Raw genomic sequence first — 57,671 nt, forward strand, 5'->3', positions numbered from 1 at the left:
GATTCCGGAGGTGCGCCAGGTCGTCTCGCGCGTGGGCAGCCCCGCGGTGGCCACCGACATCATGGGCCTGGAGATGGCGGACGTCTTCGTGTCGTTGGCGCCGAGGGACGCATGGCGGCCCGGGCTCACCCGTGAGTCGCTCATCGAGGAGATGGGGCAGGTGCTGGACGCCCGCGTCCCAGGCGGAGACCCTTCCTTCACGCAGCCCATCCAGATGCGCTTCAACGAGCTGCTCGGCGGCGCGGTGACGGACGTGGCGCTCAGCATCTACGGCGAGGACCTGACCGAACTCGGGCGCCTGGCACGCCGGGCCGCGGCGCTGTTGAGCCAGGAGCCGGGGGCGGTGGACGTGCGGGTACTCGCTCCGCCGGAGGTGCCGCTCTTCGAGGTGACGCCTCGTCCGCTGGATTCGGCCCGCGCGGGGCTGGGCGCGGTGGACGTGCTGGAGGCGGTGAGCGCGGTGCGCAGCGGCGTGGAGGTGGGCGCCACCTGGGATGGGTCGGTGCGCGTGCCCATCGTCCTGCGGTTGACGGGCGCGTCCGAGGCCTTCGCCCTGGCCGAGTTGCCCCTCCCCACGCAGGCGGGGGGCCTGGTGCCGCTCTCCCGCGTGGCGGATGTGCGGTTGACGTCCTCGCCTGGGCTGGTGAGCCGGGAAGGGGGGCAGCGCCGGCTGGTGGTGGGCTTCAACGTGCGGGGCGCGGACCTGGGGACGGTGGTGGAGCGGGCGCGGAGCCGCGTGGAGCAGGCGCTCGCTCCGCCGGATGGTTACCGGCTCGAGTGGGGCGGACAATACGAGACCTTGACGGAGGCACGGCAAAGGCTTTCGCTGGTGCTCCCCGCCGTGGCCCTCCTCATCTTCGCCGTGCTGCTGTTCGCCTTCCGCCGCATGCGTCCCGCGCTGGCCATCTTCGCCAACGTTCCGTTCGCGTGCGTGGGCGGGATGATGGCGCTGGCGGCCCGGGACCTGCCCGTGTCCATCTCCGCGGCGGTGGGGTTCATCGCGCTGTCCGGCATCGCGGTGCTCAACGGCGTCGTGCTGATGTCGCGCGAGCAGCGGCTCGAAGCGGACGGCCATGCTCCCGCGGAGGCGGTGGTGATGGCGGCGCGCGAGCGGGCCCGGCCGGTGCTGATGACGGCGCTGGTGGCGGCGCTGGGCTTCATCCCGATGATGCTCGCTCGCGGGGTGGGCGCCGAGGTGCAGCGGCCCCTGGCCACGGTGGTGGTGGGCGGGCTCATCACCTCCACGCTGCTGACCCTGGTCATCCTCCCCACGCTCTACCCGTGGTTCGCGGGTGGGACGCGCACGCAGGCGCGTGCATGATGGGGAAAGGGAGGCCGGTGCCGTGAGGCTGCTGCTGGTGGAAGACGAGGAGCGGATGGCGAACCTCCTCCGGCGAGGGCTCGGGGAAGAGGGCCACCTCGTGGACACCTGCCGCACGGCGGAGGACGCGCTCGACCAGGCGGGCGAGGTGGCCTACGACGCCATCATCCTCGACTGGGCCCTGCCCGGCATGGACGGCGTGGCGCTGCTGCGGCGCTGGCGCGAGCGCGGCTTGATGACGCCGGTGCTGATGCTCACCGCCCGCGGCACGGTGGGCGAGCGGGTGACGGGCCTGCGCGCGGGCGCGGATGACTACCTGGTGAAGCCCTTCGCCTTCGAGGAGCTGCTCGCGCGCCTGGAGGCGCTGCACCGCCGCTCCGAGGGCCAGACCCCGTCCTGGGGTGGAGGGCCCATCCACATCGATGCCCGGCGGCGGACGCTGACGTGTGGCGACCGGGAGGTGGCCTTGACGGGCCGCGAGTTCGCCCTGCTGGGGGAGCTGGCCTCGCGCGCGGGCGAGGTCCACACCCGCTCCAGCCTGCTGGCGAAGGTGTGGGGCCCCAGCTTCGACGGGCCCCCCAACATCGTGGACGTCTACGTGGGCTACGTGCGCGCGAAGCTGGCCGAGGTGGGCGCGCAAGGGGTGACCATCCAGGCGGTGCGTGGCGTGGGCTTCCGGTTGGTGATTGAGGGCGCTCGGTGAGGTTGGTCCGGCGGATGTGGCTGTGGGGCGCGGTGGTGCCCGTGGTGGCGGTGGTCGCCGCGCTGGGCGTGGCCGTCCAGGTGTTCCGCGTGGTGCTCGAGCGCACCCTGGATGAAGCCCTGCTGTCGCAGGCCGCGGCGGAGAGCGTGAGCCTCTTCGACGCTCCGGATGGGCGCCCGCACCTGCACGTGGAGCCCTCTCCGTTGGCGGGAGAGGTGCGTGCCTTCGTCCCCGCGACCCGGCTCTACGGGCCGGATGGAACGCTGCTGGCCGTCTTCCCGCCCGAATCACCGACCGTCTACGACCGGGTGCTGCCCGAGGACGGGCCCACGTCGCGGCTGGAGACGCGGCGCCTCGGCACGGGGCTGCGGCTCCGTGTGTTGACGGTGCAGGTGCGCTCGCCGGAGGGCGTGCCCCATGTCCTGCAGTTGGTGGCGTCCCTGGGGACGGTGGACCAGGCGGTGGGCACCTTCACCTCCGTGGCCACGGTGCTGGCGCTGCTCCTGGGCGGGGTGCTGATTGGCATCCAGGGCTGGCAGGCGAGGGGGCTCGCGCGAAGGTTGCACGGCATCGCGGACCAGGTGGCCCACTCGCGCGATGGCGGGATGGTGGCCCCCGTGCCCGCGGATGAGCCTCGGGACGAAATCATGGAGGTGCGCCTGGCGCTGACGGAGGCCGCGGTGCGGGTGCGGGCGGCGCGTGAAGCGCAGGAGCGCCTCATCGCGCGCGCCGCGCACGAGCTGCGCACGCCGCTGGCCCTCATGCGCACCGGGCTGGACCTGGCGCTGCGGCGCGAGCGGGGCGCGGAGGTGCTGCGCGCCGTGCTGGAGGAGAACCGCCGCGAGGTGGACCGGCTGTCCAGCGTCGCCGGCGCGCTGCTGGAGCTGTCGGCGGCGGGCGGTGCCCTCGATTTGCAGCAGGGGGAGTTGCGCGGGCTGCTCGACGAAGCCGCCGCGGGGGCGTGGGCGGAGGCGGACCGTCGCGGTGTGTCGCTGCGCGTGGTGGGCCCCGATGAAGCCGGCTGCCGGATGGATGCGATGGCCGTTCGTCGAGCGGTGGACAACCTGCTGGCCAACGCCCTCCGTTACGCGCCTCCTGGGTCCGAGGTGCGGCTGGAGCTGGCGCACCGGGACGCGCACTGGGAAGTCGCTGTGCAGGATGAGGGGCGCGGCATCCCGGAGACTCACCGTGAGGACGTCTTCACGCCTTTCCACCGCCTGGAGCGGGACGCGGGAGGCGTGGGGTTGGGGCTCAGTCTCGTGCGCGAGGTGGCGCGGGGCCATGGCGGCGACGCGCGCGTGGTGGAGTGCCCGGGCCCGGGCGCGCGGGTGCTCCTGACGCTGCCTGGCCTGTGAGCCCGGGAGCGTTCGTTGGGCCCTGAGCCATCGCCCGTGTTCCCGCGTGTCTCCCACATTCGCCTCGGGTACAACGCCGCCGCAGTTCATCCCTTTCTGACAACTCAGCGTGGGGCGCATGGCCAGGGCTCGTCGTTCGAAGCAGCAACCAGATTCTTCAGGGACCGCCGAGCAGGGCTTCGTGGAGGTGCGCGGCGCGCGTCAGCACAACCTGAAGAACCTCGACGTCCGAATCCCTCGGGACGCGTTCGTCGTGTTCACCGGCGTGTCGGGCTCGGGCAAGTCGTCGCTGGCGTTCGGCACGCTCTACGCGGAGGCGCAGCGGCGGTACTTCGAATCCGTGGCCCCCTATGCGCGCCGGCTCATCGACCAGGCGGGTGTGCCGGAGGTCGACGCCATCGACGGGCTGCCCCCGGCCGTGGCGCTCCAGCAGCACCGCGGCGCGCCCACCACGCGCTCGTCCGTGGGCAGCGTGACGACGTTGGCGAACTCGTTGCGGCTGCTGTACTCGCGCGCGGGCACGTATCCGCGGGGCCAGCCGCACCTGGACTCGGACGCCTTTTCGCCCAACACGCCCGCGGGCGCGTGCCCCAAGTGTCACGGCCTGGGGCGCATCTACGACGCCACCGAGCGGTCCATGGTGCCGGATGACACGCTGACCCTCCGCGAGCGGGCCATCGCCGCCTGGCCTCCCGCGTGGCACGGCCAGAACCTGCGCGACATCCTGGTGACGCTCGGCTACGACGTGGACCGGCCGTGGCGGGAGCTGCCGAAGAAGGACCGGGACTGGATTCTCTTCACGGACGAGCAGCCCACGGTGCCCGTCTACGCGGGCTTCACGCCGGCCGAGACGCAGCGGGCCCTCAAGCGCAAGGCGCCGCCCAGCTACATGGGCACCTTCACGGGGGCCCGACGCTACGTGCTCCAGACCTTCGCCACCACCCAGAGCGCGCTGATGAAGCGGCGCGTCTCGCAGTACCTGGTGAGCGGCGACTGCCCCGAATGCCACGGCAAGCGCCTGCGCCGCGAGTCCCTGTCCGTCACCTTCGCGGGGCTCGACATCGGCGAGCTGTCACGCCTGCCGCTCAACAAACTCACGGACCTGCTCGCGCCCGTGGCGGCTGGGACAGCCAAGGACGTGGCCACGCTCGCCCGCGCGCATCCGGAGAAGGCGCTGGTGGCCCAGCGCATCGCCCATGACGTGTTGGAGCGCGTCAACGTCCTGACGGAGCTGGGCCTGGGCTACCTGTCGCTCGAGCGCGGCACGCCCACACTGTCTCCTGGCGAGCTCCAGCGCCTGCGGCTGGCCACGCAGGTGCGCTCCAACCTGTTCGGCGTGGTGTACGTGCTCGATGAGCCGTCCGCCGGGCTGCACCCCGCGGACACCGCCGCGCTGCTGAAGGCGCTGGACCAGCTCAAGGGCTCGGGCAACTCGCTGTTCGTGGTGGAGCACGAGGTGGACGTCATCCGCCACGCGGACTGGATTGTCGACGTGGGGCCCGACGCGGGCGAGCAGGGCGGACAGATTCTCTACAGCGGTCCGCTCGAAGGACTGAAGGCGGTGGAGGTGTCCCGGACGCGGCGCTATCTCTTCGGCGACGCGGAGCAGCGCCGCGGCACGCGGCGTTCGCCCAAGGGCTGGCTGGGCCTGCGGGGCGTGTCGCGCAACAACCTGAAGGCGCTGGACGTCGACTTCCCGCTGGGTGTCCTCACCACGGTGACGGGCGTCTCCGGCTCCGGGAAGTCGAGCCTGGTGAGCCAGGTCCTGGTGGAACTGGTGGCCGGACACCTGGGCCACGCGGTGCCGGAGACCGAGGAGGAGGGAGAGGCGCTGGAGCGCACGGTCATCCACACCACCGGCGGCAGGATTGTCTCCGGCATGGAGGGCATCAAGCGCCTGGTGCAGGTGGACCAGAAGCCCATTGGCCGCACGCCGCGCTCCAACCTGGCGACCTACACGGGGCTGTTCGACAACGTCCGCAAGCGCTTCGCCGCGACGCCCGCCGCCCGCTCCCGGCGCTACGACGTGGGTCGCTTCTCCTTCAACGTGGCCAAGGGCCGCTGCGAGACGTGTGAGGGCGAGGGCTTCGTCAGCGTGGAGCTGCTCTTCCTGCCCAGCGTCTACGCGCCGTGCCCCACGTGTCAGGGGGCCCGCTACAACGCCAAGACGCTGGAGATTCAGTACCGGGGCAAGAACATCGCAGAGGTGCTGGGCATGACTGTGGACGCGGCCCACGACTTCTTCAGCGAGGATCCGCTGGTGCAGCGGCCGCTCGCCGTCCTGCGGGAGGTGGGGCTGGGGTACCTGCGGTTGGGGCAGCCGGCGACCGAGCTGTCCGGCGGCGAGGCCCAGCGCATCAAGCTGGCCACGGAGCTCCAGCGGGCCCAGCGCGGCAGCTCGCTGTACGTGCTGGACGAGCCCACCACGGGCCTGCACCCCTTCGACGTGGACAAGCTGATGACGCAGCTGGAGGGGCTGGTGGCCTCCGGCAACACCGTCATCCTCGTCGAGCACGACATGCGCGTGGTGGCCGCCAGCGACTGGGTCATCGACATGGGGCCGGGCGCTGGAGACAAAGGCGGGCGGGTGGTGGTGGCGGGGCCACCGGAGGAGGTGGTGGGCCTGCCCTTCAGCCAGACGGCGCCCTTCCTGGAGGAGGCGCTGGGCTGAGCTTCCAGCGCCCGCCGGAGCCTCCGAGCCGTGGCCCCGAGGGCCGCCGGGCTCGGAGGTGGAGGCCGCGGAATCAGCGCGCCTGCGCCTGTGCCGCGGGCACGGAGAGGCCCTCCGCCTTGAGCGTCTGGCTGGCCATGCCGGACATGCTCTCCGCGAGCGACTGCACGGAGCGGGTGGCCTCCTGCGTCTCCTGCACCGTCTTCAGCGTGCGCTGCATCTGCCCGGACAGCTCCTGGATGGCCTGGGCCATCTGGTGGGTGCCCGCGTCCTGCGCGCTGACGGCGGCGGTGATCTGCCTCACGCTGGAGCTGGTGTCGCCGATGATGTCGGCCAGCTGCTGGAACTGCGCGCTGGAGGTCCGCACGGCGTCGAGGCTCAGCCGCACGCGCTCATCGCCCTTCTCACTGGAGCGGGCCGCCTCACGCATGCTGTTGCTGACGCCGTCGAGCACCTCGCGGATGCGGTGCGTGGCCTGGATGGACTGGTCCGCCAGGCCGCGCATCTCCCGGGCCACCACGCCGAAGCCACGGCCGCTCTCGCCGCTGCGCGCCGCCTCGATGGCGGCGTTGATGGCCAGCATGTTGGACTGGTCCGCCAGGTCCTTCACGGAGTCCACGATGCCGGAGACCTCGCGGGTGCGCTCATCGAGCGCGAAGATGCGCCGGGCCATGTCGGAGACCTCGGTGCGGATGGCCGCCAGGTCCGACAGCGTGCGCTCCAGGGCGGCCGTTCCCTCGCGGCCCACCTGTTCGGCGCTCTCCGCGGAGGCCGCGAGCGCGCTGGCCTTCTCCGCCGTCATCTGCGAGCTGCGGCGGATCTCCTTCACCGTCTGCTCCGCCTCCTGGAGCGCCACGGCCTGACGGCTGACGCCCTCGGTCTGCTCGTCGCTGGACGAGCGGAGCTGCTGCACCACCGTGGCGAGCTCGCCGGCGCCGTTGCCCATGCGCTCGGCCAGGTTGCGCACCTCCTGCGCGCGCGCCTCCAACTGGTGGGTGTGCGCCTCGAGCGTGCGCACCACCATGATGGAGCGGCGGGTGACGATGCCCAGCAGCGACAGCGTCAACGCGACGTAGCCCCAGTGCGTGACGTTGCCCAGCGACCAGCCCACCAGGCCGATGACGGGGAGGATGGTGAGGACAATGGAGATGACGAGCCCCGCGAAGCCGCCGACGAAGAAGCGCGCGTCCGGGTTGCCCATCCACGCCTGGGTGATGGCCACCGAGAGCACCACCAACAGCACCACCATCGCCATGGGGAGGTAGGGCACGAGGATGCGCTGCCCGATGCCCAGGTCCAGGAGCGTCGCCAGGGCGCACAGGCCCGCCACGGGCGAGAACACCATGGCCGCCTTCTGGAACCAGCCGCGCCGGTTGTCGAGCAGCGCGTCCGAGACGAACTCCATCAGACCGGCGACGAGCAGGAAGATGCCCACCGTGGTGCCCAGCGTCGCGCCAGCGGACGAACCCCACAGCGCCGTGGGCATGCCGCTCAGGCCCAGGAGGATCATGCCGCCGCTGGCCGCGGAGACCGCCAGGCCCGCCAGCATCCGCCGCCGCCAGTGGAGCGCGAAGGCGCCACCCGCGCCGAGCGCCACCGCCATCAGCAGGCAGCAGATGACGAAGGGCGCCTGGCCCTGGCGCGTCACGTAGACCAGCAGGTCATACCGCGAGCCCACCTGCGCGGCCTGGGCCACGCCGATGTTGGGATTGCTGGACTGGATGCGCAGCAGCACGCGCGTGCCCGGTATGTCGCGCGGCAGGGGCACGATGTGCCAGGACAGGTTCTCTCCAATCTCGTAGCTGTCCGGCCGGATCTTGCCGCTCGTGTAGATGTGCCGGCCGTTCGCGTACACCTCGAACGCGTGGGTGACCTCGCCCAGGTACAGCGCGGGCTCCGTCCAGCCGCCATCGGGGATGGGGATGCTGAGCCACATGAACTTGTGGTCGCCGCGTCCCTCCGGCGCCACGAGCGCGGGGGTGGTCCGCCATTCCTTTGAATCCCCCGTTTCCTTCGCCCACAGGGGCGTGCCATCGGAGCCCACGGGGGAGTCACCCCACCGGAAGCGCCACCCGTCGAGCACGTTGACAGGGGGGCCCGCCTCGGCCGCGTGGGCCGAGGACGTGAGGGCAAACATCAGCAAGAGGGCGGAACAGAAGCGGAAGCCAGCCATGGAGGGCGTATGGTCTTCCGCCTAGGCACTGAATGTAAATGGGTCTTCCCGACCTCTCGCGAGAATCGATTGACGTTGCTTGGAATTGACGTCCGCAGAGAGCGTGTCATGCAATGAATGCCGTGAATTTTATACTTCCAGTGAATTCTTCGGTCCGGCAGGTCGTGGATGAAGCGACCGACTGGCAGGGTTGTTCCTGGAAAGCCGGGGTTTGAACAGCGACCCGGTGCGTCATGTTGAGTCCGAGGCGGGCAGGGGCGTTGGCCGGGGGGCCCGCCCTTCCCTTGAGGTGGGCCATGCGGCGACACTGGGGCCATGGCGCATCTGGAGTTGATCCCCAAACGGGACCTGTCGAGCTTTCGCAAGCTTGCGATTGGAAGTTGGAAGACGGCGTACGACCCCACCGTGTACGGGACGCTGACGGTCCGCATGGACAAGGCGATGGCGTACATCGAGGCCTTCCGCCAGCGGACGGGCGTGCGGCTCACGGTGACGCACCTGGTGGCCAAGGCCATGGGAGAGGCGCTGCGCCGCTGCCCGGACGCGAACGCCATCCTCCGCTTCAACCGCATCTACCTGCGCCAGCGCGTGACGCTGTCCACGCTCGTCGTCCAGACGGACGGCGGCAAGGTGGACCTCACGTCGGCCCGCATCGAGGACGCGGACAAGAAGAACCTGAAGGAGATCGCCAACGACCTGGAGGAGGCGGTGCGCCGCGTCCGCGAGCGCCGGGACGTGGCCCTGGAGAAGGGCAAGGGCACCATCCAGAAGATTCCCTACCTGTTCCTCAACACCTTCACCTGGCTCTTGTCCTTCTTCATGTACACGCTGAACCTGGACATGAGCCGGTTCGGCATGCCGAAGGACGCCTTCGGGTCCGCCATCATCACCAACGTGGGCTCGCTGGGGCTGGACACGGCCTACGTCCCGCTGGCGCCGTACACGCGCGTGCCCATCTTCGTCGCGCCCGGCGCGGTGAAGGAGGTGCCGGTGGTGGAGGACGGCAAGGTGGTGCCGGGCAAGGTGATGAACATCAACGCCACGTTCGACCACCGCTTCATCGACGGGTTCCACGCGGGCGTGCTCGCCAACACGCTCCGGGAGATGCTGGAGAACCCGTTCGAGAGCTTCGACGCGCTTGCGGAGCCCGCTGATGCGGCTCCGGTCGCCGCCGCCGTGGGGTAGGGCGGCTCACGGGCCGCTCGCGTCACCTCCGCGAAGGAACCCGGACCAGGCGGAAGCCGATGTTGGGCGCCGCCCCGGTGGCGCTCGCGGAGCGGAAGCTGACGCGCAGGGCGTCCGCGCAGTCCGCCCACGAGCCGCCGCGCAGGACGTGGATGCGCTCGGGGATGTCCTCCCCCAGCACGCACAGGGGGGACGTCTTCGGCGAGCGCCGGTAGGAGTCGGCGTCGTAGTGGTCCTGGCACCACTGGCTCACGCCGCCCGCCATGCCGAAGAGGCCGTAGTCGTTGGGCGGGAAGGCGCGCATGGGGCGCAGCGAGAAGTCGTTGAAGCGGTCGAAGTCCGCGCGGCTCGCGTCCGGAGGTTCGTTCCCCCAAGGGTACGCGGCGCCCCGGAAGCAGCCCCGCGCCGCGCGCTCCCATTCGGCTTCGGTGGGCAGGCGATAGGTGACGGAAGGCGTGCTCAAGCGTCGCGCGAAGCCTTCCGCGAGCGAAGGGGCGACCGCGACCATGGGCTTCTGGTCATAGCGCAAGGGGCCCTCGCCCGCGCGCTCTGGCGTGCCGAACAAGTCCTGTGACGTCTTGACGACGCCGTCACCCGCTCTCCACCGAGTGTGGATGTCGTGGGCGTGCCAGTCACTGGCCTGCAGGGTGTCGTTCTCGCAGTACTGCAAACGAATCTTCGAGTCGTTGAAGTACTCGAAGCCGTCGGCGAATCCGCCGAGCTGTTCGTCCGTGGGGAACTCGGGCGGTTCGGGCCAGTCCAGGACGCGGGCGAAGGCGCTCCAGGACAGCGGCGTGTCACTCATCCAGAACGCGGACAACGTCACCGCGTGGGCCGGGCGCTCGTCCGGATCGCCGTCGTCGCTGCCCATGATGAACGTGCCCGCGGGGACATAGCGGAACACGAAGCCGTTCTCGATGACGGTGAGCTGCTCCAACACGTCCTGGAGCAGGGGCAGGACGTCCTCTCGCGCCTGCCAGGCGACCGCATCCAGCGTCGCGGCGGCGCCTTCCAGGTCTCCACTGGCGCGCTGGGCCCGAGCTTTCCCCAGCGCGGCCTGGATTACCGACATGCGCCCCCCTGTCCCCGCGCCGCGCCGAGCACGGGCAGTGGGTCTGACTTCTGGCCAGGGCCCTGAACCTGGGCCTGCCAGGGGTCCTCCGCGAACGCGGAGCCATTGTAGAACTGCGCACGCGCGCGGCAGCCTCCGGTGAAGCGGTCTCCCGCCTGCTTCGCGCGGAGGCGCTGGAAGGCCTGACCGTCACGCCAGATGTCCTCGAACGGCCGCGTCCGGATGTTGCCGGACTCGAAGGCCCGGCCCAGGAAGCTGCATGGATTCACGTTGCCCTGGACGGAGACGGAGGCCACCGTGTTCGCCGCGCCGCAGCCCGGGCCCTCCGTCACCACGCCGCGCAGCTCCTCCCTCGCTGAAGGACTGAAGGGGTCGAGCGCGAAGAGGTCCGAGTCTGCTTCGACGCGCTCCAGCCGCGTGAGCGCGTCCACGTAGCCGTCGAACGTGGGCATCAGCTCCGGGTGCCGGGTAGCGGTGCCGACGGGGTACAGCGGGCGGAAGACGGCGGTATGCGCGCCCACCCGCCGGGCCAACGCGACGCAGGCCTCGACTTCCGCCACGTTGTCGCGCGTCAGCGTGAAGGCGAGGGTGAAGCGCGCATGCTGGCCGAGCAGCGCGAGCTTCTCCATCACCCGGTCGAAGACGCCAGCCCCACGCACGGCATCGTTCGTCCCCGCCTGGGCGCCTTCCAGCGACACGTTCAGCCACACCAGCTCGCGCCTGCCGAGCTCACGCGCCCACCGTTCGTCGATGAGGAGCGCGTTCGTGGTGATGCAGGGGTGGAGCCCGTGGCCCGTCGCCGCGTCGAGGATGTCCAGCAGGTCCTTGCGCATCAGCGGCTCGCCGCCGGTGAGTCCCAGCCGGAAGCTGCCCAGTCCAGCGAGCTGCGCGAAGAGCGCGTCCATCTCCTTCACGGAGAGCGGGGACTGGTTGCGCGGCAGCTCCCCCGCGAAGCAGTGCGTGCACGTGAGGTTGCACGCGCCAATGACCTCCAGGTGGACGGCGAGCGGGCCCAGCAGGTGGTCGGGAGGGGGCGTCCGGTCGATGCGGGCCGCCGCGAGCCGGCCATCCAACCGCAGGTAGCCCTTCGTCGACAGATGCTGGACGAGCCCGATGACGGCGTCCCGGTCGTCATCTTCCGCATCGCCGATGACGTCGTCCGCGGTGTGCTCGGTGAGGCGGGTGAGCACGGCCGCCGCGGGTGCGTCGAAGGGCATGTAGCGAGAAGAGCGCCGGTCGAAGAGGAGGGCGCCGAAGTGCTGCGGAATGAGCACCAGGGAAGGGCGGCTCATTTGAAGCCCTCATCGTCCACGTGGAAGGACCACCGCACCCAGGCCTTCGTGGCGCTCGAAACCAGGCCCAGGCCCGTGGCGTCACCTTGCAGCATCTGCCACCGCCAGCGCTCGTTCGAATTCGGTTCGGGAACGGGCCGTTCCACCAACGGCGCGAACCCCGCGTCGGCGAAGTCTGGAAGGCGCCAGCCCTCGGGCGGTGGCCGTGTCGTGGCCGTCCAGCGGCCATCCGGCGCGGAGGCCAGCTCCGTGCGAACCGCGCTGGCGATCTCCGGGTTCAGCCGGGCCCGCATCAGGACGAAGCCCGCGTCGCCGGGACGATTCACTTCGAAAGACAGGACGTGCGCACCCGCGGTGACGTTCATCCGTTGCTCCACCAGGGGATTCCCATCGAGGAACAGGCCGTCCGGGACGCCTTTCACGTAGGAGGACAGCGTCAGGCCGATGGACGCGCCGGGCCTTCGCCAGCGAAGCACCACGCCGCCACAGCCCGCGGGCACCTCGCAATGGCTGTGGACCTCCAGCGCGAGCTGGCTCGACGTCTTGCGGTAGCGCGCCAGTGCATTGAGACGGAAGTCGTCCGAGTCCGACATACCGGCGTTCTACCGCGCGCCCTGCACCTCCGCGAGCCACGCCAGATCCGGGGATTCAAAGCATCCCTGGAAACTATCGGGTCAAATGTCGGACATCAGCGGAAAATTGCGCCGGGTGGACGCAACCTCGCCTCAGGCCAGCCGATACTCGGGGAGCCCCCACTCCTCGCACGAACAACGGCCGAGCCATGACCTCCCGGATCCATCAACCGAGCCGTCCCGCCACCGCCAGGTCCTCCGACTCCCAGCGCGCCGCTGAGCCGCGCGCGAAGGAGCGTCCAGGGGCGGCCACCCCCGTCGCTCCCCCGCGCGCCCCGGTGAAGGACTTCTTCGACGACGCCCGTCAGACGCGCAACGCGGAAGCCCAGCGGCACACCGCCACGTTGGCGGGCAGCCGCGGGACGGGCGCGCAGTCGCTGCCACACACCCCTGGGGCGCTGTTGCCAGAGCCCCTGCGGATGAGCGCCACCGCGGTGCCCACGCAGCCCTCCAGCCGCCCTGGCATGGGCGCCATTCCCTACGACGGCGGCACCCTGTTCCGCGTGTGGGCGCCCAACGCCCAGCGCATGCAGGTGGCGGGTGAGTTCAGCAACTGGCAGGCGGTGGAGCTGCAGCGTGAGCCGAGCGGCAACTTCTCGCTCGACGTTCCCGGCGCCAAGGCGGGAGATCAGTACCAGTTCGTCATCCAGGGCAAGCACGGTGACTGGCGCTGGAAGGGTGACCCGCGCGCCAATGACGTCACCAACTCCACCGGCAACTCCATCGTCGTCGACCACAACGCGTACCAGTGGAAGCACGACCACGACTTCCGGATGCCGCCCTGGAACGAGGCGGTCATCTACGAGATGCACGTGGGCACCTTCAACGACGAGCCCGGTTGGGGCCCCGGCAACTGGCAGAGCGCCATCGACAAGCTGGACCACCTCACGGACCTGGGCATCAACGTCATCAAGATGATGCCGACGGCCGAGTTCGCGGCGGACTTCAGCTGGGGCTACAACCCGGCCTATCCCAACGCGCCGGAGAGCGCCTACGGCACGCCGGACGACCTCAAGCGCTTCATTGACGAGGCCCACAAGCGCGGCATCGGCGTGGTCATGGACGTCGTCTACAACCACCTGGGCCCCAGCGACCTGCCGCACTGGGACTTCGACGGTGAGACGTACGGCAAGGGCGGCAGCTACTTCTACACGGACTGGCGCGCCAAGACGCCGTGGGGGGACACCCGGCCCGACTACGGCCGCCATGAGGTCCGCGACTACCTGCGCGACAACGCGATGATGTGGTTGCGCGAGTACCACATGGACGGCCTGCGCGTGGACGCCACCAAGGAAATCCGGATGGCGAGCGGCGTGGACAACCCCGAGGGGTGGCAGCTGCTGCGCGACATCAACGAGGCCGTCAACCGCGAGTTCCCCCAGAAGATCGTCATCGCCGAGGACCTGGGCGCCGACGGAGCCCTCACGCACCCGGACGGGGCGAACTTCGACAGCCAGTGGGACGCCAACTTCGTCCACCCGATGCGTGAAGCGCTGACGGCGTTCTCCGACAGCGACCGGGACATGAACGCCGTCGCTGACGCCATCCGCTTCAAGTACAACGGCAGCGCCCTCCAGCGCGTCATCTACACGGAGAGCCACGACGAGGTGGCCAACGGCAAGCAGCGCCTGCCCAGCGAAGTGGGGGGCTGGGACGCGGGGGGCTACCACGCCAAGAAGCGCTCCATCATCGGCGCCGCGCTCACCATGACGAGCCCCGGCATCCCGATGATCTTCCAGGGCCAGGAGTTCCTGGAGGACGGCCACTTCCAGGACGCGGATCCGCTCGACTGGAAGAAGAAGGAGACCTTCGCCGGCATCAACCAGGCGTACACGGACCTCATCAAGCTGCGGCGCAACTGGAACGACAACACCTCCGGCCTGCGCGGTGAGAACGTCAACGTCCACCACGTGAACAACAACGACAAGGTCGTCGCCTTCCACCGCTGGGACAAGGGCGGCGCGGGCGACGACACCATCGTCGTGGTGAACATGGGCGGCAAGCACCTGTCCAACTACGACCTGGGCCTGCCCGCCGACGGCACCTGGAAGGTGCGCTTCAACAGCGACTGGCAGGGCTACTCTGGTGACTTCGGAAACGCCCAGAGCTTCGACGTGGGCGGCCGGTGGAACGGCAAGGACGGCATGCCGGCCAGCGGCACCCTGAATAACCTGGGGCCCTATAGCGTGCTCATCCTCTCCAAGGACAAGTGATGAAACTCGAAGGCTCCTGCCACTGTCGCGGCGTGCGGTTCAGCGTGGAGACGCATCACCCGTCTCCCTTCATGCGGTGCTACTGCTCCGTGTGCCGCAAGACGCAAGGGGGCGGGGGCTTCGCCATCAACCTGTCGGGGGACGCGAGCTCGCTCAAGGTGCGTGGTCGGCAGCACCTCAAGGTGTACCGGGCGCGCATCCAGAATCCGGAGGACGCGAAGGCGCACAAGAGCAAGGGGCAGCGCCACTTCTGTGGCCGCTGCGGCTCCGCGCTGTGGCTGTATGACCCGACGTGGCCGGAGCTGATTCACCCGTTCGCGTCGGCCATCGACACGCCGCTCCCGGAGGCGCCCGAGCAGGTCCACATCATGCTCGAGTTCAAGCCGGACTGGGTGCCCGTCCAGGCGGGCAAGAAGGACAAGAAGTTCCAGCGCTATCCGAAGGAGTCCATCGCGGAGTGGCATCAGCGCCACGACGCGGAAGTGGACTGAGGCGGTCCGACGGGCCACTTGCTGTCCGGACGGGCGGCGCGGCGTCGCCCGGAGCGTGGGTTGTGGCGGGTGCCCCGGGGGCCCAGCGTGTCTCTCACACGCGGAGGCGACCAATGGCCCAACACCCGGCATCGCGCCTTCACCGAGCGAGCCGCCCGCGCGGGGGTGCACGTCCTCCGCGAGAAGCCCATGGCGACCTCAGTGGAGGACTGCGAGGCGATGATTCGCATCGCGGACGAGCGTCACGTCAAGCTGATGATCGCCTACCGGCTCCACTTCGATGATGTCGGCGCTACTGACGAGGAGCAGGACCCTCGCTTCAAGGGCGTGGATGCCACGGCCTTCGCGCTGATGCGCTTCTCCCAGGGCCGCATCGCGCAGTTCGGAATCGGCCACGCCGCGTCGGCGGTCTCCAGCTACCGCGTGGTGGGGGAGAAGGGCGATCTGCTCGTCGAGTCCGCGTTCGGCTACGAGAAGGAGCGCAAGCACGTCCTCACGTTGGAGGGCAAGACAGAGGAGCGCGTCTTCGCGACGCACGACCAGTTCGCGCCGGAGCTGCTCTACTTCTCGAAGTGCGTGCTGGAGGACCAGGAGCCCGGGCCGTCCGGCCGCGAAGGGCTCGCGGACGTGCGCGTCATCACCGCGATGCTGGAGTCCGCGAGGACGGGGCGCCCGGTGAAGCTGGAGGCCTTCCCGATGAAGCGACGTCCGTCCCTGGACCAGCTCATCGTCCGCCCCGCGGCCAGTCCGCCAGCGCCGGTGAACGCGCCCGCGCCAGCGCAAGGATGAACTTGCGTCCCCTGGAAATATTTCCCGCGTGCGCGCTTCTTCGTGCGCTGGATGTGCGGGGACATCCGCCTCCGCAAGTCGTGTCAGACCCCTGATGCATTCATTGCCGCGAACCGGGAAACCAGGGGACGGCCATGACAACCTACGCAGCTCATCAGGGTACCCACGCGGTCGAGCACGTTCTGGAGCGGATTCGCCGTTGTGCCGCGGACGTCACGCGGTACCCCGTGGATATCTTGACGGCGGACGCACAGCTCGAGGATGAGCTCGGCGTTGATTCCGTCAAGCTGGCGGAGATCGCGGCCGTGGTCGGGCGCGAGTTCAACATTCCGCCGGAGCGGCTGCCACGGGGCGCGCAGGCGCGGACGTTGGGCGCGATGGCGGACGTGGTGGCGCGGTTGCTCGCGGACGCGCGGCCTGCCGCTGTCGCGACGCCCCCACCGGCGCCTGTCGTGGCTCCCGTGTCCCTGGTGGCGTCAGCGGGCCCGCCAGAGGCGGACCTGGAGGCGCGGGTCCGTGCCGTCTTCGCTCGGGTGACGCGCTATCCGGAAGCGCTCTTGGCGCCGGAGGCGGACCTGGAGGACGAGCTGGGCATCGACTCGGTCAAGCAGGCCGAGGTGATGGCCGTGCTCATCAAGGAGCTGGGCCTGACCGATGCTCCGCAGCCTTCCCAGCGGCTGCGGACGATTTCCGCTATCTGCGACATGGCGCGTGCGCGGCTGGCGGTCGTGGCGCCGGTGGCCGTGCCCCCCGTGCGCGAGGACCGAGCGCCGCGTCAGTCGCCGCCGCCAGCCGTGCTGCCCTTCGCGGGGAAGGTCGCGTTCGTCACCGGCTCCGGGAAAGGGATTGGCAAGGTCATCGCGGCCCGCCTGGCCAGCGCGGGCGCGACGGTGGTGGTGAACTCGTTCCATTCCCGTGACGAGGGCGAGCGGACGGTTCAGGAGATTATTGACGCGGGGGGGAGGGCGTTCCACGCGTGGGGGTCGGTGGCGCAGGAGGAGCACCTGGACCGGATGTTCGCCAGCATCGAGGCGCAGTTCGGTGGGTTGGATTTCCTGGTGTGCAACGCGTCCAACGGCCTCATCGGACCGTTTGACCGGATTGCCCCGCGCGACTGGGACAAGGCGTTCCGTACGTGCATCACGGGGACCTATGAGTGCGCCATGCGCGCGCGGCCCCTGATGGCTCGGCGTGGAGGCGGCGGCATCGTGACGATGTCCACCTCCATGTCCCAGCGGTACATGCACGACCTGGGCTGTCAGGGCGTGGTGAAGGCCGGGGTGGAGTCGTTGACGCGCTACCTGGCCGCGGAGCTGGCGCCGGATGGCATCCGGACCAACTGCGTGTCCGCGGGACCGGTGCATGGAGAGCTGCTGCGCATGTTCCCCGACGCGGCGAGCCGGGTCACGCGCTGGGAGGCGGCCACGCCAGGCGGGGAGCTCTGCACCGCCGAGGATGTCGCCGACGTCACCGAGCTCCTCCTGGGGCCCAGGACGCGCCGGGTGAACGGCGCCATCTGGGTGGTGGATGCGGGGCTCTCCGGCACGGTGGACGGCCTGCTGCCGGACGCACGGCGTCCCGTGGCGCAGCGCTTGGCTCACCCCCATGACCACGACGTGCGAGCGCTCCTCGCGCTCGACTCCTGAACCCTCGTACCGGAGCCAATCGCCATGGGTTACTTCGCGGTCCCGTACGACATTCATTTCGATGACACGATGGCCTACGGGAGCCATCACTTCCTCACGAACTTCAAGTTTCAGTGTGCTGGGCGGGAGCACCTGCTCTTCAGCCCGGACGTGTTCGACGTGCCGGAGTTCCGGCGCGACTTCGACCAGGTGCTGCTGCTCACCTACGAGGGCTACTCGCGCAACCTGGCACCGGCCAACCTGGGAGACCGGTTGGTGGTGCTGACGACACTGGAGGAGCGGGGAGAGGTCTCCATCCGCTTCTGCTTCCGGACCTTCAAGAGCGATGGGTCGCCGGTGGCGTGCGGCTTCCAGACGGTGCTCTGTGCGGACCGGACGTCGGGCGCCCTGTGCTCTTTTCCCGCGTCCTTCCTGCGGTGCTTCGACTCCCTGTCGGGCATCTTCGAGCGCGCCGGGGCACGGAGCTTCCGGGACTGCGTCCAGCAGGGAGGCTCGGCGCTCAAGGACGTGTTTCCGGAGCCTCTCCGGGCGCTGGCGAAGTCGCTGCTCGCGGACCCGGCGTCCCTGGGGACGTCCCGCATCGTTTCGCTGGAGGGGGCGCCCGCGGCGCGTGCCGCCGCGCGGCCCGATGCACTGGTGCTGCCGCCGGGGGCGACGGCATTCCTGTTCGCCGGGCAGGGTTCGTTCGAGCCCGGGCTCTACCTCCAATTGAAGGCGCTTGAGCCTGACTTCGGAGACGAGCTTCAGGGGATCGCCGCCGCATGTCGGGCGGCCGGGGTGGAGGCGGAGCCGTTGCTTGTCGCGCGTGACGTCTCGGAGGTCCGGCGTGCGCTGGAACAGCGGCCTCAGCTCGACCAGCTGGGCATCTACCTGTCCGGCGTCCTGGGGGCTCGGTGGATGCAGCGTCAGGGGGCGCGGCCGGACGTGTTCGTGGGGCACAGCTTCGGGGAGATTGCCGCGATGACGGCGGCGGGTGCGCTCGACTTGAGCGCTGGCGCGCAGGTGGTCTGCCAGCGCATCCGGGCGCTTCAGGTGCTTCCCGACGACTTCGGGACGCTGGCGGCGGTGGCGCTCGGTGAGCCCGAGGCCGCCCGCGCCATCGCGGAGTGCGGCGCGTCGGGGTTGCACATCGCGGGACGCAATCATGCGCGGCAGACGGTGGTCGCGGGAGCGCGCGGTCCGCTCGAGCGTCTCCGCGCGCTGCTGGAAGGCCGGGGGCAGGGCTTCACCTTCGTTTCGAGCCGGTACCCCTTCCACCATCCAGACCTGGCGCCAGCCGCGAAGGCCTTCCGCGAGCTGCTGGGCCGTGTGCCCATGCAGGCGCCGCGTGGCCGCGTCTATTCGCCCATTGAGCGGCGCGCCTATGTGGGCGGGCAGCCAGAGTTGGCGGATGCGCTCGCATCGCACCTGGTGCGCTCGTTCGATTTCCTGGGGACGGTGGAGACGCTGTCCCGCGCGGGGTGCACGCGCTTCGTGGACTGCGGAACCACGGGAGTCCTGGCGCGCATCGTCCAGAAAATCATCCCGGCGGAGACGGCTGCCGAGGTGAGCGTCATCAGCAAGCTGCTTCCGGTTGAACCGAAGTCCGTGGATGTCGCCGCGGTCGACGACAGCGGCATTGCCGTGGTGTCGCTGGGCTGCATCCTCCCCGGGGGAGCGAAGGACCCGGAGACGTACTGGCAGAACATCCGGAAGGGCATCAGCGGCATCGTCGACCAGGGCCTGCTGAAGCCCGAGTTGGTGACGGACTTCGCGGGCCCCGCGGGGACTCCAGACCGGACGTACACCCTGCTGTCGGGGTGTGTGCGGGACGAGGACCTGGTCCCGCCGCCGGGCTTCGACTCGGCGCGTTTCCAGCGGTACGTCCGCGAGCAGAAGCTGCTGGCCATCGCCCTTTCGCAGGCCGTGCAGGGACTGAAGCCCATGGCATTGAAGGCGCCCGCGCGCATCCAGTGCCTGCTCGGTTCGACGGCGGAGGGGTCGGCCGAGTACGACGCCGCGCTGAGCGTGGAGGCTGGGGAGGCCCTGCTGTGCGCCCGGGGCGAGCGGGTTCAGGACGTCGCGGCGCTCGCGAGCGCGGCCCGTGAGGCATTTGGGGTGGACGCCATCTCCAGTGACCTGGCGCCGCATCCCACGTTGCAGGCCGTGGTGACGGACGTGGTGGGGCAGGGCGTCGCCACCACGCTGCTGGACGCTGCTTGTGCGTCGTCGCTCTATGCCATGGCGCTGGGCATGAAGGCGATCGAGCGTGGGGACGCGGACCTGATTCTCGCGGGCGGCGTGTTCTCGCCGGGGCCTGGCAACAGCTGTCTGTTCTCCCAGTTCAACGGACTGTCCGCCACGGGGAGCCGGCCCTTTGACGCGCGCGCGGACGGCGTCATCTTCGGTGAAGGCGCGGGCGTCGTGGGGCTGATGCGCTTGAAGGACGCCGTCGCGGCGGGGCACCGGGTCCATGCCGTCATTCGCGGCGCGGGGCTCTCCAGTGATGGCCGGAGCAGCTCGGCGAACGTGCCCCGGTCGGAGGGGCAGGTGGCCGCGATGGAGGCGTGCTATTCGGGAGCCCAGGTTGACCCGGCGAGCGTGCAGTATGTCGAGGCGCACGGGACGGCCACTCCCGCGGGGGACGCCACCGAGCTCAAGTCGATTGCTCGCGTCTTTGGTGGCAAGCGCAGCGGCGTTCAGCTCGCCAGCGTCAAGGCGTTGATTGGCCACGTGGGCTGGGCCGCGGGTGCCGCTTCGGTCATCAAGCTGTGCAAGGCGATGGAGCATCGGACCTTCCCGGTGCAGTCCAACTTCGATGCGCCCGGTGCCGCGCTGCGAGCCATGGGGCCGGGCTTCGAGGTGAACACGCGCGAGCAGCCCTGGCCGGAGAACGGCGAATTGCCTCGTCGTGCCGCCACCAACGGTTTTGGCTTCGGCGGAACCAATGCCCACCTGGTGCTGGAGGAGTACCGGGGGGCCTTCGTCAGCGCCGAGGTCGCGCGAGGGCATCCCGTCGGACGCCGAACTCGTGGTCGTGGCCGCGGAGGGATTGTTCCCGGATGGACGCGGGCGACCCGAAGCAGGTGTTCCCGTCGAGCCAGGCACGCGCTTCGACCTGCAGGCACTGCGCCTGCCGCCCACTGTGCGCCTGCTGCCCGACATCTCCGAGGACATGGATGCGACGCATCACCTGGGGCTCGTGGTCGCGAGTGCGCTCGTCCAGAAGCTGGGGACGTTCGACACGCTCCGCGCGGGGACGGCCATCGTGTTGGGGCTCGAAGGCAAGACGCGCCGTGGCGTCGAGGCCGTCCAGCGCGTCCTGTCCTTCACGCTGCAACGGCGCTTGCGGGAGAAGGCTCATCGCGAGCCAGCGTCCGCCGCGGTGCTGCCCCTGGCGGAGCGTCTTCACTCCGCGGTGATGGGGAGCCTCCGTCCCTCGGGGCCGTACACGCTCCAGGGGATGATGCCGAACGTCACGCCCGGCCGTGTCGCGGGGGCGCTCGACGTCAAGGGGCCCAACTTCGTGGTGGATGCGGGGGCGGCGTCGTCTTCGGCGGCGCTCCAGGCTGCGCGAGGGCTGCTGGAGAGCGGCTTCGAGCTGGTCCTCGTGGGCAGTACGCACATCGGCAGGCCGGGTGAACTCAGGGGGGCACAGCCGCCCGAGGAAGGCGCGGCGCTCTTCGCCGTGACGACGGCGGAGAAGGCCCGAAGGCTCGGCTTGACGCCCATGTGCCACCTCCGGCTTTCGACTCGTGGCGCGAAGGGGGCGGGTGCGGGTGTCGACCTGCCACCGCACTCGGCGGCGGAGAGCCTGGCGTTGCTGCGCGCCGTCCAGGCGGCGGCGGAGGGCCGTGCTGGCACGCTGCGGTTCCACCCCGATGCCGCGACGGGTGTCCGGCTGGAAGTGCAGCTCCGGCCGATATCGCTTCGGACGCATCCTGATGCCGTGACGGACGGCCGAAGCGAGCTGCCATCCCGGCCACCAGAAGGAATAAGACTGGGTGCCTCCCGTCCCGTTGAATCCGCGTCGTCACCAGTCGACGGCGCCTCGGGAGGCTTCGACCATGCCGCGCCCATTCAGTACCTGTCGCCCGTGCTGGTGGAGCGGCCAGCTCGGAAGACGCGGCCGTCATATCTCAGAGGTCGTCGGGTGCTGTTCATCGCGGAGGACGTGACACTCGCGCGCGAGCTCGCGGCCCGGGCCGATGCCCTTTGTGGAGCGGAGCACCTGATTCTCTGCCCGGGAACAGGTTCGGATTCGGGACGCCTCCGGTACGTCGACCTCACGACTGACGCCTCAGCGGAGGCCGGACTGGCCGCGTCTGGCTTCGAGCCCGAGGTCATCCTCGCGGTCAGCCGCAGCGAGGCAGGGGCGCTCGAGGCCGCGGTGGTCGCGGACACCGCGATGAAGCACGGGGCCCTGGAGTTGCTCTTCCTGGTCGCCCGTCGCGCGTATGAGCGCCTGTCTCGTGGTGAAGTGGAGCTGGTGAGCCTGTGCATTGGCGCGGTGGGTCCACGGCGATGCCTGCATCCAATGTCGGGACTGTTCGCGGGAATGCTCAAGTCCATCGGGCGGGAAGTGCCTGCCCGGAAGGTTCGGGCCATCTCCACCACGGCCATGCCGGTCCAGGAGGCGCTCGAGCTGGCCGAGGCTGAGCTGGGCTCGGAGGTGGACGGGAATCACTCCATCGAGGTCTGCTTTGATGGTCCGCTGCGCTGCGTCCGCGTGCTGCGGGTGACGGACATCACGGCGGACCCGGTGGCGACGCTTGATTCGCGCTCGGTGGTCCTGCTCACGGGCGGAGGGCGGGGCGTCACGGCGGTCCTCGCGGGGGCCCTGCTCAAGCGGTTTGGATGCAAGGTGGTGCTCGTAGGCCGGAGTGACCCGGATGAGGCACCCTTGCGCGTGCTCCAGGCCCGTGAGGAAGACCTGCCGGCGGTGGAGCGGGAGTTCTACGCCTCGGAGCTGGCCAGCAACCGGGGCGTGCGCATGCCAGCGCTGCGCAAGCGCTTCGAGCGCTTCCTGGCCGCTCGCGAGCTGAAGGCCACGCTGGAGGGCCTGAGCCGGCTCCCGGGCGAGGTGCTCTACCGGGCCGCGGACGTGACGCGCGCGGCGGACGTGGATCGCGTGGTCCAGGAGATCGTCGATACGCATGGGCGGCTGGACCTGGTGGTGCATGGGGCGGGCACGCAGACGTCCAAGAAGCTGAACCGGAGGCAGCTCGGGGAGCTGCGCACGAACCTGGGCACCAAGCTGCTGGGGCTCCGGAACCTGCGGGAGGCCTGCGTGGGCCGGCTCGCGCGGCCGGTGCCGTTCCACGTCCTCACCTCCGCGTTCAGCTACATCGGGAATGACGGGCAGGCGGACTACGGCGCGGCGAACGAGGCGCTGGACCGGCTCTGCGCCTGGGTCAGCGACGCGAGCCAGGAGGTCCGTTGGTGCAGCGTGGGCTGGCTGGCCTGGGACGGAATCGGCATGACGCGGGGCTCGGAGTACCGCGTGCTCGGGGCCAGCCGGCATCTGCGTGGCATCCGAGCGGAGGAGGGCGAAGCGCTCTTCCTCCAGCTCGTGGATGGGCGGCCTCGACAGGCCATCAACGTCCAGCTCACGGAGAGCGAGCGTTCCTACTACGCACTGGAGGTCCTGCCCGCGGAGGAGTCGCGTTCCGCGTCGGCTGGGCCCGTGCAGCGCGAGCTGGTCGTGGACGCGGCGAGTGTGCCGTGCCTGGAGGACCACCTCGTGCGTGGCACGCCCACGTTGCCTGGGGCCTGGGCGTTGGACCTGATGCTGCAAGCGGCGGTGGGCAACGGGCGGCCGGAGCTGCGCACCGTCACCATCGAGGACGTCCGGTTCTCGCGCTTCATCCGCGTCAAGCCGGGGGGCCGCCAGCGCCTCCGCGCCGAATGCACGCCCCTCATCGATGTGCCCGGACGTCTTGGCGTGCGGGTCCGGCTGATGGGGGACATCGTCCATGCCTCGGGGGTCGTGCTGGAGAAGGACCTCGTCTATGCGGAGGCGCGGTTCACGCTGACGGCGGAGCCGCCTCGGGGTACGCCGGAGCTGGATGCGGCGGTGCCGTCGGGACAGGCACTGCGGGTCCACGACCCGCACTGCGCCGCGGGAGCGCCCATCGAGCTGCGGAAGATGTTCGACTGCCTGGAGGAGATTCACATCGAGTCGTCGGCCCGGTTCGCGCGGCTGGGGCTGCCGACCGAGCCGCGTCAGGCGGGCAGCACCGTGCCCGCGCTCGTCCTGGATGCCGCCTTGCGGCTGAGCGCGATGCACGTGGATGGGGAGTCGAGCGCGGTGTTCGCGCCCATCCAGTTCCAGCGGGCCACGTTCGACCGGAGCCTGGTGGACGTCCGGGGTGGCGCGCCGCTTCGCCTCTCATTGAAGGCTCTTCCGCCGCGAGTGGATGGCGACCTGCTGGAGTGCGGCAGCGTCGCGGCGCTCGACGAGGCGGGGCGGCTTCGGATGTTGCTCGAGGGCGGCCTTGCGCGGCCCATGGCTTGAGACCTCCTACCTTCGGGTGAACGCATGAGTTCTTCGATTCCGCAGGCGGGCTTCATTCCCGCCGATGACCCCCGGCGGCTGCGGTCCGAGCTGCGCCGGGTGATGCCGCCGGAGTCCTTCCAGCCGCAGCCCCTGCGAGGCGTCATCGCGCTCGGGCTGGTTCCGGTGATGGGGGGCTTGATGTGGGCCGCGGGAAGCGGGCGGCTGCCGTGGTGGGCGTGCCTGCTCATCTCGTTCGTGCTCGGGCAACTGGTAACGGCCGTGGGGCTCGCGGCGCATGAGGCGCTGCACCACGCGGTGTTCCGCAGCAGGGCGCTCGAGAGTCTCCTGGGCTGGGTGGGCTTCAGCCCATTCCTGGTGACGCCTGGGAACTGGCGGGCGTGGCACGTCCAGGCACACCACAGCGCGGCGAACGTCCTGGTTCGCGACCCGGACATCCTGCCGCGTCAGAGTGAGTGGCGGACCCAGTGGTTCGCCAAGGTGTTCCACGCGATGTCCCCGGGTTCGGGCTCGTTGCTGAGCTTCGTCAGCTTCAGCTTCTTCTTCACCGCGCAGGGACAGGCGTTCCTCTGGCACCACAGCCGGCTGCCGCAGTTCCAGCATGTGCACATGCACCGGACGCGGGAGCGCATCCTCACGGTGCTCGTGACGCTGGGCTGGGTCGCGGTGGGCTGGTGGATGGGTCCGCTGGGGGCGCTCTATGCGCTCATCCTCCCGCTCCTCATCGGCAACGTCACCTTGATGATCTACATCGCCACCAACCACTGGCTGCTGGCCGCGCACGAGGAGTCCGACAACCCCTTCGTGAACACGGCCAGCGTGGCGACGCACCCGGTGATGGACTGGCTGCACTTCAACTTCAGCCACCACCAGGAGCACCACATCTTCCCGGCAATGAGCCCGAAGTTCGCGCCGCTGCTTCGTAAGCAGCTGCGCGAACTCAACCCCGAAGCGTCGCAGGTGTACCCGCACCTGCACGCGCTTCGGATGTTGTACCGGCGCCCGGCGCTCTATTCCGAGGATGGACAGACGCTCATGACGTCAGAGGGGACGCCGTCGATTCCCACGGACGAGCTACGCCGCCAGCTCAAGGCCCCGGAGGTCGCCAGCGCCCGCTAATCCTGCTCGTGGTGTACCCCTACGCTGCTCCATAGGTGAGCACCAGGTTTCCACAGCGGAACGCGCGCTGCTCCAGGAGCCGCAGCTTGCATGGCTTCGTGAAAACCGTGCGCCCGCCACCCAGCGCGACCGGGACAATCACGAACTGGTACTCGTCCACGAGCCCTGCCTCGCCGAGTTGCGTGGCCACGCTGCCGCTGCCGAGCAAGGTGATGCCGGGCCCACCGCTCGCTTTGAGGGCGCGCACGGCCTCAATCAAATCGCCCTTCAGGAGCTGCGTGTTGCTCCACGTCGGCTGGATCGTCCTCGACACGACGAACTTCGCCGCGGCGTTCATGCCCTTGGCGACGACCGGCATCTGCTGCATTGCGAGCGGCGTCGGCCAGTACGCCTCCATCATTTGGTACGTCTTGCGGCCGAACAGCAACGCGCCGCGCGAGCGCGCGTTACTCCCAACCCAGTCGGCGAACTCAGGATCCTCCCGGCCAGCGTGCGCCCAGCTCATGTCGCCGCGAGCGTCAGTGAAGTACCCATCGACCGAGATCGATTCGAAGACCCGAAGTCGCTGCATCCCTGCCTCCCGTGGAGGGAGGCATACTTTAGAAATATCTTGATTGAAAAGCGTCCGCGACGAATGGCCCCGCGTTGGCGCATGCGGTGCCGCGCACGGGCCCCGCCCGTCATCAAGCCTTCCGGCACGACGTCCACCGGACGGCTACGCCGAACGTGAAGTGAATGGCCTGGATGCAACGAGCGGAGGTGCTCGGATCCAGGCCTTCACCAGCGGTGGGCGCTCGACGTTTTTCGTCCTGGCATCAGGCCGTGGCGGAGCGCACCGCCGCGAGCAGCTCGCCGGAGTCGACGAGCTGGGTCACCGCCTCGATGTCCCGGTGCAGCTCGCGGTCCTTGTCCATGTGGGGGACCTTCGAGCGGACCAGCTCGTACGCCGCGAGGGCGCCCTTGCCGGGCTTCAGCGGCAGGCGGAAGTCCAGGGCCTGCGCCGCCACCAGGATTTCAATCGCGAGGCACGAGCGGGCGAAGTCGCTGACCTGACGGCCCTTGAGCGCCGCCGTCATGCCCATGGACACGTGGTCCTCGCGGCCCGCGGACGACGGAATCGAGTCCACGGACGCGGGGTGGCTCAGCACGCGGGACTCGGCCACCAGCGCCGCGCTGGTCACCTGCGCGATCATGAAGCCGGAGTTCAGCCCGGAGTTCTTCGCCAGGAACGCGGGCAGGTTGGACAGCGCCGGGTTCACGAGCTGCTCCACGCGCCGCTCGCTGATGGACGACAGCTGCGTCAGCGCCATGGCCACCACGTCCATGGCCAGGGAGATGGGCTGGCCGTGGAAGTTGCCGCCCGACACGATGCGCTCCGTGTCCGCGAACACGAGCGGGTTGTCCGTGGCGCTGTTGACCTCCACCTCCAGGATGCGTCGGGAGAACGCGATGCCCTCACGCGCCGCGCCGTGCACCTGCGGCATGCAGCGCAGGGAGTAGGGGTCCTGCACCTTGCTGCAGTGGATGTGTGACTCCACCAGCTCGCTGCCCACCAGGATGCGCCGCAGGTGCGCTGCCACGTCCTTCTGGCCCGGGTGCGCGCGCACGTCGTGAATCTCGGGGATGAAGGGCTTGTGGCTTCCCAGCAGGCCCTCCAGCGTCATGGCGCCCGCGACGTCGGCGAGGTCCGCCAGGGACTCCGCGCGGAGCTGGAGCAGGGTGCCCACGGCGCACATGGCCTGGGTGCCGTTCACCAGGGCGAGGCCCTCCTTGGCCTCCAGCACCACCGGCTGCAGGCCCGCGCGCTCCAGCGCCTGCTTCGCGGGCATCCGCTGGCCCTGGTAGAAGGCCTCGCCTTCGCCGATGAGGACGAGCGCCAGGTGCGCCAGCGGGGCCAGGTCTCCGGAGGCGCCCACGCTGCCCCGCTCGGGGACCACGGGCACGACCTCCCGGTTCAGCATGTCCAGCGCCAGGGCCAGCGTCTCCATGCGGATGCCGGAGTAGCCCTTGGCGAGCACATTACAACGCAGCAGCAGCAGCGCTCGGGCTTCCGGCAGGGGGAGGGGCGTGCCGACGCCACAGGCGTGGGACAGGATGAGGTTGCGCTGGAGGTCGCGCAGGTCCTTCTTGTCGATGCGGACCTCGGCCAGCGTGCCAAAGCCGGTGTTGATGCCGTAGGCGGGCGTGTCTCCGGCGGCGACGCGGTCCACCAGGGCACGCGAGGCCCGCACGCGGGTGGCGGCGTCGGGCGACAGCTCCACGGTGGCCTCGTTGCGAGCCACCTGGAGGATTTCCTCGAGCTTCAGGGTGTCACCGTCGATGAGGATACGGGGGCGCGACATTCGGGGCTCCAAGGGGTGCGGCGAAAGGGCGGGCACCCTAGCGTAAACGGGTGCGGGGGTGCTGGCCGGCGCTTTACACCCAGCGGCCGGGCTCGTATAGCTCCCGCCCGTCTGAAGAGGGAGGTTGCAGGCGCCGTGGCACTCATCGTCCAGAAGTATGGCGGTACCTCCGTAGGTGACGTGGCCCGCATCAAGAACGTGGCCCTTCGCTGTCTGGCCGCCCAGGAGGCCGGGCATGACGTGGTCGTCGTCGTGTCCGCCATGTCCGGCGAGACGAACCGGCTGCTGAAGCTGGTGACGCAGATCACCGACCGGCCGGACGAGCGCGAGCAGGACGTCGTCGTGGCCACCGGTGAGCAGGTCACCATCGGCCTGCTGGCCATGGCCATCCACGCCCAGCAGGGGAAGGCGACCAGCTTCCTCGGGCACCAGGTGCGCATCGTCACCGACAGCACCTTCTCCAAGGCGCGCATCAAGAGCATCGACGCGCAGCCCATCCGCGCCGCGCTGGCCCGGGGGCACATCGTCGTGGTGGCGGGCTTCCAGGGCGTGGACGAGTCCGGCAGCGTCACCACGCTGGGCCGTGGCGGCTCCGACACCACCGCCGTGGCGGTGGCCGCCGCGCTGAACGCGGACGCCTGTGAAATCTACACGGACGTGGACGGCGTCTACACGATCGACCCCAACATGGTTCCGTCCGCGCGCAAGCTGGACCGCATCACCTACGAGGAGATGCTGGAGCTGGCCAGCGTGGGCGCCAAGGTGTTGCAGATCCGCTCGGTCGAGTTCGCCATGAAGTACAAGGTGCCGCTGTGGGTGAAGTCGTCCTTCACCGACGACCCCGGCACCCTCGTGTGTGAGGAGGACAGTTCCATGGAGGATGTGCTGGTCCGCGGCGTCGCGTATGACCGCAACGAGGCGAAGATCATGGTGTGCGGTGTGCCGGACGTCGCGGGCGCCGCGGCGAAGATCTTCGGTCCGCTCAATGAGAAGCACATCGTGGTGGACCTCATCGTTCAGAACCCGTCCAAGGATGGCCGCACGGACGTGACCTTCACCGTGGGCAAGACGGACTTCGTCACCGCGCAGGAAGTGGTGCGGAAGGTCGCCGAGGAGATTGGCGCGTCCGGCATCGAGACGGACGGGGACATCGCCAAGGTGTCCATCGTGGGCGTCGGTATGCGCAATCACTCGGGCGTGGCGGCGCGGATGTTCCAGGCGCTGTCCGCCGAGGGCATCAACATCCAGATGATCTCCACGTCGGAGATCAAGGTGTCGTGCGTGGTCCACGCCAAGTACACGGAGCTGGCCGTGCGCGCGCTGCACACCGCCTTCGGGTTGGATCAGCCGATGCCGCCGGAGGGCGTCTCCGCCGTCTCCGAGACGGCGGCCCTGATGGGCGAGAAGGTCTGAGGGCGTGGCGAGCCGCACCGCCGCGCTCGCCGCCGTGGCGCTGGGGGTGTTGGGCGTGGGCGTGATCGCACGCCTGCGCTGGCCGGATGCGGCGCCCGCGTTGGACTGCGCCGCTGCGTCAGTGCGGATCCGTCCGGATGGTGTGGCCGTCTGCGGTGACGGCGCGGTGCCGACCGGGGCGCAGGCGCTGGCCCTGGGGCGTCCGTTGGACTTGAACTCGGCGACCGAAGAGGAGCTCGCCCTGCTCCCAGGCGTCGGGCGTTCCCTGGCGCGGAGCCTCGTGGAGGCTCGCGAGGCGCAGGGCGGGTTCAAGAGCTGGGATGACGTGGATGCCGTCCGTGGCGTGGGTGCTGCCAAGTTGCAGACCCTCCGGGCGGCCGCGGCGCTTGGAGCGCCTCCGGACGCCGGGCCCGTGTGGTAAGCACGTCGGGTGCAGATCTCGTGCCCTCAGTGCTCGATGCAGTACGTCCTCGACTCCCGCCTGCTGCCACCGGGCGGCGCCTCCGTTCAGTGCACGCGCTGTGGTCACGTGTTCAAGGCCGCGCCACACGGCGCGCCGCCGCCCTCGCTTTCAACGCCGGCGGTGACGGGCGGGGCGGCGCCCGCGCGCTCGAGCATGAAGTCCACGCAGCTCTTCGGGGGGACGCCCCCTGGCGCCACGGCGGGTGCGTCCGTCACGACGACGACGCAGGTGTTCGGCGCGGGGGCCGCGGAGCGTCCGGCGCAAACACCTTTGCCGGGGGCGCCAGCGGGTACGACGCAGTCGTACGGTGCGGTGACCTCGAAGGGGCAGGGCGCCGACAACGCGACGCAAGCGTTTGGAGCGGTGCCTCCCGTTGGAACCCCGCGGACCGTCGGGGCCGCTCCGGCAGCGAGCAACGCGACGCAAGCGTTCGGGGCGGCGTCCCCAGTGGGCAGGACGCAGGCCTTCGCCGAGGTGCCGGGCCCGCGGCATGCAAGCAACGCGACGCAGGCATTCGGCGCGGTGCCTCCGGTCGCCTCCGAGCCGCGGACGCAGGCGTTCGGGACAATCCCCTTCAGGGGACCGGCGGCCGATGCCGGCGCCTCGCCGCAGGGCGGGGCTCCCGGAGCCGGGACACAGGCGTTCGGCGTGGTGCCTCCGGTGGCACCTGCGATTCCCATTGTGGGAAGGACGCAGGCCTACGGCGCGGTTCCCAGACAACAACCTGGGTCGCCAGGGAGTGCCGGACATGGCTCCGTGGCACCAGGTCACGCGACCCAGACCTTTGGTGCGTACGCTCCCGCGCGGGCTGGCGCCTCCATGACGCCAGACCCGGGCTCTGTGCCCACGCCTCCTCCCGTGAGCCCGGTTCACGCCGCCGGGGCGCAGGTTGCATCCCAGGGCGCCGCCTCGCCGGACGGCGTCCCTGTTGGATTCGCCGCGCCTCCCGCGAGTGATTCCGTGGCGCCGCTGGGGCGCAGTCAGACGTTCAGCGCCGTTCAGCCGCCTGCCTCCGAGGCGCCTGTGGGGTCGAAGCGGGTCTTCGGCTCCGTGCCGCCCGTTCCCATGCCCGCACTCGATGCCGCCGAACCCTTCGCGGGCGTCCGGTCGACGAGCCCCTTCGGTCTGTCACCGCTGTCCGGCGCTGATGGTGGCATCCAGCTCCCTCCTGAAGCGGAGCCCGCCGCCACGCCGGGCACCGGGACAGGGGGGCCGAGCTCCCTCGACGACTCCAGAGGCTCGGACCTGGGCCCTCTGGCGGGAGCCGCGTCGCGCCGGGCCCCGCTGGAGCTCCCTCCGGACCTGATTGCGTCGACCCGCCTGTCGATGGACGGCGCGCGAGCGTTCGAGAACGGCGGCGCTCAACGAATCCGTCCCCGAGTCGTGTTGGCCAGCCTGTTCGGGCTCCTCGTGGTGGCCTCGCTGGGCTACGTCGCGCTGAAGAATCGCGGGGTGGAGATTCCCGCCACCGTGGTGGAGGCGACGGACCGAGCATCGGTGCTGCTCCGTCGGGATGACGCAGCCTCTCGCGAGCAGGCCATCGAGCGGCTGCGAGTCATCGCCATCGCGAATCCCGGCTACGTCGACGTCCAGGCCGAGCTGGCGGTGGCGCTCACCCTGAAGCTGTCCGACGTCCAGGCCGATTCCGAATGGCTGCGGCTCCGGGGCGATGCCATTGCCCGGGGGCTGGAGGCCGCGGCGAAGATGCGCGTCCTGGCCGAACAGGTGGCTCGCCGCACCTCGCTCCAGCAGGAGCAGGAGGCCAACGCGCGCGACATGGCGTCCCTGCGTGTCACCACCGATACGCTGCGCAAGGAACTGGACGTGCAGTTGTCCCAGTTGAGCAAGGCGCCGGAGTCCGAGCCGCCCAGCGCCGCGGCGGCACGGCTCAAGGCTCGCGCCCTCCATGCCGCTGTCCTGGCGGCGCCGGACTCCCTGGCCCTGGCAGAGCGTCTGCGCAACGTGGAGCGCGCACCGCATCCGTGGAGCACGCTGGTTCGGGCCGAGTACGCGCTGAGCGCCGGGTCGCCGCCGGAGTCGCTCGAGGCGGTGGCCAAGGCGCTGGATGCGCTGCGCCAGGCTGACAGCACGCTGCTGCGCGCCTACCTGCTCGGCGCGCGCGTGGCGCTGAAGCTGAAGGACACGGCCACCGCCCGTTCACTCCTGGACGACGCCGTGGCGCTGAACCCGAACCACCAGGCGGCGGCTCGGCTGATCGCGCAGATTGACGCGGACGCCGCCTCGCCCTGAAACGACGACCGCGTCCTCAAGCGCGAGGGCTGGAGAAAGTCCAGTCCCGCACCCAGCGCCGAGCCCTCCGTGGCGCCACTGCGTGTGATTTCAAGTGCGTGGAGGAGGCACGCCTCTTGCTGAACCCGGACCCGTTTCGAGGACTGGGTGCTTGGGAGGCAGGGTTGATGGCGGAGGTCTTCTTCTGGAGTGCGGTGCTGCTGCTCGCGCACACTTACTTTCTCTACCCCTTGAGCCTTTTTTTGCTCGAGGGGGCCGCGCAGGTGCTCAAGAACGCCCGCGAGGTACGGCGCGCGGAAACAGTCAAGCAGGGCTCCGGCGGGCAGCGGGCGTTGCCCTCGGTGAGCCTGGTGGTGGCGGCCTACAACGAGGCCTCGTGCATCCAGCAGAAGCTGGAGAACAGCCTCGCGCTGGCGTACCCGGCGGAGCGGTTCGAGGTGCTCATCGGTTCGGATGGTTCGTCGGACGGGACGGATGAGCTCGTCCGCGGCTGCTCCGACGCGCGGGTGCGGCTGTCGCCGGCGCCTCGGGCGGGCAAGACGACGGTGCTCAACCGCTGCATCCCCGTGGCGCGGGGGGACATCGTCGTCCTCTCCGACGCCAACACGATGATTGAACCCGAGGCCATCGAGCGGCTGGTGCGCCACTTCGAGGACCCGGAGGTGGGGGCTGTCTGCGGCAAGCTGCGGCTCTACAACCCCACGAAGCAGGACTACGAGGAGAGCGCGTACTGGAGCTACGAGTCGCTCATCAAGATGTACGAGGGGCGGCGCGGCGCGGTGGTGGGGGCGAACGGTGGCCTCTATGCCATCCGGCGCTCGCTGTTCACCCAACTGCCGCCGTCCACCATCGTGGACGACTTCGTGATTCCGCTGCGCATCCTGGAGCAGGGCTACAAGGTCGTCTACGAAGAGCACGCCGTGGCGCACGAGGAGACCACGGAGGATTACGGCAAGGAGTTCGGCCGCCGGGCGCGCATCGCCGCGGGCAACTTCCAGAGCATCCGCATGGTGCCCGGGCTGCTGCTGCCGACCGCGGGCTTCCCGGCCTTCGCCTTCTGGTCGCACAAGCTGCTGCGCTGGTGCGCCCCCGCGTTGATGGTGCTGGCGCTGGTGGCGAACCTGTTCCTGCTGGACCGGCACTTCTACCAGTTCACCCTGTTCAGCCAGGCGCTGTTCTACGCGCTCGCGTACCTGGGGAAGACGGGGGTGCTGAAGCGGGGCACGGCGAAGAAGGCCGCGTCGGTGGCGTACTACTTCGTGACCATGAACCTGGCCATCGTCGTGGGGTTCTGGCGCTTCCTGCGCAACTCGCAGCGCGCCGCGTGGGACCGGACGGCGCGCGCGTAGTCGGAGTCCAGGAGCCCGTTACCGCAGTGCCACAGGGACGGGCTTCTGGGCCTTGGGGTGCTTGGGCAGCACGCTGCCGTAGCCTCCGAAGAGCTGCCCGGTGAGGACGGGCGCGCGGTTGGGGCCCGGGTGCCGGAGCATGTCATTGAGCACCTCGCCCGTCTTCGGGTCCCTCCGCAGGTGCGGGCGCTCCAGGTTCATGCGGTAGCGCACGACGCCGCGGCGCACGCGGTGGATGACGGTGACTGTCCCGCTGGCGCTCACGTTCTCCACGATGCCCACGTGGGTGAGGCCGTCGTTGCGGCGCCCGTCGCGGTTCTGGTCATACGTCTCGTTGAAGAAGACGAGGTCGCCCGGGGTCGGCCGCTCTTCCGAATACACGCGGCCTCGCGAGCGGGCGAAGCGGTACATGGCGGTGACGCCGTTGTCGCCGGGCCGCACCGTCCCCCGGAAGGTGACGCCGGCCTGGGCGTAGACGCCTTCGATGAGGCCCGTGCAGTCGGACGGGTACTTCCGGCCGTTGAGCGAGACCTGCGTCTTGCCCACCAGCGAGCGCGCCGTCGTCACCACCTTGGCGCGGGCGTCACCGGCCACGGGGGTGGGGCGCGCGGCCCGGGCCGGCGTCGCGCGGGACTTTCCACCCGGCGCCCTGGCCGGGCGGGCGGCCACCTTGCCGGGACGCGCCGCGGGCGCCTCGCGGTTCGCCGTGGCCACCTGCTTGGACAGGGCCTCACGCGGGAAGGCGGGCGGGGAGGCGGAGCGGTAGCGAAGACTGTAGGAGTCCAGCCATGGCTCCAGCGGCGCGCCCGTGGTGGCGCAGCCGGTCGCCAGCGTGGCGAGGATTCCCATCAGCGTGACTGTCCTCATGGTGCGACCTCCCTGTAGCGTCCTGGGGGCACATGGTCCGCCCGGGACGCTGTGTCGTCAAAAAACCTACCCAGGCAACCGTCCGTCCAGGCTCGGGTTTCCGGGTGGGCGCGGGTGCGGTATTGCTCCAGGGACATGGCCTCCTTTCGCCGAGCCCTCGCCGTCCTGTTACTGGCCACTGGCTGCCTCCCCTCGCCGTATGACCGCGCGGCGAAGAAGGACACCATCGACGGCTATCGCGCCTTCCTTCGCGAGTATCCCACGCACGCGGACACCGACGCGGCCGAGGCGCGGCTGGAGGAGCTGGAGTTCGAGGAGGCCAAACGCCTGCACACGGTGATTGCCTACAAGCGCTTCCTGGAGGCGTACCCCGACGCGTCCCAGGCGCGCACGGCGAAGACGCTGCTGGAGGGCCTGCGCTTCAACGGGGCGAAGGAGACGGACTCCGTCGCCGGCTGGCGTCAGTTCCTCCAGGAGCACCCGGAGGGCGTCCAGCGGGAGGAGGCGAAGCGCCTGCTGGCGGAGGCGGAGGCGCGCGAGCTGGCCACCACGGAGGATCCGCGCAAGCTGGCGGAGTACCTGCGCGCGTCGCCGGATGATCCCCGCCGCCAGGACGTGGAGGCGCGCCTGGATGACCAGTCGTTCGCTCAGGCCAAGGCCTCCGGCGCGACGAAGCTCTTCGCGTACCTCAAGGAGCACCCGGCCGGCGCGCACCGCGAGGAGGCGCGCGTCCTGTTGCTGCAACTGGAGGTGGAAGGCCTGCTCGTCTCCGGCCTGGTGGACGAGGCCGAGGCCCGGGCGAAGGCCCATCCCCTGGGCCCGAAGCTCACGGCCTTCCCGGAGCGGCTCGCCCGCGCCCGCGCCGAGCGCGCCGCCCTGGCCCGGCCGGAGCCCGCGGCCCAGGCGGCCCACGTGGGGCACTACCTGCGCGGGGTGGAGGACCTGAACCGCGCGCTGGTCGCGCCCGATGCGCTGGACCGTTGGCAGGCGGCGGAGGAGCTGGGCCAGCACGTGTCGGTGCGCGTGTTGGATCCGCTGCTGGAGAGCCTGCGCGCGGCGCGCAACCCGCTGATCCGGCAGCACGCCCTGGAGTCCCTGCGCACGGTGCTGGCGGCGCTGCCCAAGCCGGTGGCGGAGTACGAGGTGTCCTCGCGTCTGGACTCCCTGCGAGAGCGCGCCAACAGCGCGGAGATGTACCTCACGGTGGCGGTGCTGCTGGACCTGTCGGGGCAGCTGGCCCAGGCGTCCACGGAGTACCAGCGCGCCGCCGAGTCGGGCGTGCCGGATCCGGTCATCCTCCGGCGCTGGGTGCAGATTCGGGAGGAGCGGCGTCAGCACTTCTCCGCGGCGGTGGCGGCGCGGCAGCTGGCGCTGTGGTCGCTGGAGGTGGCGCAGGAGGAGCCGGTGACGCCCGAGGGCCGTGTTCCCCTGGCGTCGGCGCGGCAGCTGTGCGCGGCGGCCGTCAACGCGAACTTCGCCGTGGCGGCCATTGCCCGCGCCCGGGGCGCGAGCACCGAGTTCCCCGAGGACCTGGCGGAGTTCGAGCGCAAGGCGATGGACGCCAAGCGCCTGGCGGACGCGCGGCTGGCCGACGCGGAGCTGCTGCTGCGTGAGCAGACGCCCGGCGTGAAGACGTGCGCGGACCGCGGGGTGCGGGACCGCCTGGAGAACGGCGTGAAGGAGCGCACCGCCGCGCTGGACTCGGTGGCGACGAAGCTGCCGGAGGTGGGGCGGCTGCTCCTGGAGGTGGCGCGGGCGCGGGACCCGTCGCCCCAGGTCCGCGCGGCCGCGTCCGCCCGACTGACCGCGCTCAAGCCCGTCCCCTGATCCGGGTGTCCCGGGGCGCCGGGGCGGTTAGAGTCTGCGCCCCCATGGCCTCCCGCACCGATACGCTCCAGGCTCCGGCCGCGACGCCCTCTCCGCGGATCGACTATGCCGCCCTCCTCAACGAGGAGCAGCTGCGGGCGGTGGAGGCGGGGGAGGGGCCGGTGCTGGTGATTGCCGGCGCGGGCTCCGGCAAGACGCGAACGCTGACCTTCCGGGTGGCGCGCATGCTGGAGCGGGGCGTCCCCCCCGAAGGCATCCTCCTGCTCACCTTCACCAACAAGGCGGCGCGGGAGATGACGCGCCGGGTGGAGGCGCTGGCCGGCGCCTTCGTGGACGTGCGGCGCATCCTCGGTGGCACCTTCCACCATGCCGCGCACGTGCTGCTGCGCGAGTACGCGGGCGTGCTGGGCTTCTCCAGGAACTTCACCGTGCTGGACCGCGAGGACGCGCGGGACTTGATGGTGACGTGCATCGCCGAGCGCCGCCTCAAGAGCGACAAGCGCTTTCCCCGGCCAGACCTGGTGCTGGACCTGGTGTCCCTGGCGGCCAACCTCCAGCAGCCCGTGTCACATGTGCTGATGGACCGCCGGCCGCAGATGTTGCCGCTGGCGCCCGAGGTGCTCGCCGCCGCCGCGCGCTTCCAGCAGCGCAAGGCGCAGATGCACCTGATGGACTTCGATGACCTGCTGGTACACCTCAAGCGCCTGCTGACGCACCACCCGGACGTGAAGGCGCAGCTCACCGAGCGCTTCCGCTGCGTGCTCGTGGACGAGTATCAGGACACCAACCGGCTCCAGGGCGACCTGGTGGATCTGCTCGCCGGGGAGCGCAAGGACCTCACGGTGGTGGGGGACGACTGCCAGTCCATCTACAGCTTCCGGGGCGCGGACTTCACCAACATCATCGGCTTCCCCGAACGCTACCCGGGCTGCTCCGTCCACGCGCTGACGCGCAACTACCGCTCCACGCCGGAGATCCTGCGGCTGGCCAACACCTCCATCGCCCTCAACACGAACCAGTTCCCCAAGGTGCTGACGGCGGCCCGGTCTCCGGGCGTCAAGCCGCTCATCGTCCCCGCCCGGGATGCCGGGGCGCAGGCCGCCTACGTGGCCCAGCGCATCGGTGAGCTCCGGGAGCAGGGCCTGTCCCTGGAGGCCATGGCCGTGCTGTACCGGGCCCACAATCACTCGCTGGAGCTCCAGCTGGAGTTGACCCGGCGCGGCATCCCCTTCCGGGTGCGCTCCGGCGTCCGCTTCTTCGAGCAGTCCCACATCAAGGACGTGCTGGCCCACCTCCGGCTGGTGAACAACCGGGGGGATGAGCTGGCCTTCAAGCGCGTCATCCGGCGCGTCCCAGGCGTGGGACCGGCGACGGCCGAGCACCTCTGGACCGCCCTGCGCGCCTTGCCGGAAGGGACACCCCTGGCGGAGGGGCTGGCCCATGCGGACGTCCGCGCGCACCTGCCACGCAAGGCGCGGCAGGGCTTCCAGGCCTTCGGTGACCTGATGGGGCGGCTGACCCGCCCGGAGGCGCCCCCCTCACCGGGGCGGCTCATCGAGGACGTCCTCGCCGGGGGCTACGCGGACTTCCTCCGGGCGGAGTTCTCCGAGGAGGAGCACCGGGAGGACGACGTCCGCCAGCTGGCGGAGTTCGCCGGCCGCTTCGAGGACGTGGCGCGCTTCCTGTCGGAGATCGCCCTGGTGTCGGAGTTCGCGGCGGGGGAGGCCTTGAGGGAGGGGGCGCCTGAGGCGTGCCTGACGCTGTCCACCGTCCACCAGGCCAAGGGGCTGGAGTGGCGGGCCGTCTTCGTCCTCTGGCTGGCGGACGGACGGTTTCCGCTGTCCCTGGCCACGCGCCTGCCTGAGGAGGAGGAAGAGGAGCGGCGGCTGTTCTACGTGGCCCTGACCCGGGCGCGGGACACCCTGGCGCTGGTGTACCCCCAGTCCGTGCTGCCCCGGGACGGGGAGCGCATCCTCCTGCGGCCGTCCCGGTTCCTCCAGGAGCTGCCCGGCGGGGAGGACGCTCCGTTCGACCGGTGCACCCTGTCCACCCTGGAGGCGGAGCCCGAGGGAGCCATGGGGCAGCAGGGTCCCCCTCCGGGTGGATCGGACCCGGCGGACTGACACCGTCGCCCAGAAACGCGCACTCCCGTGCGCGACGTGATAGACAGTGGAATCAGGGGCGGCGTCTTCCGGCACGAGCCCCCTCACTTCATGGCGGACAGACCTCGCATCATCGGGATTGACCTCGGCACCACCAACACGCTGGTGGCGTCCGTCCGCAACCGCATCCCGAAGATCGTCCCCACCGATCGCGGCAACCTCACGCTGCCCTCCGTCGTGGCGCTGTCGGCGCGCGGCGACCTGTTGGTGGGCGGGGTGGCCAAGGATCAGATGGTCACCAACCCCAAGAACACGCTCTGGGGGACCAAGCGGCTCATCGGGCGGAAGTACAACTCCAAGGCGGTGGACGACCTCAAGGGGTACTTCCCCTACGACATCGTCGAAGGCCCCAACGGGGACGCCGCGGTGATGATGGGCGGCAAGCTGTACTCGCTGCCCCAGGTGTCCAGCTTCGTGCTGGGCCAGGTGAAGACCATCGCGGAGCAGTTCCTGGGCGGCCCCATCGAAGGGGCGGTCATCTCCGTCCCGGCCTACTACAACGACAACCAGCGCAACGCGGTGAAGGAGGCCGGCCGGCTGGCGGGCTTCGACGTGAAGCGCATCGTCAACGAGCCCACCGCCGCGGCGCTGGCCTACGGCTTCAACCGGGGGCTGGATCAGAAGGTCCTCGTCTATGACCTGGGCGGCGGCACCTTCGACGTGTCCGTGCTGCACCTGGCCGGCAACGTCTTCGAGGTCCTGGCCACGGGCGGCGACACCTTCCTGGGTGGCGCGGACTTCGACAACCGCATCATGGAGTACGTGCTGGAGCGCTTCCGGGAGGAGACCAAGTTCGACCTCGGCACGGAGAACCCCATCGCGCTCCAGCGCATCAAGAACGCGGCGGAGGCGGCGAAGATCGACCTCACGCTGATCCCCAACGTCGTCATCGACCTGCCCTTCATCGACGAGCGCAAGGGCAAGCCGCTGGATTTGCGCATCCCCCTGACGCGCGAGTTCCTCAACAGCCTCACCGGCGACCTGGTGGACCGCACCTTCGAGATCTGCGACCGCGTGCTGGAGGAGAAGGGCATCTCCCGCGCGGAGATCGACGAAATCATCCTGGTGGGCGGCCAGAGCCGCATGCCGCTGGTGCAGCAGAAGATTCAAGCGCACTTCGGCAAGGCGCCGCGCAAGGGCGTCCACCCGGACGAGTGCGTGGCCCTGGGCGCGGCGCTGCTGGGCGACTCGCTGGGCAGCATCGACGCGGTGACGCTGCTGGACGCGCTGTCCATGCCCATTGGCTACGCGATGCCCAACGGGCGCGTGAAGCGCATCATCGAGAAGAACTCGCTGATCCCCATGGTGAAGAGCTTCCGCCTGCCTCCTCCGAAGGAGCCGGGCTCGCCCTTCATCGAGCTGGACATCTACCAGGGGGACAGCGACCTGCTGGTGGACAACGAATATCTGGGCACGGTGCGCGTGCCCTCGGCCGCGGCTGGCCGGAAGATCGACTTCCGCCTCACCGAGGAGTGTCTGCTCCAGGTGACGGTGGAGGAAGCGAGCGGCATGCGCAAGGTGGACCTCGCCACCCGCGACACGCCGGAGCAGCTCAAGCGGGCGCTCCAGGAAGTCGCGTCGCGACACTCACAGCAGGTGCCCAGCTCCAGCAGCAGCGGGAGCGACGACCGGGGGCTCTTCTCCAGTATCAAGAGCATCTTCCGGAGGGGCTAGGAGTCCAGATGGCGAAGTTCCCGTCGAAGGAGTGGGTGGACGAAGCGGTCCGCCTCACCAATGAGGATCCCGAGTGCGCCATGGCCGGCAGAGGCTGGAAGGGCGACTTCGGGGCGGTGGTGGAGGCCGAGCCCGGCACGCTGGCGAAGGCTTTCGTGGTGCACGTCGTCCCCGGTGACTGCCGCATCGAAAGGGCGCGCGTCCTCGCGGATCCGGATGACCTGGAGGAGCTGGAGCCGGTGTACCTGGCGCGCGCGCCCTACAGCGTCTGGAAGCAGCTCCTCAAGGGGACGCTGGACCCGGTGGAGGCGGTGCTCAAGCGCCGCATCTCCATGAAGGGCGACCTGCAGCCGCTGATTGAGCGCATGAAGTACAAGGGCATCGCTGATCGCGTCTTCGCGCAGCTGCAGACGCAGTTCATCGACGAGCCCTGAGCGGGAGACACCTCATGGGAATCAAGGACGACCTGAAGAAGCAGGCCCTCAACGTGTCGGGCAAGGCCATGGAGAAGCTCATGGCCGACGACCGCCGCGCCATGGCCATTGCCAACGCCATTGGGAAAGCCCAGCGCGGCAAGCAGGCGCTCGACCGGGGGCAGGAGGAGCTGATGAAGGCGCTGAACTTCGCGCCTCGCAGCGAGTTCAAGAGCCTGGGCAAGCAGCTCTCCGGCCTCAAGCGCCGGCTGCGCGAACTCGATGAGAAGCTCGACGCGCTGTAGTCGAAAATGCGTTGACACCTGAGCGGGCGGATGGCATCTACACCCGCGTTCGCGGCTGGCAACACCGGCGGCGGGCAGCAGAAGGGCGTATAGCTCAGCGGTAGAGCACTGCCTTCACACGGCAGGGGTCGCAGGTTCAAACCCTGCTGCGCCCACTCAAGAAAGGCCGTGAGTCCGAATCGGGACTCACGGCCTTTCCGCTTTGCGGGCTCCGTCTCCGCCGCTGCGCCAGACGCAAGAAAGCCCACCCCGCATGCTGCGCGGAGTGGGCTTCGTGAGATTGCGGCGTGAGGCCGCGGCGCGGCTCAGAGCTTGGGCACGTCAGGCACGTCGACGGCGGGCGTGTGCCGGGCCTTGATGAGCGACGCGGCGATGCTCGCGCCCAGCAGGCCGGCGATGATTACCAGGGACACCGCGGGCGGCACCTTCACGAAGTCGATGATGGCCATCTTCGTGCCCACGAAGACGAGCACCGCGGAGAGGCCCACCTTCAGGTAGCTGAACTTCTCCACCGCGCCGGCCAGCATGAAGAACATGGAGCGCAGGCCCAGGATGGCGAAGATGTTGGATGTGAAGACGATGAAGGGGTCCGTCGTCACGGCGAAGATTGCGGGGATGGAGTCGAGCGCGAAGAGGATGTCCGACGCCTCCACCAGCAGCAGCGCCATCAGCAGCGGCGTGGCCAGCTTGCGGCCGTTCTCCACGGTGAAGAAGTGGTGCCCGTCGAAGTTGGGGGTGGAGGGGATGGTCCGCCGGGCCAGCCGCATCAGCGCGCCCTCCTCCGGGTTGTCCTCCTTGTTGCGCTGGAGGAAGAGCTTCACGCCCGTGAGGATGAGGAAGCCGCCGAAGACGTAGATGAGCCAGTGGAAGCGGGCCAGCATCGCCACGCCCGCGAAGATCATGATGGCTCGCAGCACCAGCGCGCTGAGGATGCCCCAGAAGAGGACCCGGTGCTGGTACAGCGAAGGGATTCGCAGCGCCGAGAAGATGACGACGAAGACGAAGATGTTGTCGACCGAGAGCGACTTCTCGATGAGGTAGCCGGTGATGAACTGGAGGCCGGGCTCGGGCCCGAACTTCCACCAGACCCCCGCGCCGAAGACGAGCGCCAGGCTGACCCACACCGCGCTCCAGCCCAGGGCCTCCTTGAACTTCACCACGTGGGCTTTGCGGTGGAAGACGCCCAGATCGAGCGCCAGCATCGCGATGACGAAGGCGACAAAGCCGGCCCACAGGCCCGGACTGCCGACGCTTGGGAAGGTATCCATATGGTGGCGTCAGATAAGAGTCATCCGAGCCTTCCACAAATAGGAATTCCAGCCGTAATCCATCTGGAAAACCGAAGAACCCGGGCAAACTGCGGCAGTGCTCTCTCCGTGGGACAGGAGGCATACGAGCAGCCAAAAACATCCCGAATGTTTGGGAAGTGGTTTTGACGACGATGGGTTTGGAACCGTCCCGGTTGGAAAAATCAAACACGGGGCTATGAGACCAGCCAGGCGTCACCGTCCCTGAGGGCAGCTACTCCTCCCGACGGAAGGACGCGTCGAGCGCACTCCAGGCGATAGGCGCCTGGGGGCTCGTCACCCTCATGCCTCAAGCAGTAAGGACGCTATTTTGACTCGGAATCGTTTTCTGTCCTCGACGTGTGGTGCGCTCTTCGCTCTGGCCGCCATCACGGGCTGCGGGAATGAAGCTGGCAACGAGGATTCGAACACGCCAGGGCAGACCGAGACCCCTGGTCAGTCTCCGCAGGTGCCTGCTCCCTCTCCGTCCGAGCAGCCTCCTGGACAGCAGACCCCCGGCACCCCGGCGCCTGGGGATTCTGACACGTCGCCGGATGAGCCGGTGACCACCTTGCCGCCTGACGACGAGTCCGAGCAGCCTGGTGAGCCCGAGCAGCCTGGCGAGTCGGGCGCGGACAAGTTCGGCGTGACGATGATCCACCCGTCCGTCTCCGGTGGAGAGCAGTGGTTCCTGGCCGACGACGCGATGTCCGACAGCCGCTTTGATCCGCAGGACGACCTCACGCGCAACTCGGACGGCTCCTGGAATCTCAAGAGCGACAAGGTGCGCATGAACGTCTTCACGTCCACCGGCTACAAGCCGAGTGAGATCGCCACGTATGACCGCGACGTGCTCGTCAGCCGTGGCTACATGCAGTCGCCGAATGACTGGAAGAACATCGAGATGACGGGCTTCGTGAAGCTCAACTCCGCGTCCGATGAGTCCGACAACTTCGACATGTATGCGCGTGGCGGGAAGCACAACGACGACCACGAGGGCTGCGAGGGCAGCAGCTACAAGGGCGCGCTGCACTTCGATGGCCGGGCCCGCTTCCAGAAGGAGGCGTGGCACGTCTCCTACGAGCAGGCGCCTTACGAGCAGGTGACGGAGCCGCTCACGGGCCGCTGGGTGGGCTTCAAGACGGTGATGCGGAACACGCAGGTGAACGGCAAGGAGGCCGTGCACCTGGAGATGTACCTCAACGAGAACGCGGACAAGGTCTCCTGGGAGAAGATCTACGACTTCGTGGACGCCGGTGACTGGGGCGGTGACGCCGAGCACTGTGGCGGCGCGGATGGCGCGGTTCCCCTCACGTGGGGCGGCCCCATCGCCACGTTCCGTTGGGACAGCACCGACGACGTGGACTTCAAGTGGCTGTCCGTGCGCGAAATCGCGCCGGAGCAGTGAGCCGCTGACGCCTGGCGCGCCTGCTCACCGGGGGCGCGCCTGAGCGCAAGTCCGCAGTCCCACGAGGGCGTGGGGGACCCGACGAGGTCCTCCGCGCCCTTCGTGCGTCCATGGACGGGAAGGTCCACCTCCCGGGCGGGTGGCGCGTGTGGCTTCGGCCTCCCCACCTTGCGGGCGCCGACGCGCCAGCCAGCCGCCGGCAGCCCTGTGTCGTCGGGGCTCGGCGTTCAGGCCGGCCCACTGGCTGTCAGAGAGGAAGACTTCCCATGCACATTACTTTCCTGGGCCACGCCGGGTTCATCGTGGAGACGGCGGGGGCCATTGTCGTCATGGACCCGTGGCTGTCGTCCCGCGGGGCATTCGACTCGGCGTGGATGCAGCTGCCATGCAACCACCACCTGGCGCCGCTCGTGCGGGAGAAGCTGGAGACGCCCGGCAAGGAGCGCTTCCTCTACGTCAGCCACGAACACAAGGACCACTTCGACCCGGAGTTCCTGGCCACCCTCCGGCAGCGGGACTTCACGGTGCTGGTGCCGCGCTTCCACCGCTCCGAGCTGCAGGACGTGTTCACCAGGTATGGCTGCAAGCGGGTCATCGCTTGCGAGGACGGCCACGAGGTCCCCATCAAGGGCGGCTACGTGAAGCTGTTCGTGTCGGAGCAGGGGACCAACCGCGACTCCGCGGTGATGGTGCGTGGTGATGGGCAGTGCTTCCTCAACCTCAACGACTGCAAGCTCCATGACCGGATGGGGCGCATCGCCGCGGAGGAGGGGCCCATCGACGTGTTCTCCGCGCAGTTCTCCGGGGCCATCTGGCACCCCACCTGCTACGAGTACCCGACGGAGACGTACGCGGCCATCGCGCTGAAGAAGCGGGAGAGCAAGTTCGAGGCGGTGGCGCGCACGCTCGAGGTGCTTCATCCGCGGGCGTACATCGCGGCGGCCGGGCCCGCGGCCTTCCTGGACCCGGCGCAGTTCCACCTCAACTTCGAGAAGGTGAACATCTTCCCGAACGCGACGCAGCTCTTCGCCTTCCTGCGGCAGCGCCTGCCCCAGGGGAAGACGCGCTACCTGGAGCCGATGCCCGGGGACGTGCTGGACGCGAAGTCGCTGGCGTTCGTCTCGCAGGTGGCCGAGCGGGTGACGCCGGAGAACATGAAGGCGTACCTGCACGACTACGCGAAGCGGCAGGAGTCCGTGTTCCGCGAGCGGCGGCGCAACCTGCTCGTCGCGGAGGTGGCGGAGATTCACGAGCGGCTGCGCGTGGAGCTGCAGCGCAAGCTGGACCTCCTGGACCTGCACGAGCGCGTGGGCATGCCGCTCTACGTGGAGCTGACGGAGCTCCCGGAGCAGCTCTTGCGCGTGGACTTCAAGGCGCGCCGTGTCCACGTGGTGGCGAACATCCAGGAAGAGGTCCGCTACACGCTGAAGACGAGCGCGGCCGACGTGGGGCGCGTGTTGGACCGCAAGCTCACGTGGGAGGACTTCCTGCTGTCGTTCCGCCTGCGCCTGAGCCGCAACCCGGACGTATACGAGCCGGTGCTGCACGGCTTCCTGGGGGTGGAGATCGAGGACATGCGCGAGTTCTGCGAGGGCATCCGCTCCACCGAGTCGCAGCGGGAGCGCACGGTGGTGGAGGCCGGTGGGCGGCGCTTCTCCATCCAGCGCTTCTGCCCCCACCAGGGCGCCGACCTGTCCGAGGGCTGGGTGGAGGAGGGGCGCTACCTGGTGTGCCCTCGCCACCGCTGGCAGTTCGACCTGGAGGCCGGGGGCGTGTGCACACAGAACACGTCCTCGCTCTGCGCGGAGCTGCTGCCCGAGCGTGAGCAGGAGAAGCCCCAGGCGCCGGACCCGCGGCCCCAGCTGTAATGCCACGTTCCCTGGGCGCCGCGCGGTCGACGTGGCGCTCATGGGAGGCCGTGCGCCGTGCCTGCGCGCTCGCGGCCGTGGTGGTGTTCGCGTGCTTCAAGGCTGCTGCGTGGAGAGCTGAAGGCTCAGCCGAACGTTGTCCGAGCGCAGGCCCACCGGTGCCTCCGGTGCGAGCGCCTCCTCGGGCACCTCGCCCATCCACGCGAGCGCGTCGTCCGCCCAGACGCGGAGGACCTTGCCGTCGAGCTGGGCCCGCAGCGTGTGGAGCTCGCCTGGCGCGGGCGCTTCCAGCCGGACGTGCTGCGCGGGGCGCAGGATGGCGTAGCCCCGGTTTCCGCACTCGCGGCTGGTGTGCTGTCCCGGGTTGCGCTTGAAGTTGACGACGATGCCCGGCTTGGGCGCCAGCCGCCACATCGCGTAGAGCACGTTGCACGCGTCCACCGCGAAGAGCTTGAGGCCCACCTGCTGACGTTGTTCTCCCGAGGCCAGGGCCACCTGGCGCTCGGAGGGGCCCAGGAGGGTGAAGCGCAGCGCCACGTTGCGTGTCGTGCTTCCATGTACGACCGCGCGCATGCGGGGCCCCTCGACGAGGAGCTGCTCGCCGGGCCCGGGCGCCAGGCTTCCTTCAGTGACTGTCAGCCGGGACAACGGGACGCGCGTCAGCATGTGCCTGCCTTTCTTCCGGGAAGCCCCAGGGGGGCGTGGCTCCTCCCGTTCTTTCGGCGCGAGCCGTGGCGCCACCCCGCCATCCCATCCCCCCTCCGCCGGACCGGCTCCGGCGCCCAGCAGCGCGCCCAGGACGCCGCAGCCCACGAGCAGCCGACGCGGTGTCACGGCGACCGGGCACCCAGGAAGGACTGCAGCGATTCCACGTGCGCGCGCAGATAGGCCTGCTCGGCGCGCAGGCGGACGAGCTCCATCATCAGGTAGCCGCGGAAGCGGCGAATCTCCCGCGTCTGGAGCGCGTCCAGCGATTGGAGCTGTGCCTCCAGGTCCGACACCAGGGTGCTCAATTCGCGCAGGCGGCCCTCTTCGGTGCGGTGGACGGCGCGCAGTTCGGCGACCAGCTCGTTGACCCGCTGGGGAACGCCCGACACGTCGTCAAGCGTCGCGCGGCGGCGGCCCTCCCGCGCGCGCGCGTTGGCCGAGCCCTGCCACAGGTGGCCCAGGTTGAAGGACAGCGTGAGCTGCCCGAAGAGGGGCAGGTCCTGGTCGGCGTCGATGAGCTCGTCGTACCCGCCGCGCAAGCTGACGCGCCAGGCGCGCGAGCGGCGCAGCGCGCCGTTATACGACTCGAGCTGGTCATCCGCGGCGCGCAGCTCGTTCAGCACGCTCTCCAGCCGCTGACCTTGTTGAAATCGAGGCCGCGCCGCCAGCCGCTGGCGAGCGACCTGCGTGCTGGTGGCAAGCTGTCGCAGCCCATCCAGCCGGACCTGCACCGCGTTCAGCTCCTCCAGCGTCACCTGGCCCTGCTTCATGTCGTTGCGCAGTGACGTGAGCAGCGCCTCGGCGTTGGGCAGCGCCTCCTCCAGCACGCGAGCCCGAGCCTCCAGCGCGGCCTGTTCCCCCAGGCCGGTGCCCTGGCGGATGGCGGCCTCCAGCACCACCATCGCGCGCTGCCGGCGGCAGTCCGCCTCCGCGCGCTTGTGGAGGGCGCGGCCGCGGTAGAGGCCGACGAAGTCGTACATCAAACCCGCTGTGATTCGCGGGGTGGGCTCACCCAGCGGCGTGGTACCGGTGCCACCGGTGGCTTCGCCCGCGTTGACCACGCCGAAGGCCCCGAACACCTCGGGTGCCAGCTCGAGCGCGGCCTCCGCGCTGCCCACGCCGCGCACGAAGTCGCAGTAACCGGCGGCCCGGTCCTCGCTGGACGGCGACGTGAGTTCCCCCGCGGGAGGAGGCGCCGGCTGGGCCAGCGCCAGCCGCGCGGCGATTGAAAGCAAGGCGCCACAAGTGACGGTCATCCGCATGGTCGAGTGTCTCCGGCTCCGAGGCCGTCTCCAGGCAAAGGGTGTTTGGGCTCACAGCAGCAGCGGCGGCCGGCCCAGGTGGAGCAGGTCTTCCCGGGCGGAGGGCGCGTTCGTCAGTTGGACCTCCACCATGACGCCGCGGAGCATGTACTGGCGGATGGGGTGCTTGAGGGACACCTCGCCCTCGAGCACGCGCCCGATGACGCCCACCTCGTGGCACCAGAAGACCTTGGCCGCGCACGCGTACAGCGGTGTGCCTTGCTCGGCGTTCGGGATGTTCTCGTACGGGACGAAGGCGACCGTGAGGTCCTTCTCGATGGCCTTGAGGTATGGCGACGCACGCAGCGACGCGATCAGCGTGTCGTAGCGCAGGGCCACCTCGTCCAGGGCGGCCAGGTCCGTCTGGAGGCTCTTCAGCGTCGCCTCCGCGCGGGCCTGCTCCAGGACGGAGTGCGTGTACTCGCGCTCCAGCAGCAGCACGTCGGACGTCATGCCTTGCGGCGTCTCGTCCTTGCCCATGCCGGACTGCACCGCCGAGAGGCCGGCGATCTCCCGCTGGAGCGAATCCAGCCGCGTCTCCAAATCCACCGTGGACTGCGCCAGCGACAGGTTGCTCTGCGCCAACTGCGCCAGGTGGTGGTTGATGGTGAGCTTCTCCTCCTGCTCCAGCAGGCGGGCGTTGTACAGCGCGTCGGCGCGCGTTCGCGCCAGGCCGGCGTAGGCGCGGTTGGACTGCAGGATCTCCGCCCGGGCGCTGCTGTATTCACGGCGCAGGGACGACAGGCGCCGCGCCACCCGGTCCCTGGCGTCGCGCTCACCGCGCAGGGCGACGAGGAAGCGCTGCTGGAACGCGCGCTCCGCGCCGATGGTGCGCTCGGCATCGGAGATGCGGTTCTCCACCGATCGCCGGTCCGACAACACGTGGTCGCGCGCGGACGTCTGCGCGGCCACCTGGGTGTTGAGCGTGAGGATCTGTGGGTCCGTCGGCGAGATGACCGTGGGCGTCACCCAGCTGCGGCTCACCAGGAAGAAGCCCTGGACGGACAGGAAGGACACCAGCCCGAGCATGATGAGCGTGAGCAGCAGGGAACCGATGAACTTGTAGGCCGAGACGGCGATGCTGTTGACGCGATTGGCGACGCGTTGGTTCATGGCGTGGTGCCTTCACCAGCATGGGTGGGAGGAAAGCGGCCCCCGGAGTCGAGCGGTGACGTCTCGGGAGCGGCGTTGGCGCTGCCCCGTGTCTCCCAGCTCCCCGAGTCCAGCGTCAGCAGGGCCAGCGGTGTGAAGAGCGCGTACGTCACCGGCATCAGCATCGCCATGGGCAGGAAGCTGGCGCCGTGGACCCGGCGGTCCGCGGGAAGGTGCCGCGTTTCGATTCGATAGATGACCCCCAGCAGTCCGATGACCAGGAAGTGGAAGGCGAGGATGTCCCAGAACTCGCCGGTCAGGACGTTGTGCACGATGACCAGCGGGTAGGAGAGGAGCAGCGCGAGCTGCGACACGTAGTGGACCGTCACCACCGGATGGAGCCGCCAGGCGTGGGACAGGCCGCCCAGCAGGTCCACCAGGTTGGAGCGGCGCCACCGGAGCTGCTGGGAGAAGTACCCGGCCAGCGTCGACGGCGCGGCGGTGAAGCAGAAGGCGTCCAGCGTGTAGACGGTCTCGTAGTCGTGCTTGACGATCTGCCGCGTGAGGAACCGGTCCTCGCCGTATTTGATGGGGATGCCCGCGATGGCGCGCGCCTCCAGGATGGGCTCCAGCTCCAGCAGCACGTGGCGGCGGTACGCGGTGAGGCAGCCCGACAGGCACATCACCTGGCGGAAGCTGCGCTCCAGGTCCTTGAGCCACTCCTGGGCGAAGTGGAACTTGATTTCAATCATCCGCGTCATCCAGTTCTGATGACGGTTCGTCACGTAGGTGCGGCCGCCCACCGCGGCGATGCGCGGGCTGGCGAAGCGGCGCACGAGCTGGCGGACTGCGGCCTTGTCGACGATGACGTCCGAGTCCACCGACACGATGATCTCCGCGTCCGTGGCGGCCTTCACCGCGCGGTTGATGCCCTTGCGCTTGCCCATGTTCTCCGGGTTGCGCATGACGATGACGTTGGGATTTCCCTCCGCCGCCTTCAGGGCCCAGGCGTAGCTGTCATCCTTGGAGCAGTCATCCACCACCACGATTTGAAGCAGGTGGCTGGGATAGTCCTGCTCCAGGAGACTGCGGACGCCGTGGTAGATGCCTTCGCCTTCGTTGAACAGCGGGATGACGATGGCGACTCGCGGCAGGTAGGTGTCGTCGACCCGGTCGAACTGCCGCCCCTTCAGGCGCCGTAGCAATGGCCCGAGGACATAGCGGTTCATCAGAACCACCATGAAAAGTAACTGAATTGGAAAGAGCTCCATCCGTCCCTGCCCCCCATCACGCCACCACCGCGAATCCCAACACGAGCGAGCGAAAGGTTGGCGGGGACAACGGTGTGTGCAAACTGCCTCGAGGGTCAGCGACAGTGGCCAGCAGTGGCCATGCCACGCGGAAGCACGCAGGAACCAGCATGGGGCGGTGATAGAAAGGAGGCATGCCGACCGACTTCCAGCCCCTCGCGCTGCGTCCGGATGAGGTCCATGTATGGATTGTCGAGCCCGAGCGCATCGACGACCGGCGCCTCCTGGACGCCTACTGGGCGCTACTGGACGCGAAGGAGCGCGACAAGCAGCAGCGCTTCCGCTTCGAGCGGCACCAGCGCCAGTACCTGGTGAGCCATGCGCTGGTGCGGCTGACGCTGTCGCGCTACGCGCCGGTGGCGCCAGAGGCCTGGGCCTTTGACACCAACACGTACGGTCGGCCGACGGTGCGGGGTGCGTGGGGCCCGAAGCTGCGCTTCAACCTGTCCCATACGGACGGCATGGCGCTGGTGGCGGTGGGCTGGGACGCGGAGCTGGGCGCGGACGTGGAGGACGCGCAGCGGCAGGGGGAGACGGTGGAGATCGCGGACCACTACTTCGCCGCCTCGGAAGTGGCGGCGCTGAAGGCCCTGCCGCCGGAGCGGCACCGGGAGCGCTTCTTCGAGTACTGGACGCTGAAGGAGTCCTACATCAAGGCCCGCGGCGCGGGGCTGTCCCTGCCGCTGGACCAGTTCGCCTTCCACCTGGAGCCCGGACAGGCGCCGCGCATCTCCTTCGACCCGCGGATGCAGGACGTGCCGGAGGCGTGGCAGTTCGTCCAGCTGCGCCCGTCCGAACGGCACCAGGCGGCGGTGGCGGTGAACCGGCCCCGTGGGCAGCCGCTGACGGTGCGCTGGCAGTTCACCGTACCGCTGGCCGGGGACACGCCGCCCCGGTTCCAGGCGGCGTAGCCGGCGGGCTCAGGGCGTGTGGCCCATCCACCGGTTCAGGTCCTCGCTGACGTGCGCGAGGAGGGCGTCCCGCTGCGACTTGATGAAGAAGTGGCCGCCGGGGAAGAGGCGGACGCGGACGTCCTCGCTCCGCGTCTCGTCGCGCCAGCGCTCCAGGTTCGCGGTGGGCACGTGCTTGTCCTCGGGCGAGCCGACGACGGAGAGGGGGACCTCCAGCTTCGCGGGCTGGGGGCCGTCCTCCGTGAAGGCGATGCCGAAGTCGGCGCGCAGCATGGGCAGCACCAGCTCCAGCAGCTCGCGGTGCTGGAAGATCTCCTCGGGCGTGCCGTCGTAGCGCCGCAGCTGCGCGATGAACTCCGGTTCGGGCAGGTGGTGGATGGGCTCGCGGGCGTTGACGGACGGCGGCCCGGCGGCCCCCAGGAACAGGCCCACGGGGCGCGGGCCGTTGCGGGCCTGGAGGCGCCGCGCGAGCTCCAGGGAGATGCGCGCGCCCATGCTGTAGCCGAAGAAGGCGAAGGGCCGGTCCAGCAGCGGCGCGATGGCGGGCAGCAGCGCGTCCACCAGGGTGGGCAGGCTGCCAATGGGCTTCTCCGACAGGCGGCGCTCGCGCCCGGGGAGCTGGACGGGGCACAGCTCCACACCCGCCGGCAGGCCCTGGCTCCACTGGTTGTAGATGGCCACGCTGCCACCGGCGTACGGCAGGCAGAACAGCCGCAGCCGCGGGTCCGTCAACGGCTTGCGAGTGGGGAACCAGCGGTCGGGGGCGTGAGGGCTCGAGTTGGACGCGCTTTGCATGACGTGAAGCCTCTGTCGCATGGCCACGGAAAACGGGTCAAGTCCCGGAGGCCGCGTGGCGTGTTAGCGTTTCGGGGACGCGCAGGGGCGTCGTTCTGGAGTCACCTTGGGGCGTTCGGCGGGCTTCATACTCTGGCTGACGGGTCTGTCAGGCGCGGGCAAGAGCACCTTGTCCCGCGCCCTGCATGCGCACCTGGCCCCGTCCATGCCCGTGGAGGTGCTGGACGGTGATGAGGTGCGCACCTGGCTGTCCCGCGGCCTGGGCTTCACCCGCGAGGACCGCGAGGAGAACGCGCGCCGCATCGGTCATGTGGCCCGGCTGCTCGCGAAGCACGGGGTGGGCGTCATCGCCGCGGCCATCTCGCCCTACGCGGGCTCGCGCGCCGAGGTGCGCCGGTTGGCCGAGGAGGCGGACCTCCCCTTCGTGGAGATCTTTGTCCAGGCGCCACTGGACGTGCTCATCGCCCGGGACGTGAAGGGGCTCTACAAGAAGGCCCTGGCCGGCGAGCTGGCGCACTTCACCGGCGTGTCGGACCCCTATGAGGCCCCCGACGCGCCCGACGTCACCGTGCGCTCGGATGTGGACACCGTGGAGGTGGGCCTGCGGCGCGTGCTGGAGACGCTGCGACAGCGGGGCCTGCTCGACGCCGCCGCGGCGGCGTGAGGCGAGGCCCGAAGGTGGCGGGAGGGCCGCGCACCTCGGGAAGGCCACGGACTCAAGCGAGGATACGCTCCATCTTCACGTAGGGGCGCTCGGCCTGGATGCCGTGGGTGCGGCAGTGCTCCAGGAACTTGTTCGACTCCACGATCTGCGGGGCCTTGTCGTCGTAGACGAGGATCATCACGTGGCGCAGCCATGGCTCCTGGCCCATGGCGTAGACGTAGACCTCCTTGGGCGACAGGGAGTTGGTGATTTCGATGGCGCGCGCGCTGTCGGAGCCGTTGAGCCGGCGGGCCTGGTCCATCTTCCGGGGCAGGGGATTGCACAGCAGCGGGCCGTACATCCAGCTCATCGGGCCGCCCTCGCACTCCATGCCGAGGAACAGCACGTCGATGGTGCCGACGATGTCGCGCAGGTGCTGGTACATGCGCGGCTCGATGGCGTTTGAGTCCGCGGCCATCAACATGGACTTGCCGCCCAGGCGCACCAGGTGCGCCGTCTTGGCCTGGATGGCCAGGTCGCTGTGCTCGCCCAGGAAGGGCAGGCCGGTGATGGAGCCTCCCGGCACGGGAATCTCCTGGAGGTCGTCAATCTCCACCACGTTCTTGAAGCCGTTGTGGTGGAGCATCAGCCGCAGCGACGGGTCCGCCAGCGAGTTGCCGTTGTTGCGCGGGACGATGATGCAGCCCACCCGGTGGCGCAGCTGGATGAGCGTCTCCATCATCAAGTGGTCGGCGTGGCCGTGCGTGAGGACCACGTAGTCGATGCGCTCGGGCAAATCCGAGTGGGTGAAGCGGGGGAGGTCCGTGGGGAACTCGTAGCTGATGACGGGGTCGGTGAGGATGCTGACGTCCTTCGTCTCCAGCAGCACGCAGGCGTGGCCGAAGTAGCGCACGCGCACGCCTTCACCGGTGTAGCGCTCCGTGCGGCGGGGCTCGACGTCGGTGAAGAGCGCGGCGAAGGCGTCCGCTGCGGAGGCGGGCACGCCGAGCATCTCCGCCACCTGACCGGGCGAGCCCGGCGTGTGGCGCATGCGGAAGAGGGCGTCCAGGCCCTCGTGCTTGTAGGGGACGCGCAGCCACAGGGGCGTGTCCTCCTCCAGGCGGGGCGTGCTGAAGATGTAGGGCCGCCAGTCGCCGTCCACCTGCATGAGCGTCACGCTCTGCGAGGACTCCTTGTGGAAGGGGCTGCGGTACAGGAGCGGCTCGATGTACCGCGCGCTGGCGCGGTTGCTCAAATCGTACGTCAGCTCCACGTAGCCGCGGAGGATGTCGGGCACCTTGGCGTAGAGGCCCTCCAGGGAGCCGCCGTTGTTGGGCGCCATGAGCTGCTCCAGCTCCGCCACCGCCTTGGTGTACGCGAGCATGTTGGCCTGCTCCTTCTGCGTCCGCTCCAGGAGCTCCTTCACGCGCGGGGCCTTCGCCGCCGGGTGGTTGATGAACGGGCCGCCCATCAACATCGGGTTCTTCAGGGCCGCCACGTGCACGTCCGGGTTCGCCACGAAGGACTGCATCAGCTTCTGGTGCAGGTTCGTCACGAACAGCGGAGCCGTCGCCGGGGACAGCAGGTACCACCACGCGTACCACTGGTTGTACAGCGGCTCGATGGCGACGTTCGGCTTGAGGTACATGGGGCGGTCCAGCATGGCGGTCTCCTCCGAGCGAGGTCCGGAAAACGTCGGGAACTTGGCAAACTTGGAGCCCGTAGATACACGGATTCGCGGGGTGATGCACGGGGGCCCCTTCAGCGCACCGCCACCGGGAGGGCGGCGGCGGCCCGCAGGCTGGCCACGGCCTTGTGGTAGTCGGTGAGGGCGTCCACCTCGCGCACGGCGGCCTCGGCGGACGTCTGCTCGCGCAGGTTGACGAAGAGGAGCGTGCTCTCGCCCAGCTCGAAGCGGGTGCGCTCGGACCGCTCGATTTCGCGAGCAAGCGTCAGCTCCCGCCGCGCCACGGTGACGCGCTCCCGAGCTGCCTCCAAGGCGGAGAGCGCGTCGCGGACCTCCACCCGTGCCCGGTCCTTCTGCAGGCGCAGCTGGGCCTCCAGCCGGGCCAGCCCCGCCTCCACCTGCAAGGCGCGGCCGGTGGCGCCCCGGTTGAAGGTGGGGATGTCCAGCAGGAGCCCCACCTCCAGCTCCGGCTTGTCTCTCTTCAGGCTGCCCGCGCCCAGGTCCTTCGCGGCCGCCACGCTCACGTCCACGGCAGGGGCGCGCTGGTTGCGGGCCAACTGGTGCTCCACGCGCTGCTGCTGGCGCGACAGCTCCAGCCGCTGCACGTCCGGCCGGCGCTCCAGCACGTCCTCCAACGCCAGCGGGCCCACCGCCTCCTCCGCGGCCACGGGGATGGGGAAGCCCGGCGGCAGCCACGCCGGCCGCGGCAGCACGGGCTGGCCCTCCGCGTCGCGCAGGAAGAGGGACAGCTCCATGGCGCTCTGCTGGAGCAGCCGCTCGGCGGCCACCACCTGGCCGTCGCGCTGAACCAGCGCCCGCTGGTTGTCCACCTGCTCGAAGGCGGCCAGGTCGCCGCTCTGCACACGCTCGATGAGCTGGGCGTCCCGGGCCTGCGCCATACGCCGCAGCTCCGTGGCGACGGCATACCGGCGGCCGGCGGCCACCCACTCCCAGTAGCGCCACGTCGCGACGCGAGCCGACTCCAGCCGCGCTTGCTCCACGGCCTGAGTGGCGGCGTTCGTGCCCAGCTCGGCGCGGGCCACGGCGGCACGCCGCCGGTCGATGGGGCCGTTGCGCCACAGCGGCACGCTGACGCCCGCGCGCACCTCGCCCAGCGCGTTCGTCTGGTACTGCTCCGCGTAGGTCGGGAACTGGCCGCTGCCCAGTCGCCAGCCGGCGAAGAGGTTGGCGCCCCACAGGGCCGTGGGCTGCTCCACCACGCCCTCCACGCGGGTGTACGGGTAGCCACCCAGCGGTGTGCTCGCCACCCGGCCCCGCAGGACCGGGTCGAACCCGCCCTGGGCCGCCAGCAGCTCCGCCCCTGCCGCCTCCACGTCCCGGCGAGCGGCTTCGATGACGGGGTAGTGGCGCTCCACCGACTCCAGCACCGCCTCCAGGGACAGCGTGTCGCTCCCGCCCTCCACGCGCGCCTGTTCCGACGCCCGCCCCGGCGCGGTCAGCAGGCTCGCCAGGAGCACGGCGCGCAGACTCACCCACGTCATCCCTTGTCCTCCTTCTTCTGCGCATGTGCCGGCTCCGCGCTGTCCACCACTGGCGGGAAGCCGTTGAAGCGGCGCCACAGCTCGAAGCCCACCGTCACCTCGTTGAGGAACACCCAGCCGTTGACGCGGACGCCCTGGCGCAGGTACGCCGCAGAGGGCCACGCGTCGCTCGCCTCGTCCGGTACCACGAGGATGCGGAACTTCCCCTTGCCGTCGTCGGTGGAGTCGATGAGCGCCACCTTGCCGCCGAAGGTGCCCACCGCCACGGACGGCCAGCCGCTGAACTGCACCGCGGGCCACCCCTCGAACTGGAGCCGCACGCGCCGGTCGTCCGCCAGCAGCGGCACGTCGTTGCCCTCCATCCACAGCTCCACCGCGCGCGACTCGGTGTCCGGCACCAGCACCACCAGCGGGTCTCCCGCCTTGAGCATCTCCCCGCCCAGGCCGCCCACCAGCCGCAACACGGTGGCGTCCATGGGGGCGCGTACCTCCTGGGTGCGCTGGCGCGCCAGGCGCACGTCCATGCGGGCCAGCTCCACCTGGGCGGACGCGACCTCGGACAGGGCCGACGCGCGCGAGGCCCGCGCGTCCGCCACGGAGGCGCCCACGTCGTTGCCCACCCGGCCCTGGTCGGCGCGCAGCGCGGCCTCCTCGCTGCGCGCGGCGCTCAGCGCCACCCGGGCCCGGTCCACCTCGGTGCCGGCGCGCACCGCCTCCAGCTCCGCCAGCTCCAGGGCGCGGGTGGCGGTGAGGCCGCCTTCCGCCAGCCGCTTCTGGCGCTCCAGGTTGAGGCTCGAGGTGCGGTGCGCCGCCTCCGTCGCCTCCAGCGCGCGCTGCGCCGCCAGCGTGCGGTCCCTGGCCATGGCCACCCGCGCCTCCGCCGCGGACGTGGCCAGGGTGCGCGAACCGGAGAGCTGCTCCGCGCGCGCCGCCAGCGCCTCCGCGCGCGCCCGCGCCGCCTCCAGCCGCTGCAGCAGCGCCGCGTGCTCCAGCTCCAGCCGCGACAGGAGCTGCGGGTCGTTGTCGGACAGCTCCACCAGCAGGTCGCCCTTCTTCACGCGGCTGCCCTCGCGCACCTCCCAGCGCACCACGCGCCCCTCGATGGGGGCCTCCACGAACTGCTGCCGCTCCACGGGGGTGAAGGCCACCACGCGGCCGTGGCCCACCGCCGTCTGCTGCCAGGGCGCGAAGGCGAGCAGCACCGCGGCGCCCACCAGCGCCAGCAGCACGCGCGTGAGGACATGGGCGGCCCGGGGGGCGCGCACCAGGGTGAAGGCGGCGCGCTCGGCGCGCTCGCCCACCAGGGACTGCGTCAGGGGTGTCGTGGCCATGTTCAGCGCTCCTCCGGGCTTGAGCCCGCCATCAGCTCCGCCAGCGTGTGGCGCCGGTCGACGCGCCGCACGGCCGCGTCCTCCTCGCTGGCCAGCACCACCAGCGTCCACCGCGCCTCGGGGGCCAGCAGCGAGTCCATGACCTCCTGGCGCCCGCGCTCGCTCAGGCCCTCCAGCACTTCGTCCAGGACGATGAGCCGGGGGGCGCCCGCCAGCGCGCGTGCCACCATCAGCCGCCGCACCTGGCCGCTCGACAGCGGAGCCCCGGTGGGGCCCAGGGGCGTGTCCAGCCCGCGCGGCAGCGACAGCACGGCCTCCAGCAGCCCCACCGCCGCCAGCGCCCGCCGCGCCTCGCTCGGGCCCACCGCGGCGCGCCCCGCGCGCACGTTATCCAGCACCGAGCCCACCAGGACCTCCACGCCCCGCACCAGCGCCACCTGCGAGCGCAGCGCGGCCAGGGAGACACGCCGCGTGTCCACCCCGCCCACCGCCAGCCGGCCCCGGGTGGGCTGGCGCAGGCCGAAGAGCAGGTCCGCCAGGGTGCTCTTGCCGCCCCCGCTGGGCGCGAGGAGGGCCACCTTCTCTCCGGGCGCCAGCTCCAGCTTCAGCCCCGTCAGCGCCGCCCGCCCCCCGCCGTGCGAGAAGTGCACGCCTTCGACCCGCACCGGCAGCCCGTCCCGGTCCTCAGGCAGCGGCTCTCGGTGGGGGCCGTCCTCCTCCAGCGGCAGGTCCACCAGGTGGCCCAGCTTGTCCAGGGCGGCCTGCAAGTCATAGAAGGCCTCCACGTGCTTGCCGAACTTGACGAACGAGGTCAGCACGGTGGTGACGATGAGTTCAGCCGCCACGAGCTGGCCCAGGGTGAGCTGCCGCTGGATGACGAGCCAGCCGCCCAGGCCCAGCAGCAGCGCGCTGGCCACGACCTGCAGGCCCAGTGAGCCCACCACCTGCCGGAAGACGACGCTGAAGTGTCGGCGCCGCGCGCCCAGATAGCGGCGCGTCAGCACGTCCGCCTGCTCCTCCGCGAGCACCGCCCCGTCCCGCGAGCGGAAGGCGAGCGGGTGCCGCGCCAGCTCCTCCAGCCATGCGGCCACCGCGTACTTCGCCTTCGACTCCTCGATGGCCGTCGCCGTGCCGCGCTGGCCGAGCACCAGGATGATGAAGGCGGTGGCCGCGATGAGCACCAGGTCGAAGGCCAGCAGCACCGGGTGGTAGAAGGCCAGCACCACCATCCCAATGAGGGCCTGCAGCACGAGGCTGACGCCCTCCAGGAGGAAGATGGACAGCGTCTTCTGGAGGGTGAGCACGTCGAAGAACCGGTTGACCAGCTCCGGGCCGTAGTCGCGGTCGAACGTCTCCTGCCGCACCCGGGGGATGCGGTGCGAGGCATCCAGCGCTACGCGCGCGAACATGCGCTGCTGGATGACCTCCACGACGTGGGTGTTGAGCGCCCGCAGCGTCGCGGCGAAGGCCAGCGCCGCCATGACGAGGATGGACAGCACCACCAGCGGCTGCAGCAGGGTGCCGAACGTCACCGTGTTCACCAGCGCCTGCACGGCCACTGGCGTGGCCAACGACAGCAGGCCCGCCGCCACCGCGTAGACGAGCA

The 57,671-nt window shown here is 70.0% G+C and carries 41 protein-coding genes, 1 tRNA gene and 1 pseudogene (2 of these 43 cut by a window edge); 25 read left to right on the top strand and 18 right to left on the bottom strand.

Annotation, left to right across the window (positions count from 1 at the left end):
* From HV826_RS02730 to HV826_RS02745, 4 genes are all read left to right on the top strand, one after another.
* Window positions 1-1,321 carry the 3' portion of a CusA/CzcA family heavy metal efflux RND transporter gene (locus tag HV826_RS02730; protein ID WP_176415446.1) on the top strand. 1,769 nt of this gene lie to the left of the window's left edge, so only the last 1,321 of its 3,090 coding nucleotides appear in the window; its start codon lies off the left edge, out of view; its stop codon occupies window positions 1,319-1,321.
* Window positions 1,322-1,343: 22 nt separating this feature from the next.
* The gene (locus HV826_RS02735) at window positions 1,344-2,024 is read left to right on the top strand and encodes a response regulator transcription factor (RefSeq protein WP_176415447.1); all 681 of its coding nucleotides are present in this window, start codon (window positions 1,344-1,346) and stop codon (window positions 2,022-2,024) included.
* A complete protein-coding gene (locus HV826_RS02740) occupies window positions 2,021-3,379 on the top strand; it encodes a HAMP domain-containing sensor histidine kinase (RefSeq protein WP_176415448.1) in 1,359 nt (452 codons plus the stop codon). Before HV826_RS02735 ends, HV826_RS02740 begins: the two co-directional genes overlap by 4 nt.
* 118 nt (window positions 3,380-3,497) lie before the next feature.
* Window positions 3,498-6,050, top strand: coding sequence for an excinuclease ABC subunit UvrA (locus HV826_RS02745; protein ID WP_176415449.1), 2,553 nt, complete (start codon window positions 3,498-3,500; stop codon window positions 6,048-6,050).
* 73 nt (window positions 6,051-6,123) lie between these two features.
* Here the strand turns inward: HV826_RS02745 and HV826_RS02750 are convergent, their stop codons facing one another.
* Window positions 6,124-8,223 (bottom strand): methyl-accepting chemotaxis protein, encoded by a 2,100-nt coding sequence (locus HV826_RS02750; protein WP_255207725.1) that lies wholly within the window; start codon window positions 8,221-8,223, stop codon window positions 6,124-6,126.
* Window positions 8,224-8,538: 315 nt separating this feature from the next.
* On the opposite strand from HV826_RS02750, the gene HV826_RS02755 reads away from it, so the two are divergent.
* A complete protein-coding gene (locus HV826_RS02755; RefSeq protein WP_176415450.1) occupies window positions 8,539-9,408 on the top strand; it encodes a 2-oxo acid dehydrogenase subunit E2 in 870 nt (289 codons plus the stop codon).
* A gap of 22 nt (window positions 9,409-9,430) precedes the next feature.
* On the opposite strand, the gene HV826_RS02760 is transcribed toward HV826_RS02755, so the two are convergent.
* From HV826_RS02760 to HV826_RS02770, 3 genes are read right to left on the bottom strand one after another with little or no spacing between them, the layout of a single operon-like run.
* A complete protein-coding gene (locus HV826_RS02760) occupies window positions 9,431-10,480 on the bottom strand; it encodes an SUMF1/EgtB/PvdO family nonheme iron enzyme (RefSeq protein ID WP_176415451.1) in 1,050 nt (349 codons plus the stop codon).
* Complete coding sequence (locus HV826_RS02765; RefSeq protein WP_176415452.1) at window positions 10,471-11,772, bottom strand: radical SAM protein; 1,302 nt, start codon at window positions 11,770-11,772, stop codon at window positions 10,471-10,473. Before HV826_RS02765 ends, HV826_RS02760 begins: the two co-directional genes overlap by 10 nt.
* A complete protein-coding gene (locus tag HV826_RS02770; RefSeq protein WP_217917050.1) occupies window positions 11,769-12,365 on the bottom strand; it encodes a hypothetical protein in 597 nt (198 codons plus the stop codon). Before HV826_RS02770 ends, HV826_RS02765 begins: the two co-directional genes overlap by 4 nt.
* A 188-nt stretch (window positions 12,366-12,553) precedes the next feature.
* Between HV826_RS02770 and HV826_RS02775 the strand changes: the two genes are divergently transcribed.
* The 6 genes and pseudogenes from HV826_RS02775 to HV826_RS02800 all read left to right on the top strand — a co-directional run bounded on the left by HV826_RS02775 (window position 12,554) and on the right by HV826_RS02800 (window position 25,158).
* A complete protein-coding gene (locus HV826_RS02775; protein ID WP_176415453.1) occupies window positions 12,554-14,617 on the top strand; it encodes an alpha-amylase family glycosyl hydrolase in 2,064 nt (687 codons plus the stop codon).
* Window positions 14,617-15,108, top strand: a complete 492-nt coding sequence (locus HV826_RS02780; protein WP_176415454.1) for a GFA family protein — start codon at window positions 14,617-14,619, stop codon at window positions 15,106-15,108. Before HV826_RS02775 ends, HV826_RS02780 begins: the two co-directional genes overlap by 1 nt.
* Window positions 15,109-15,195: 87 nt before the next feature.
* Window positions 15,196-15,897 carry a Gfo/Idh/MocA family protein gene (locus HV826_RS02785; RefSeq protein ID WP_368670825.1) on the top strand — a complete coding sequence of 234 codons (702 nt, stop codon included), beginning with the start codon at window positions 15,196-15,198 and terminating at the stop codon, window positions 15,895-15,897.
* Window positions 15,898-16,031: 134 nt separating this feature from the next.
* Window positions 16,032-17,543 (top strand): SDR family oxidoreductase, encoded by a 1,512-nt coding sequence (locus HV826_RS02790; RefSeq protein WP_176415455.1) that lies wholly within the window; start codon window positions 16,032-16,034, stop codon window positions 17,541-17,543.
* 24 nt (window positions 17,544-17,567) lie between these two features.
* Window positions 17,568-24,039 (top strand): annotated as a pseudogene (locus HV826_RS38230) (SDR family NAD(P)-dependent oxidoreductase).
* A gap of 24 nt (window positions 24,040-24,063) precedes the next feature.
* A complete protein-coding gene (locus HV826_RS02800) occupies window positions 24,064-25,158 on the top strand; it encodes a fatty acid desaturase (protein WP_176415456.1) in 1,095 nt (364 codons plus the stop codon).
* A 19-nt stretch (window positions 25,159-25,177) separates the two neighbouring features.
* Here the strand turns inward: HV826_RS02800 and HV826_RS02805 are convergent, their stop codons facing one another.
* Complete coding sequence (locus tag HV826_RS02805; protein ID WP_176415457.1) at window positions 25,178-25,729, bottom strand: dihydrofolate reductase family protein; 552 nt, start codon at window positions 25,727-25,729, stop codon at window positions 25,178-25,180.
* A 244-nt stretch (window positions 25,730-25,973) separates the two neighbouring features.
* Window positions 25,974-27,500 (bottom strand): histidine ammonia-lyase, encoded by a 1,527-nt coding sequence (gene hutH / locus HV826_RS02810; RefSeq protein WP_176415458.1) that lies wholly within the window; start codon window positions 27,498-27,500, stop codon window positions 25,974-25,976.
* Between the two features lie 135 nt (window positions 27,501-27,635).
* Between hutH and HV826_RS02815 the strand changes: the two genes are divergently transcribed.
* Both HV826_RS02815 and HV826_RS02820 read left to right on the top strand, forming a co-directional pair.
* A complete protein-coding gene (locus HV826_RS02815) occupies window positions 27,636-28,913 on the top strand; it encodes an aspartate kinase (RefSeq protein WP_176415459.1) in 1,278 nt (425 codons plus the stop codon).
* A 4-nt stretch (window positions 28,914-28,917) separates the two neighbouring features.
* Window positions 28,918-29,334, top strand: a complete 417-nt coding sequence (locus tag HV826_RS02820; protein ID WP_176415460.1) for a helix-hairpin-helix domain-containing protein — start codon at window positions 28,918-28,920, stop codon at window positions 29,332-29,334.
* A gap of 104 nt (window positions 29,335-29,438) precedes the next feature.
* On the opposite strand, the gene HV826_RS36905 is transcribed toward HV826_RS02820, so the two are convergent.
* Window positions 29,439-29,591, bottom strand: a complete 153-nt coding sequence (locus tag HV826_RS36905; RefSeq protein WP_255207723.1) for a hypothetical protein — start codon at window positions 29,589-29,591, stop codon at window positions 29,439-29,441.
* A gap of 850 nt (window positions 29,592-30,441) precedes the next feature.
* Here HV826_RS36905 and HV826_RS02835 point away from each other — a divergent pair.
* Both HV826_RS02835 and HV826_RS02840 read left to right on the top strand, forming a co-directional pair.
* Window positions 30,442-31,626: a lipopolysaccharide assembly protein LapB gene (locus tag HV826_RS02835; RefSeq protein ID WP_255217015.1), complete on the top strand. Its 1,185-nt coding sequence runs from the start codon at window positions 30,442-30,444 to the stop codon at window positions 31,624-31,626.
* Between the two features lie 167 nt (window positions 31,627-31,793).
* Window positions 31,794-32,975, top strand: a complete 1,182-nt coding sequence (locus tag HV826_RS02840; RefSeq protein WP_176415461.1) for a glycosyltransferase family 2 protein — start codon at window positions 31,794-31,796, stop codon at window positions 32,973-32,975.
* 18 nt (window positions 32,976-32,993) lie between these two features.
* On the opposite strand, the gene HV826_RS02845 is transcribed toward HV826_RS02840, so the two are convergent.
* Window positions 32,994-33,842 carry a CHAP domain-containing protein gene (locus HV826_RS02845; RefSeq protein ID WP_176415462.1) on the bottom strand — a complete coding sequence of 283 codons (849 nt, stop codon included), beginning with the start codon at window positions 33,840-33,842 and terminating at the stop codon, window positions 32,994-32,996.
* A gap of 51 nt (window positions 33,843-33,893) precedes the next feature.
* Here HV826_RS02845 and HV826_RS02850 point away from each other — a divergent pair, with 51 nt between their 5' ends.
* The 6 genes from HV826_RS02850 (at window position 33,894) to HV826_RS02875 (ending at window position 40,378) form a co-directional block, all read left to right on the top strand.
* A complete protein-coding gene (locus tag HV826_RS02850; RefSeq protein WP_176415463.1) occupies window positions 33,894-35,669 on the top strand; it encodes a HEAT repeat domain-containing protein in 1,776 nt (591 codons plus the stop codon).
* Window positions 35,670-35,713: 44 nt separating this feature from the next.
* Window positions 35,714-37,792 (top strand): ATP-dependent helicase, encoded by a 2,079-nt coding sequence (locus HV826_RS02855; RefSeq protein ID WP_176415464.1) that lies wholly within the window; start codon window positions 35,714-35,716, stop codon window positions 37,790-37,792.
* Between the two features lie 90 nt (window positions 37,793-37,882).
* Window positions 37,883-39,505, top strand: a complete 1,623-nt coding sequence (locus tag HV826_RS02860) for an Hsp70 family protein (RefSeq protein WP_176415465.1) — start codon at window positions 37,883-37,885, stop codon at window positions 39,503-39,505.
* An 8-nt stretch (window positions 39,506-39,513) separates the two neighbouring features.
* A complete protein-coding gene (locus tag HV826_RS02865; RefSeq protein WP_176415466.1) occupies window positions 39,514-39,939 on the top strand; it encodes a hypothetical protein in 426 nt (141 codons plus the stop codon).
* Window positions 39,940-39,953: 14 nt separating this feature from the next.
* Entirely contained in the window at window positions 39,954-40,223 is a 270-nt protein-coding gene (locus HV826_RS02870; RefSeq protein WP_176415467.1) for a hypothetical protein, read from the top strand.
* A gap of 83 nt (window positions 40,224-40,306) precedes the next feature.
* Window positions 40,307-40,378, top strand: a tRNA-Val gene (locus HV826_RS02875).
* 150 nt (window positions 40,379-40,528) lie between these two features.
* On the opposite strand, the gene HV826_RS02880 is transcribed toward HV826_RS02875, so the two are convergent.
* Window positions 40,529-41,491 (bottom strand): TerC family protein, encoded by a 963-nt coding sequence (locus HV826_RS02880; protein ID WP_176415468.1) that lies wholly within the window; start codon window positions 41,489-41,491, stop codon window positions 40,529-40,531.
* A gap of 349 nt (window positions 41,492-41,840) precedes the next feature.
* Here HV826_RS02880 and HV826_RS02885 point away from each other — a divergent pair, with 349 nt between their 5' ends.
* Both HV826_RS02885 and HV826_RS02890 read left to right on the top strand, forming a co-directional pair.
* Window positions 41,841-42,917, top strand: a complete 1,077-nt coding sequence (locus HV826_RS02885) for a carbohydrate-binding protein (protein WP_176415469.1) — start codon at window positions 41,841-41,843, stop codon at window positions 42,915-42,917.
* A 266-nt stretch (window positions 42,918-43,183) separates the two neighbouring features.
* Window positions 43,184-44,785 (top strand): Rieske 2Fe-2S domain-containing protein, encoded by a 1,602-nt coding sequence (locus HV826_RS02890; protein WP_176415470.1) that lies wholly within the window; start codon window positions 43,184-43,186, stop codon window positions 44,783-44,785.
* 96 nt (window positions 44,786-44,881) lie between these two features.
* Here the strand turns inward: HV826_RS02890 and HV826_RS02895 are convergent, their stop codons facing one another.
* The 4 genes from HV826_RS02895 to HV826_RS02910 all read right to left on the bottom strand — a co-directional run bounded on the left by HV826_RS02895 (window position 44,882) and on the right by HV826_RS02910 (window position 49,157).
* Window positions 44,882-45,451 (bottom strand): hypothetical protein, encoded by a 570-nt coding sequence (locus tag HV826_RS02895; RefSeq protein WP_255207721.1) that lies wholly within the window; start codon window positions 45,449-45,451, stop codon window positions 44,882-44,884.
* Window positions 45,452-45,615: 164 nt separating this feature from the next.
* Window positions 45,616-46,755: a hypothetical protein gene (locus tag HV826_RS02900; protein WP_176415472.1), complete on the bottom strand. Its 1,140-nt coding sequence runs from the start codon at window positions 46,753-46,755 to the stop codon at window positions 45,616-45,618.
* Between the two features lie 51 nt (window positions 46,756-46,806).
* Window positions 46,807-47,907, bottom strand: a complete 1,101-nt coding sequence (locus HV826_RS02905; protein ID WP_176415473.1) for a hypothetical protein — start codon at window positions 47,905-47,907, stop codon at window positions 46,807-46,809.
* Window positions 47,904-49,157, bottom strand: a complete 1,254-nt coding sequence (locus HV826_RS02910; RefSeq protein WP_176415474.1) for a glycosyltransferase family 2 protein — start codon at window positions 49,155-49,157, stop codon at window positions 47,904-47,906. Before HV826_RS02910 ends, HV826_RS02905 begins: the two co-directional genes overlap by 4 nt.
* 173 nt (window positions 49,158-49,330) lie before the next feature.
* Here HV826_RS02910 and HV826_RS02915 point away from each other — a divergent pair, with 173 nt between their 5' ends.
* On the top strand, window positions 49,331-50,107 hold the full coding sequence (locus HV826_RS02915) for a 4'-phosphopantetheinyl transferase superfamily protein (RefSeq protein ID WP_176415475.1): 777 nt from the start codon (window positions 49,331-49,333) through the stop codon (window positions 50,105-50,107).
* A 9-nt stretch (window positions 50,108-50,116) separates the two neighbouring features.
* On the opposite strand, the gene HV826_RS02920 is transcribed toward HV826_RS02915, so the two are convergent.
* Window positions 50,117-50,902, bottom strand: a complete 786-nt coding sequence (locus HV826_RS02920) for a thioesterase II family protein (RefSeq protein ID WP_217918475.1) — start codon at window positions 50,900-50,902, stop codon at window positions 50,117-50,119.
* A gap of 106 nt (window positions 50,903-51,008) precedes the next feature.
* On the opposite strand from HV826_RS02920, the gene cysC reads away from it, so the two are divergent.
* Window positions 51,009-51,566 (top strand): adenylyl-sulfate kinase, encoded by a 558-nt coding sequence (gene cysC / locus HV826_RS02925; protein ID WP_176415477.1) that lies wholly within the window; start codon window positions 51,009-51,011, stop codon window positions 51,564-51,566.
* A 52-nt stretch (window positions 51,567-51,618) separates the two neighbouring features.
* Here cysC and HV826_RS02930 read toward each other — a convergent pair whose 3' ends face one another.
* From HV826_RS02930 to HV826_RS02945, 4 genes are all read right to left on the bottom strand, one after another.
* A complete protein-coding gene (locus tag HV826_RS02930; protein WP_176415478.1) occupies window positions 51,619-53,208 on the bottom strand; it encodes an MBL fold metallo-hydrolase in 1,590 nt (529 codons plus the stop codon).
* Window positions 53,209-53,306: 98 nt separating this feature from the next.
* Window positions 53,307-54,734, bottom strand: a complete 1,428-nt coding sequence (locus tag HV826_RS02935; RefSeq protein WP_176415479.1) for a TolC family protein — start codon at window positions 54,732-54,734, stop codon at window positions 53,307-53,309.
* Complete coding sequence (locus tag HV826_RS02940) at window positions 54,731-56,065, bottom strand: HlyD family secretion protein (protein WP_176415480.1); 1,335 nt, start codon at window positions 56,063-56,065, stop codon at window positions 54,731-54,733. Before HV826_RS02940 ends, HV826_RS02935 begins: the two co-directional genes overlap by 4 nt.
* Before the next feature lie 2 nt (window positions 56,066-56,067).
* Window positions 56,068-57,671, bottom strand: partial view of a peptidase domain-containing ABC transporter gene (locus HV826_RS02945; protein WP_176415481.1) — the 3' portion only. The gene runs 625 nt beyond the window's last position; only the last 1,604 of its 2,229 coding nucleotides appear in the window; its start codon lies off the right edge, out of view; it ends in the stop codon at window positions 56,068-56,070.

It is taken from the genome of Myxococcus sp. AM010 (assembly GCF_013372585.1).
Taxonomy (GTDB): domain Bacteria; phylum Myxococcota; class Myxococcia; order Myxococcales; family Myxococcaceae; genus Myxococcus; species Myxococcus vastator.

Bases quoted from the DNA above. Each gene is read 5' to 3' on its own strand.
- HV826_RS02840 (WP_176415461.1), top strand. From the start codon at position 31,794: ATGGCGGAGGTCTTCTTCTGGAGTGCGGTGCTGCTGCTCGCGCACACT.
- HV826_RS02895 (WP_255207721.1), bottom strand. From the start codon at position 45,451: ATGCTGACGCGCGTCCCGTTGTCCCGGCTGACAGTCACTGAAGGAAGC.
- HV826_RS02905 (WP_176415473.1), bottom strand. From the start codon at position 47,907: ATGAACCAACGCGTCGCCAATCGCGTCAACAGCATCGCCGTCTCGGCC.
- HV826_RS02880 (WP_176415468.1), bottom strand. From the start codon at position 41,491: ATGGATACCTTCCCAAGCGTCGGCAGTCCGGGCCTGTGGGCCGGCTTT.
- HV826_RS02900 (WP_176415472.1), bottom strand. From the start codon at position 46,755: ATGCGGATGACCGTCACTTGTGGCGCCTTGCTTTCAATCGCCGCGCGG.
- HV826_RS02860 (WP_176415465.1), top strand. From the start codon at position 37,883: ATGGCGGACAGACCTCGCATCATCGGGATTGACCTCGGCACCACCAAC.
- HV826_RS02870 (WP_176415467.1), top strand. From the start codon at position 39,954: ATGGGAATCAAGGACGACCTGAAGAAGCAGGCCCTCAACGTGTCGGGC.
- HV826_RS02780 (WP_176415454.1), top strand. From the start codon at position 14,617: ATGAAACTCGAAGGCTCCTGCCACTGTCGCGGCGTGCGGTTCAGCGTG.
- HV826_RS02910 (WP_176415474.1), bottom strand. From the start codon at position 49,157: ATGGAGCTCTTTCCAATTCAGTTACTTTTCATGGTGGTTCTGATGAAC.
- HV826_RS02775 (WP_176415453.1), top strand. From the start codon at position 12,554: ATGACCTCCCGGATCCATCAACCGAGCCGTCCCGCCACCGCCAGGTCC.
- HV826_RS02845 (WP_176415462.1), bottom strand. From the start codon at position 33,842: ATGAGGACAGTCACGCTGATGGGAATCCTCGCCACGCTGGCGACCGGC.
- HV826_RS02800 (WP_176415456.1), top strand. From the start codon at position 24,064: ATGAGTTCTTCGATTCCGCAGGCGGGCTTCATTCCCGCCGATGACCCC.
- HV826_RS02790 (WP_176415455.1), top strand. From the start codon at position 16,032: ATGACAACCTACGCAGCTCATCAGGGTACCCACGCGGTCGAGCACGTT.
- HV826_RS02865 (WP_176415466.1), top strand. From the start codon at position 39,514: ATGGCGAAGTTCCCGTCGAAGGAGTGGGTGGACGAAGCGGTCCGCCTC.
- HV826_RS02920 (WP_217918475.1), bottom strand. From the start codon at position 50,902: ATGCAAAGCGCGTCCAACTCGAGCCCTCACGCCCCCGACCGCTGGTTC.
- HV826_RS02765 (WP_176415452.1), bottom strand. From the start codon at position 11,772: ATGAGCCGCCCTTCCCTGGTGCTCATTCCGCAGCACTTCGGCGCCCTC.
- HV826_RS02750 (WP_255207725.1), bottom strand. From the start codon at position 8,223: ATGGCTGGCTTCCGCTTCTGTTCCGCCCTCTTGCTGATGTTTGCCCTC.
- HV826_RS02935 (WP_176415479.1), bottom strand. From the start codon at position 54,734: ATGACGTGGGTGAGTCTGCGCGCCGTGCTCCTGGCGAGCCTGCTGACC.
- HV826_RS02915 (WP_176415475.1), top strand. From the start codon at position 49,331: ATGCCGACCGACTTCCAGCCCCTCGCGCTGCGTCCGGATGAGGTCCAT.
- HV826_RS02805 (WP_176415457.1), bottom strand. From the start codon at position 25,729: ATGCAGCGACTTCGGGTCTTCGAATCGATCTCGGTCGATGGGTACTTC.
- HV826_RS02755 (WP_176415450.1), top strand. From the start codon at position 8,539: ATGGCGCATCTGGAGTTGATCCCCAAACGGGACCTGTCGAGCTTTCGC.
- HV826_RS02940 (WP_176415480.1), bottom strand. From the start codon at position 56,065: ATGGCCACGACACCCCTGACGCAGTCCCTGGTGGGCGAGCGCGCCGAG.
- HV826_RS02890 (WP_176415470.1), top strand. From the start codon at position 43,184: ATGCACATTACTTTCCTGGGCCACGCCGGGTTCATCGTGGAGACGGCG.
- HV826_RS02930 (WP_176415478.1), bottom strand. From the start codon at position 53,208: ATGCTGGACCGCCCCATGTACCTCAAGCCGAACGTCGCCATCGAGCCG.
- HV826_RS02770 (WP_217917050.1), bottom strand. From the start codon at position 12,365: ATGTCGGACTCGGACGACTTCCGTCTCAATGCACTGGCGCGCTACCGC.
- HV826_RS02745 (WP_176415449.1), top strand. From the start codon at position 3,498: ATGGCCAGGGCTCGTCGTTCGAAGCAGCAACCAGATTCTTCAGGGACC.
- HV826_RS02835 (WP_255217015.1), top strand. From the start codon at position 30,442: ATGCCCGCACTCGATGCCGCCGAACCCTTCGCGGGCGTCCGGTCGACG.
- hutH (WP_176415458.1), bottom strand. From the start codon at position 27,500: ATGTCGCGCCCCCGTATCCTCATCGACGGTGACACCCTGAAGCTCGAG.
- HV826_RS02855 (WP_176415464.1), top strand. From the start codon at position 35,714: ATGGCCTCCCGCACCGATACGCTCCAGGCTCCGGCCGCGACGCCCTCT.
- HV826_RS02760 (WP_176415451.1), bottom strand. From the start codon at position 10,480: ATGTCGGTAATCCAGGCCGCGCTGGGGAAAGCTCGGGCCCAGCGCGCC.